Raw genomic sequence first — 52337 nt, 5'->3', positions numbered from 1 at the left:
GGTTGTCGGCGGCGTTGCGCACTTCACCGATGATATGGGACAGCTTGCCCACCATGTTTTGCATGGCGTTGAGCACCATGCCGGTTTCGTCCTTGGAGCCGCTTTCGATTTTCGCGTTCAGGTTGCCTTCGGCCAGTTGCTCGGCAACCAAGGCCGCCTGTTTCAGGGGGCGGGAAATGATCCGGGAAATGAACAGTGCCAGGCCCAGGCCCACCAGCAGGGCGGCAACCAGCACGGCGATGATCGACAGACGCGCATTCTCATACAGTTCCGTACCATGGGCGCTGGCCACGTCGGCCCCGGCGGCATTGAGCTCAACCAGTTTCTGCAGGTCGGCGGTCACCAGGTCGAAATGACGTTTGGATTCGCCCTTGAGCAACGTCTGGGCTTCGTTGAGCAGATTTTGTCGGGACAGTGCGAACAGGTCTTTGCTAACGGCCAGGTACGCGGCCCAGTCACTGCGGGCAGTGTCGAACAGCTGGCGATCTTCGGCACTGGACAGCAGTTTTTCATAGGTCGCCAGACGCGTTTCGAAACCCTGCTTGGCTTCGTCCGCTTCTTTTTCGATGGCCGTGCGCTCCTGCTCGGAGTCAGCGGAAATGTGGCGATTTTCCTTGAGGCGATAGTTCGCCGCGTAGAAGCGCATGCCCGAGGCGGCGCGCATCGAAGTCATCCAGTTTTCGCGGATCTCGATGGTTGTGCCGTTGACCTCGTTGAGTTGGATAATCGAGAACACCCCCATGACGGCGGTCAACGCGAGCACCACCAGAAACGAGGTGATCAGTTTGGTGGCGATTCTAAGATCGTAGAACCATTTCATTGGGAAGTACCTCTCCATGGAATTGCTAAAGCGTCAGCGAGCAGTGGCTTGTTGTGATTGAGTCGAGGTGTAGCGGTTGTCTATTTGGGCGATCTGCGTGAGCAGCGCCGGCACGTCGAGAATCAACGCCACAGCGCCGCTGCCCAGGATCGTCGAGCCGCTGATGCCGCGCAGCGCGCCGAACAACTTGCCCAGGGGTTTGATCACGGTCTGGAATTCACCGAGCAGGTCATCCACCACCAGCCCGGCCTTGAGTTCGGCGTAGCGCACCACCACCACGTTCTGCCGGCGCGAGGCCGGGCCTTCGTGGTTGAAGTGATCGCGCAGGTACACCAGCGGCAGCACTTCTCCGCGCAGGTCGAGGTAGCCTTGTTCGCGGCTGCAAACCCCGTCGTCCTCGCTCAGCTCGATGCATTCCTGAACCATGTCCAGGGGAATGACGTACGTGGACTGGCCGATGCCCACCAGAAAGCCATTGATGATCGCCAGCGTCAGCGGCAGGCGGATGCGCACCACGGTGCCCTGGCCCGGTTGGCTGTCCAGGTCGACAGTGCCGCGCAGCAGGGTAATGTTGCGCTTGACCACATCCATGCCCACGCCACGCCCGGAAAGGTTGGTGACGGCCTGGGCGGTGGAGAAACCCGGCTCGAAGATCAGGTTGTAGATTTCCTGGTCGGTGGGGCTGGCGCCAAGGGCAACCAGGCCGCGTTCCTGGGCTTTTTCCAGGATCCGGTCACGGTTCAGGCCGGCGCCGTCGTCGGCGATTTCCAGCACGATGCTGCCTGAGTCGTGATAGGCATTGAGGTGCAGATGACCTTTGGCCGGTTTACCGGCCGCCAGCCGCGCCTCAGCGGTTTCGATGCCGTGGTCCATGGCGTTGCGCAACAGGTGCATGAGCGGGTCACCGATTTTTTCCACCACGGTTTTATCCAGCTCGGTCTCCGCACCGCTGATAATCAGGTCGATGTCCTTGCCCAGTTCCTGGCTGACATCGCGCACCACCCGGCGGAACCGATTGAAGGTTTCACCGATGGGGATCATGCGCAGACGTAAGGCGCCGTCGAGAATTTCTTCCACCAGGCCGGACACCGTTGAAGTTGACTCTTGCAACGAGTCGTCGTTGCAGTGGCGGGCCAGCAGGCTGGCGCCGGCGCTGGCGATGACCAGCTCGCCCACCAGGTTGATCAACTCGTCGAGCTTGTCGGCGTTGACCCGCACATAGGCGCCGTCCTTGGCCTTGCCGTCGCTGGTCGCCGGTTGCTTGTCGGGCGAGACCTGAGCGGGCATGCGCGCAGCCGAACGCTGGTCCGGCATCAGTTCGCCGGTGGTGACCATTGCCGTGTTGGGGTCAGCCTGCTCTTGGGTGGTGGCAACCAGCCCGGTGTTCGTCTGCGGCACGGGGTCATCAATGGCGACGATCTGGATCTGGCAATCTTCGCGCACGAAATCGAAGACTTCGTTGATCGCCCCGTGGCCGGCAGCCGAACTGAACTCAATGTCGAACCCCAGGTAGCAGGACTCGGCATCCCAGGTTTCGGCCGAGGGCATTGCGTCGGTCAGCGTGGTGATGTGGATGATCTCACCGAGGGTTTGCAGGTAACGCAGAAATGACAGCGGGTCCATGCCGTTGCGGAACACCTCCGGGCCAAAACGCAGGGCAATATGCCAGAGGCGCGTTTCGGCGGGCGCTTGTGTGTCGCTTGCTTCGGCGGGCTTCGGGGCTTCGGCAGGCGAGGGCGCCTGATATTCCTGAAGGATCTGGCACAGCTCCATTTCCCGGGCCAGGGCCGGGGGCGCCAGTTTCGCGCCCTGGTTGGCCACCACATTGATCAGCTCCAGCATGTGATCACTGGACTTGAGCAGCACGGCGATCAGGCCGGCGTCCACTTCGACGCTGCCATTGCGCAACCGATCGAGCACGTCTTCGACGATGTGAGTGAAACTGACGATGGGTTCCAGGCCGAACAGCCCGGCCGAGCCCTTGATCGTATGGGCCGCCCGGAAGATCGCGCCGATAGCATCATCGTCGCCCGGGTCGCTTTCCAGTTGCAGCAGGGACTCTTCCATCGCCTGCAACTGTTCCCGTGCCTCGACGATGAACGTTTGTTGTGCCTGATCGAGATTGATGCTCACGCTCATATCCTTTGTCGTGTCCGACGTGTTGCGAGGTCTCTATACAACCAGGTTGCACAGGGCGAGTGTTTCCGTGACGGCCTTGCTGTGGCCCGTTATCTCCAGGCGGGTACCGGCCTTGGGAGCCTCGCGCTGGACCATCATCAGCAGTTGCAGGCCGGCGCCGTCCATTTCCGTAATCTGCGACAGATCCAGCGCCATGCGCGGCGTCGCCCCCAGGCGCGGCAGCAACTGCGCGGCGAGGTCGGCGGCGGTGTAGATCGTCAGCTCGCCGTCGATCTGCACCTGCGCGGTGTCGTCCTGTGTTTCGTACAGCAAGGGCATTTCACTCTCCGCGAATCAAGGAAGAATCAGCTTGGACACCGCCGCCAGCATCTGCGCCGGCTGGAACGGCTTGACCACCCAGGCCTTGGCACCCGCCGCCTGGCCCTCGAGTTTTTTCGACTCCTGGGATTCGGTGGTGAGCATGATGATCGGCGTGAACTTGTAGCTGGCCAGCTTCTTGACCTCCTTGACGAAGGTGATGCCGTCCATGTTCGGCATGTTCACGTCACTGATGATCAGGTGCACCTTCTGGCCATTGAGCTTGCCCAGTGCATCCTTGCCATCGCTGGCCTCGATCACGTCGTAGCCGGCACTTTTCAACGCGATGCCGACGACCTGCCGGACGCTCGCGGAGTCGTCGACAACCAATACACTTTTAGCCATGAACGGCTCTCCTAGAAGAAGGTTATTTCCTGTGAATTCTGTTGCGCGCCCGATTCGCCGTGGTGGTTGCGGCGTTGTTCTTCGGTGGCGTATGTGGTTTCCATGCGTGCCAGCCATTGGCGGGCATCGATGGAAACGGCCTGGTCGGGCGACTGACTGGCCTGCTGCATATGCACATGCAGGTCCTCGATGTTGTCGCGCACGTGGCTGAGAATCTGGCTGACCCGATCCTGGAATTGCAGGTTGACCAGCACTTCGGTGAGCTCGTCGCGAATACCGAAGCTTTCCTGCTGCAGCAGGTCGGCCGATTCGGCCAGCCGCCCGGTGGCGCTCTTGAAGCGTTCCAGCACGCGCTGGATGCTGTCCTCGGAGACGCTGACCGACTGGCTGTCCTGATCCGCGCCGCTGGAGGCGGCCTGGACCAATTGAGTGATGGCGCTATTGATGATGTCGACCTTGGCCGACATCTGCTGGCCAGTCTCGCTGGACTTGCTCGACAGGCTGCGCACGGCGTCGGCCACCACCGCAAAACCGCGCCCGGCTTCGCCCGCACGGGCGGCTTCGATGGCGGCGTTGAGGGCCAGCAAGTTGGTTTGCGCGGCAATGGCCGCGACATCGGCGGCCATGGTCCGCAGCTCGCCGGTGTAGGCGGTGAGGTTGCGCACCTGGGCCAGGGTTTCATCGCGGCTGGCCTGGGTGGCTTTCAGGGAGTCGATGACCTGGACCAGCTCACCTTCGCTTTGGGCCAGCACCTGCACGGCGCCGCCACTGCTGTTGCCGGCCAGCTCACCGGCGGCCAGTTGCGAAGCTTGCACGGTATCTTCCAGGCGTGAAGAGATGCCGGTGAAGCGATTGGTCAGCGAGACGATCGCGGTTTCGGTCTGCTGCCGGGAGCTTTCCACCTGCTTGGCCCAGATCGGCATGGCACCGAGGATGACTTCGTTGAGTTGCGCGCTGGCCTTATGGTTCAAGTGGTCGGCGGCGTGTAGCGCGTGATGGGCAATGGCGGCGGCGACGGCTCTGTCGATCTGCTGGTGCTGGGCGCGGGCAGCCCACACGCCGACCCCGGCGCCAATGGCCAGGAGCACGGCACACAACCCCAGGTTTTGTGTACTTGGGCCGTTGAGAACCAACAGGCCGACGCTCGCGATCAGGGCCACAAACAAGCTGGACCAAAGGATGCGCGGCGGAGTTTGGGAATGGGAATGACCGTGTGAATACGACGTCATGGTTCGGTCCTTGAACAGTGTTGCTAACAGGTTGTTTGCGAATAACTGGTTATCTGCGACCCCACCCCGGACTTTAAGACCGGTCGTCCGATTCCGGTATGGCCGAGGGCGTTGACCTGCCCAGTGAGTGGCACTGTGCTATCTGAGATTAGACGCAGTCGCTGAAATGTCGAGGCGCCCTGACGAACAGATGAGTCGCCCACAACCCCTTGCGCCTTGCTCCCACAGATTCCCTCACCACCATCCGGGAATAAGCTAAATTACCCCGCATCGGATTTTGAACCTGCCATCACGAGCCCTCATGCCCACCCAGCCTCTCTGGAAAATCTACCTTCTGTTCCTGGCCCCCATGGTCCTGTCCAATTTCCTGCAATCGATGTCCGGCACGCTCAATAGCATCTACATCGGCCAGATGCTCGGCACCCAGGCATTGGCGGCGGTATCAGGCATGTTTCCCATCCTGTTTTTCTTTATCGCGCTGGTGATTGGCCTGGGCGCGGGAGCAGGGGTGTTGATCGGGCAGGCTTACGGCGCCGGGGAAACCGGCACGGTGAAGGCGATTGCCGGTACCACGTTGCTGCTGGCGGCGATCATCGGGCTGGTGGCGGCGGTGCTCGGCACCGTGTTCGCGCGCCAGGCGCTGCAGGGGCTGGGGACGCCGGCCGATGTGCTGGAGGACGCGGTGTCCTATGCCCGGGTGATGATGTGGATCCTGCCGATACTGCTGGTGTTCGTGGTGTTTACCCAGTTGCTGCGCGGGGTGAGCGATACGCTGTCGCCCATGCTGGCCTTGCTGGTGTCCACCAGCGTCGGGCTGCTGCTGACGCCGGCGCTGATTCGCGGCTGGCTGGGGCTGCCGCAGATGGGCATCGAGAGCGCGGCGCTGGCGGGGCTGGTGGGTACGGCGTCGGCCATGGTCATGCTCGCGTGGCGCCTGAACCGTCGCGAGCACGCCCTGGCGCCGGACCGGGCGTTGTTCGCGGCGATGCGCCTGGACATGGACATCCTCGGCAAGGTGCTGCGCATCGGCCTGCCCACGGGGTTGCAGATGGTGGTGATCTCACTGTCGGAGCTGGTGATCCTGGCGCTGGTCAATGGCCACGGGTCCCAGGCCACGGCCGCCTATGGCGCGGTGACGCAGATCGTCAATTACGTGCAGTTCCCGGCGTTGTCGATTGCCATCACCGCCTCGATCCTCGGCGCCCAGGCCATCGGTGCCGGGCGTCTGGAGCGTCTGGGGCCGATCCTGCGCACCGGCCTGTTGATCAACGTCTGGCTCACCGGTGGGCTGGTGGTCTTGGGATATCTGTTGTCTCACTGGCTGCTAGGGCTGTTCATCACCGACCCGGCGGCGCGAATCCAGGCCGAACACCTGCTGCACATCATGCTCTGGAGCCTGCTGGTCTTCGGCTTCCAGGCGGTGGTCGGCGGCATCATGCGCGCCAGCGGCACGGTGCTGATGCCGGTGGCGATTTCGATCTTCTGCATCGTCGGCGTTCAGCTGCCAGTGGCCTACCTGCTGGACGCGCAGTTCGGCCTGCAAGGGGTATGGATGGCGTTTCCGGTGGCTTACTTGAGCATGCTGGTGTTGCAGACCCTGTACTACAAGATGGTCTGGCAGCATCAGCGGATTGAGCGGTTGGTGTAGCTCTGCGCTTTCTGACACAACAAAAAACCTGTGGGAGCGAGCCTGCTCGCGATAGCGTCGGCACATTCGGCATCGATGCGCGCTGACTCACCGCCATCGCGAGCAGGCTCGCTCCCACAGGGATTCGGTGCCTGGCGATGTTACAGTGGCCGGCATTCTCCTACCGCCATCACCGAGGATTTCGATGTCTGCCCGCCCGCCCTCCAGTGTTTCCTATCGCGCCTTCCTCTTCGACATGGACGGCACGCTGCTCAATTCCATCGCCGCGGCCGAGCGGATCTGGACGCGCTGGGCCCTTCGTCACGGTGTGGAGGTGGCGAGCTTTCTGCCGACCATCCACGGCGTGCGCGCCATCGACACCATTGCCCGCCAGCGCCTGCCAGGGGTAGATGCCCTGGCCGAGGCCGAGCAGATTACCCGCGAGGAAATCGAAGACGTGGAAGGTGTGGTGCCGGTGCCCGGTGCTGCAGCATTTCTCAACAGCCTGCCGCCCCTGCAGTGGGCCATCGTCACCTCGGCGCCCATGGCGCTGGCCTTGCGGCGCATGGAAGCGGCCGGCATTCCACATCCGGCGGTGATGGTCACCGCCGAGGATGTGAGCGACGGCAAACCCAATCCGGCCTGTTATCGACTGGCAGCGGAGCGCCTGCAAGTCGCCCCCCAGGATTGCCTGGTGTTCGAGGATGCCGAAGCGGGTATCAAGGCCGGCGAGGCGGCGGGAGCGGATGTGCGGGTGGTGACGGCGACGCATACGCATCCGGTGGCCACCCCCCATCCGCTGATCAAGGATTACCGTGGGCTTGGCCTTGAGGTGGATGAGGCCGGACGGATGCGACTGAACCCGACGCTGTGATCGCAGCAGACCCCCTGTGGGAGCGAGCCTGCTCGCGATAGCGTCGGCACATTCAGCAATGATGCAATCTGACCCGCCGCCATCGCGAGCAGGCTCGCTCCTACAGTTGGATCTGTGGTGATCGTTGAACCGGTCAGGTCACCACGCGATAGCACGGTTCATACGCCGCGCCGCCCGGCAGTTTCATGCGGTGCTGGGCGACGAAGGCCTGGAGCAGCCGGTCGAGGGGTTCCATGATGGCGGCATCGCCGTGGATCTCGTAAGGACCGTGTTCTTCGATCAGGCGGATACCCTTGTCCTTGACGTTACCGGCCACGATCCCCGAGAACGCCCGGCGCAAGTTGGCGGCCAGTTCGTGGGCGGGCAGGTCGCGCCTCAGGCCCAGGCTGGCCATGTTGGCGTGGGTCGGGTCGAACGGGCGCTGGAAGCCTTCGTCGATTTTCAGCAACCAGTTGAAGTGGAAAGCGTCGTTGCGTTCGCGGCGGAACTGTTTGACCGCCTTGAGCCCTTGGGTCATCTGGCGCGCCACTTCGGCCGGGTCGTCGATGATGATCTGGTAGTGCTTCTGCGCAGCCTCGCCCAGGGTCGCACCGACAAAGGCATGCAGTTGATCAAGGTACGGCGCGGCGCTCTTGGGCCCGGTAAGAACGACCGGGAAGGGCAGGTCCTGGTTGGCCGGGTGCATCAGGATACCCAGCAAGTAGAGGAACTCTTCCGCCGTACCGGCGCCGCCCGGGAAGATGATGATGCCGTGGCCCACGCGCACGAAAGCTTCCAGGCGCTTCTCGATGTCCGGCAGGATCACCAGCTCATTGACGATCGGGTTCGGCGCTTCGGCGGCGATGATGCCGGGCTCCGTCAGGCCCAGGTAACGGCCGCCGTGGATGCGCTGTTTGGCATGGGCGATGGTGGCGCCTTTCATCGGGCCTTTCATCACGCCCGGGCCGCAGCCGGTGCAGATGTCCAGGCTGCGCAGGCCCAGTTCGTGGCCGACTTTCTTGGTGTATTTGTATTCTTCGGTGTTGATCGAGTGGCCGCCCCAGCACACGACAATTTTTGGCTCCACCCCAGGGCGCAATGTGCGGGCGTTGCGCAGCAGGTGGAAGACGTAGTCGCTGATGCCCTGGGAGGAGCTGAGGTCGATGCGCTGGCTGTCCAGTTCGTTCTCGGTGTAGACGATGTCGCGCAGGGCGCTGAACAGCATCTCGCGGGTGCTGGCGATCATCTCGCCATCGACGAAGGCGTCGGCCGGGGCGTTCAGCAGTTCCAGGCGTACGCCGCGGTCTTGCTGGTGAATACGGATCTCGAAGTCCTTGTAGGCTTCCAGGATGGTCTTGGCGTTATCGACATGGGCGCCGGTGTTGAGAATGGCCAGGGCGCACTGGCGGAAGAGGGTATAGATACTGCCGGAACCGGCCTCACTCAGTTGCTGGACTTCACGCTGGGACAAAGTCTCCAGGCTGCCCTTCGGGCTGACCGAGGCGTTGATTACATGTCTTTGATTCATTCAGCTTTCCTTGAAAACGATGCCGTACTCACAACGACGGCATCTTGAAAAAAACGTCCACGCAGAAAGATCGCACGATCCTTGCGGTATCGCCATGGACTTTGATCCGGATCCTTCGGGTCGGTTGCAACACAAAATGAGCTCCAGCATAGCTAAATCCACCGGGCAGGCGATAATGCGGGACTTTTTTTACCCCGCACAAGGAAATTGCACCGCGATGTTCGAGCTCAAGCCGTGGGACGCCGAAGTCTACCGACGCCAGACCCGACGCAGTACCCTCATCGTCGCCGTGACGTTCCTGGCACTGGCGATGCTGTTGTCCAGCCTTTCGGTGATGCTGTTCGGCACACCCGGGGGGGATAATTTTCGCTTCAATCTCGGCGGGGTGATTGCCGCGGTGTTGGTGATGGTCGCCTTGATGCGTCTGTATTTCTGGTCGCAGCCGTGGATGGCCGCGGCGGTGTACGGCTGGCAGCTCAAGCGCAGCCTGATGAGCATCACCAATGTGATGCACCAGGTGAAGGCCGGTGTGCAGGCCCAGGACGTGGCGGCCATGAAGCTGCTACGGTTTTATCATCTGGGATTGACGCAGATGCATCAACTGGACGCCAACTCCAGCGCCCAGGGCTCACTCGCCCGAGAGGCTGATGAGCATCTGACAAGGATGCAGGCGCTCAATCTCGACAGCGAGCAAGCTCGGCTGGACCCGATCTGGATCGACATGGTGAAAAAGGCTTATAGCGGACGCTGATCGACGCCTCAGGGCAATGACAGATTAAGCGCCGGAGCGCAGCAGGCGTGCGCCCCAGCGATTTTCCAGGTTACGATTTTCTGCCCGCGCCTTGGTTGCGGTCAGTTCCTTTGCGGCCCGCCTCAGTGCCTTTCTGACGATCACTTGCAACGTTACCGCCCGACGCATGGCCGCCTTTCTTGCCGGCTTCCGATGCTTTTTCCCGATCATTTGCGAAGTTGCCTTGGTTTTTGTTTCCACTACTGGCCATTTCGAGCATCCTCATTTTGGTTACGCGAGCAACGAGCCTCGCATAATTTGTGAAAGGAAATGGCCGGCAAAAGTTTAATGAAAACACTTCGTCAGATGACGAACGGCACGCACTGACCGCACGGGGTCACTGGTCCTCGCCACCACTGATTTTCCAATGCTTGGCATCCACCGGGAAAACCACTTGCTCGACCCGGTGCGCGATGCCGAAGGCCAAAGAGTTTTCGGCCGGGATGACCCTTTCTTCGGCGCAAAGACATTTGAAAATGTCCAACTGAGTGGCGGCGCCGGCGGTTTCCTTGACGTAGATTTCCACGTACCGCGCCACGTCGTTGTCCAGGCTGGACAGGTATTCCCGCAAACGCGAGTGATCCACCGACTTCTGGCCGAAATACCAGTTCATCGGGTGAATCAGAAAACGCGAGTGAGGCGTGGTGGTGCGGTCGCTGGCGGCCAAGTACATGATGATGCCCATGGACTCGATATTGCCGGCATTCACGGCACGCACCGGCACCGGAAGGGATTTGATGAAGGTGTAGAGGGTAAAGCCGAAGTTGGTACTGCCACCGATCGTCGAGAGGTTGAGCATCAGTGAGTCGGCGCCTTTTTCAATGGCATCCAGGCAGTTGTCCCGGAAGCGCTCGGTCGTTCCCTGATCGATCTGGCAATGAAAATGGACAATGTGTTCGGACATTTCAAACTCCTGTCGACTTCCCGTTGAACGGTCTGCGCAGTGGTGGCGCCGTACAGTTGGGAGTTCGCAGGTGCGCGGATGTTCCTCGACTGAGGCCGGATGTTGGCGTTCGAGCAGGTGTGGTTCGCCGGGTTCAGCACGCTTCGGCAGTTTGGGCCATGCGTTGCAGGAACATCGCCAGCGCGGCTTCCTCCTCGCTGAGGCCTTTGCGGACCCGGGGGTTGGGCAGCTCCCTCAGCGAACCCAGCAGGAAACCCTCCACCACGGCGGGATGGATGTAGCATTTACGACAGACGGAGGGGGTATTGCCCAGTTGCCGGGCAACCTGCCTGACCATCTCGGCGAGGTGTTTTTTTGCCTCGCTCTCGGTTTCCCAGCACAGCAGTCGCAGCCCCGCCAGAGCCGCCGCGCTGCCGGCCCAGGTGCGGTAGTCCTTGGCGGTGAAGTCCGCGCCGGTGAGGCTCTTGAGGTAGGCGTTGATATCGGACGAGCTGACGGAGTGGCGTTCGCCGTTGTCGTCCAGGTACTGGAACAGGTTCTGCCCTGGAATCTCCTGGCAACGCTTGATGATCCGCGCCAGACGCCGGTCTTTCACGGTGATCTGGTGTTCGACGCCGCTCTTGCCACGGAATTGGAAGGCAATTGCGCTGCCGTTGACCTCCACATGCTTGCTGCGCAGGGTGGTCAGGCCGTAGGAGCGGTTGTCCCGGGCATACTGGGTGTTGCCGACCCGGATCAGGGTGACGTCCAGCAACGTGATAACCGTGGCCATGACCTTGTCGCGGCTGAATCCGGGCGTGGCCAGGATCTGCTCCAGGCGTTTGCGCAAGCGCGGCAGGGTACGGCCGAACTCCAGCATTCGGGAGTATTTGTCGGCATCGCGCACTTCCCGCCAGCGCGGGTGATAGCGGTACTGCTTACGCCCACGAGCGTCCCGACCGGTGGCCTGGAGATGGCCGCGCGGGTCGGTGCAGATCCATACATCGGTGTAGGCCGGCGGTACGGCCAAGGCGTTGATGCGCTGGATTTCGGCCGCATCGGTGATCCGCTGGCCCTGAGGATCGAAATAGCAGAACTTGCCCCGCAACTTTTTGCGGGAGATACCAGGGGCGGTGTCATCGACATAATGCAGATCGGCCGGCAGCGCATCCGGCGGCAGGGTGTCGGGCATGAAAGAATCCTTGGCAGCAAATCCGGGGCCTGTGATCGATTGACCGCAGCCTGTGACGGTCGTGCCAAGTTTCTGAGGTGGCCCGCAACACCCACGAATCAGGGTTGGACCGCCGGACCTGTGGGAGCGAGCCTGCTCGCGATAGCGTCAGATCAGTTCACACCCATGTTGACTGAACCACCGCGATCGCGAGCAAGCCCGCTTCCACAAGGGATTTGTCTGGGGCGATACCCTACGCCAACACCGCCACCGCCTTGATCTGCGCCCACAGCAACTGCCCCGGATGAAGCTTCAGCTGATCCCGGGAGTAACGGGTGATGCGCGCCAACAGCGGCGTGCCAGCAGCCTCCAGCCGAATCAACACATGGGCGGCGTTGTCGGCGGCCAGTTCGCTGACCACGGTAACGGGCAAACGGTTGAGGATGCTGGTCTGGGCATCGTTCGCCAGGCTGAGGCTGACGTCACGGGCCTGGACCTTGAAGCGTAGCGGCTGTCCGATGGCCAGAGGCGTGTGGGCGACACGCACGTTCAAGAGGCTGTCGGGCAGTGTCAACGACAGCAATTGATAGGCCGCGTCATACCCGCTGACCTTGCCCTGGACCACCACGCCCGCGTCATCGCCCAACGCCAGTGGCAGGTCGAGTCGCGCCAGTGTTTCGCCGATCGGCCCGCTGGCCAGCACGCGACCGGCCTCCAGCAGCACGATGTGGTCGGCCAGGCGCGCCACTTCGTCCTGCGAGTGGCTGACGTACAGCACCGGGATGTCCAGCTCATCGTGCAGGCGTTGCAGGTAAGGCAGGATTTCGTTCTTGCGCCGGGTATCCAGGGCGGCCAGGGGCTCGTCCATCAGCAGCAGTCGCGGGCTGGTCAACAGGGCTCGGGCGATGCCGACCCGCTGGCGTTCACCGCCGGACAGGTTGTGTGGCTGTCGATCGAGCAAGTGACCGATGCCCAACAGTTCGGTAGCCTGGTCCATGTCCACCCGTCGTTGCGCCGGTGCGATGCGCTTGAGGCCGAACGCCAGATTAGCCTGCACGGACAGATGCGCGAACAGGCTCGCCTCCTGGAACACGTACCCCAGCGCCCGTCGATGGGGCGGCACGAACACCCCGCGCTCGCTGTCCTGCCAGACTTCGCCGTTGACCTCGATGAACCCCCGGGTCGGCCGGTCCAACCCGGCGATGCAGCGCAGGCAGGTGGTCTTGCCGGAACCGGACTGGCCGTACAGCGCGGTCACGCCACGGCCCGGCAGTTGCACATCCAGGTCCAGGGAGAAGTCTCCATGGTCGAGCTGAAAACGCGCATGAATCATCGATCAGCTCCAACCGGCCCGGGTTCGGCGGCTGGAATACAACGCCAGCAGCACAAGAAATGAAAACACCAGCATTGCCGCCGCCAGCCAATGAGCCTGGGCGTACTCCAGGGCTTCGACATGGTCGTAGATCTGTACCGACACCACGCGGGTCTTTTCGGGGATGTTGCCGCCGATCATCAGCACCACGCCGAATTCGCCGACGGTGTGGGCAAAGCCGAGGATTGCCGCAGTGATGAAACCGGGGCGGGCCAAGGGCAGGATGACACTGAAAAACGTATCCCAGGGACCGGCCCGCAAAGTGGCCGCCACTTCCAGGGGACGACTGCCGATAGCGGAGAATGCGTTCTGCAATGGCTGCACCACAAACGGCATGGAGTAGATCACCGAGCCGATCACCAGCCCGGTGAAACTGAAGGTGAGGGTGCCCAGCCCGACGGCCTGGGTGAATTGACCGATCCAGCCGTTGGGGCCCAGGGCGAGCAACAGGTAAAAGCCGATCACCGTGGGTGGCAGCACCAATGGCAGGGCCACCACCGCGCCCACCGGCCCGCGTAGCCAGGACTGGGTACGTGACAGCCACAGGGCGATGGGCGTGCCGATCAGCAGCAGGATCACTGTGGTCAGCGAGGCCAGTTTCAGGGTCAGCCAAATGGCGGCGTAGTCGGCACTGGTCAGTGGCATTTAGCGTTGATAACCGTAGGCTTGGATGATGGCGGTGGCTTTCGGGCCTCTGAGGTAATCCATGAACGCCGAGGCGGCGGCGTTGTTTCGCCCTTTGTTGAGGATCACCGCGTCCTGTTTGATCGGGTCATGCAGCTCGGCGGGGACGATCCATGCCGAACCGCTGGCCACCTTGCCGTCCTTGTACACCTGGGACAAGGCCACGAAGCCGAGTTCTGCGTTGCCGGTAGAAACGAACTGATAAGCCTGGGTGATGTTCTGGCCTTCGACGAGCTTGCCTTTGACTTGCCCGGACAACCCCAGTTTGTCCAGCACCTGGGTGGCGGCCAAACCGTAGGGCGCGGTTTTCGGGTTGGCGATGGACAGGTGCTGGAAGCCGTTGTCCTTGAGCACCTGGCCCTGGCTGTCGACATAACCGTCCTTGGCCGACCACAGCGCCAGCGTGCCGACCGCATAGGTGAAGCGCGAACCCTTCACGGTGTCGCCTTCGCTTTCGAGCCTGGCCGGGGTGGTGTCGTCGGCGGCGAGGAAGACTTCGAACGGTGCGCCGTTCTTGATCTGGGTGTAGAACTGCCCGGTCGCGCCATAGGCCGCCACCAGCTTGTGGCCAGTGTCTTTCTCGAAGCCGGCGGCGATGGCCTGGACCGGTGCGGTGAAATTGGACGCCACGGCCACCTGCACCTCATCGGCCTGGACGGCGCCAACGCAAAAGAGTGTAGTCAGCAGCAACGGCGCGAAGCGGGTGAGGTACATAAAGGCTCCGAAAGGTCGGTTTCGCTATATACGGAAATATATAGCGAATGGCCGATAAACGGAACGCGGCATTTTGCGGACGTTGGTGTGAGAGGGCGGCCGCCATCGCGAGCAAGCCCGCTCCCACAGGTCCAGTGGTGTGCCCAGATGTTGTGTTCGCCACCGATCCCCTGTGGGAGCGAGCCTGCTCGCGATGGCATTCCAACAGACGATGACGACCGTCAGGACCGCCCACGGCCGTTCAGTTGGGCCAGGGCCTCCTGGGCCAGTTGTCGGGTCAGCTCCGCGGTCGACAGCTCCCGACCCATGGGGAACGCCTGGCCGGCCCACAGGTTGCTGAAGTCTGCTTCATCCTTGGCGCGCAACGGCAGCAACGCACCGCCAGCCAGGGGGAATGCCGGCGCTATCGGACTCATCGGCCCGATCTCGCGCATCACCCGGTTGACGATGCCCCGGGCCGGGCGGCCGGTGAACAGGTTGGTGACTGCGGTTTGGCTTTCCTTGGCCGTGCGCAGCGCCCGGTGATGGGCCGCGCTGATCTTCGCCTCGGGGGTGAACAGATAGGCGCTGCCCAGTTGCACCGCCGATGCGCCCAGAGCAAACGCCGCGACAATACCCCGCGCATCGCCAATACCGCCCGCAGCGATCACCGGCACGCTCACCGCATCCACCACCTGGGGCAGCAAGGCAAACAGGCCGACCTGGGTGTTGAGGTCGTCGCTGAGGAACATCCCGCGATGGCCGCCGGCTTCATAGCCCATGGCGATGATCGCGTCACAACCGTGCTGTTCCAGCCAGATGGCTTCCTCGACGGTGGTGGCCGACGAGAGGACTTTAGCGCCGGTGGCTTTCACCCGATCCAGCAGGGACTTCTCCGGCAGGCCGAAGTGGAAGCTGACCACTTCAGGACGCATCTGCTCCAGCACCCGGCAGGCTGCATCATCGAACGGCGTGCGGTTGGACACCGGCGTCGGCGCATCGAAGTCAGCGCCCAGTTCTTCGTAGTAGGGCTTGAGGTGTTGCTTCCAGGCCTCGGCGCGCGGCTCGTCGAGCACGGGTGGCTGGTGACAGAAAAAATTCACGTTGAACGGCTTGTCGGTCTGTTCGCTGATCGTCGTCAGCGCCTGGCGCAATTGCTCGACATCCAGCATCGCCGCCGGCATCGAACCCAGCCCGCCGGCATTGCAGGCGGCGATCACCATGGCCGGCCCCGTCACTCCGGCCATCGGCCCCTGGATGATGGGTAGCTCGATGCCAAGGAGGTCAAGAATGCGAGTGTCTGGCCACTGGCTCATGTGCAGGTCTCCGACGGCAGAGGAAAACAGCGTTTTTAGCAGGTGTGGCCCGGCCAGGGCCAGTCGAGTTTTTCAATCGGATGCGGCAACTTGATCCCGACGGCCAGCGGGTTACCATGCGCGCTTCATTTCTCAAGGAGCCTGACCCATGGACGTCAAACTCAAGGCAGTCGAACCCTTTACCGTGGCCGGCCTGCAGGTACACACGCGCAACGCTGACGAACAGCAGCCTGACATGGCACGGATCGGCCCGATGTGGCAGCAATTCTTCAGCGAAGGGTTGTTCGACAAGATCCCCGCCAGGCAGTCGGAATCGTTTGTCTACGGGGTCTATTCCAACTATGAGTCCGACGCCACCGGCTACTTTGATGTGACGGCCGGGGTGCAGGTGGATGCGACCAGCGCAGGCTACGCCGCCGTGGACATCGAAGGCGGGGATTACCTGATGTTTTCGGCCAAGGGGCCGATGCCCGATTGCGTGATCCAGACCTGGGGCCTGATCTGGGCATATTTCGCGGACAACCCGCAGACGCTGCGCCGCTTCACCACCGATTTCGAGGTCTACAGCGGCCCCGACTCGGTGGCGATCTACATCGGCGTTCAGTCCGCGGACGAGCGCTCCAGCGCCAGCAACTGACGTTTACGCTCCACGCCCCAGCGATAGCCCGACAGGTTGCCGTCGCTGCGCACCACCCGGTGGCAAGGGATCGCCACTGCCAGGCTGTTGGCCCCGCAGGCCTGGGCCACGGCGCGCACGGCTTTAGGCATGCCGATGCGCTGGGCGATCTCGGCATAGCTGGCGGTGCTGCCCGGCGGAATATCCCGCAGGGCCTGCCAGACCCGTTCCTGGAACGCCGTGCCTTGCAGGTCCAGCGGCAGGTCCAGGCCCAGGGCCGGTGCCTCGATAAAGCCCACCACCTGGGCGATCAATTGCTCGAATTCGCGGTCGGCACCGATCAGGTTGGCGCGGCGGAATTTGTCTTGCAGATCCCGCACCAGCGCGTCCGGATCGTCCCCCAGCAGGATCGCGCACACACCGCGTTCGCTTTGCGCCACCAGAATTGCCCCGAGGGAACATTGGCCGACGGCGAAACGAATGTCGGTGTTCTGCCCGGCGGCGCGGTAATCGGCGGGTTTCATGCCCAGCACCTTGTCGGCGGCTTCATAAAAGCGGCTGTTGGAATTGAAGCCGGCGTCGTACAGCGCTTGGGTGATCGATCCACCATCGCTCAGGCGTTCGCGCACCTTGCGCGAGCGGTGGGCGGCGGCATAACCCTTGGGTGTCAGACCGGTGACGGCCTTGAACACCCGGTGGAAATGGAAGGGACTCAAGCCTGCGCTTTGCGCCAGTTCATTGAGCCCAGGCAGTTCTTCGGCAGCCTCGATCTGTCGGCAGGCGGCCGCGACCCGGGCCGCTTGTTGGGCGGCGAGCTGGGTCTGGTCCCTGGCCACTCGCTTGCTGGGACGATACCCCGCCGCCTGGGCCTGTTCCGGCGTGTCGAAAAATTCCACGTTACGCGGATTGGGCAGGCGCGACAGGCTGCTGGGATGGCAATAGATGCCGGTGGTTTTCACGCCATAGACGAATTGCCCGTCGGCGCGCGGATCCCGGGCGAGCACGGCGGCCCAGCGAGGATCCTGTTCAGCGGTGAGGGTGTTCGAAGTGCTGTTCATGGTCGTTATGTCCATTGGCCCGTTTTGGCTAAGGTAGCGAGCCTGTGAGATGGCAACACTCCGGGTCTTGCGGTTGAATTCTGCACGGTTACCCGGCGGTGCGGAACGTCAGGTTGATCCGCTGGGCGCCCAGCTTCGGATGCTGGCCTTGCTTGAGCGGCAGCACGCCGTGATAACGCAACCGGTCCACGCCGCCCCAGACCACGATGTCGCCGTGAAACAGTGGAACGCGCAGACTTTTGTCGCTGCGCTCGAATCCGCCGAACAGGAACACCGCCGGCAAGCCCAGGGACATGGAGACGATGGGGGCGCTGAGGCAGCGTTCGTTCTTGTCCTGATGCAGCGACATTCGCGCGCCGGGCACGTAACGGTTGATCAGGCAGGCGTCGGGCTCGAAGTGCTCGAAGTGGGCCTGTCGAGCGGCGGCCTGGGCCAGTTCGCGGAACACCGCTGGCATGTCGGGCCAGGGGGCGCCGGTCTGTGGGTCATGGGCCGTGTAGCGATAGCCAGTGCGGTCGGTGGTCCAGCCCAGCGCGCCGCAACTGCTCAAGGCCACTGACATGGTAAAACCGCCAGGCGTGACCATCTGCCGGAACGGCGCGGCCAGCAACACCGCTTCCAGGGCCGGCAGCAAACGTTCGAGCCAGGGCAGGGCGAAACCGCGCAACACAAACGCTTGCTCGCCGATCTGTTCGGTCAGGCCGGGTGTCGTCGGCGTCTCGTCGGCGAACAGGTCCAGCGTGATAGGGGTGTCGTCACTGCGCATCATGAAAAATGATTCCAAGTGTATGCCGGCTACCGCTGTGCACGCGGCTGACGCCATGGCGCATGTTCACCCGATAATAACCGCGAACGCCTTTGACCGGCCGTTGATGCACGGCAAATACCAGCGCATCGCCCTGTTTCAGATCGATAACCTGCGCACGTGACTGCATGCGCGGGCGCTGCTCCGTGAGAACGAACTCGCCGCCGGTAAAGTCCTGGCCCGGTTCCGACAGCAGAATCGCCACCTGCAGCGGGAATACGTGCTCGCCGTACAGGTCCTGATGCAGGCAGTTGTAGTCCTGCGGGCCGTATTGCAGCAACAACGGCGTAGGACGCCGTTGCCCGGCGGTGTGACAGCGTTCAATGAAAGCCGGATGCTCGGAGGGGTAGCGCACCTCAAGGCCCATGCATTCGTTCCAGCGATTGGCCAGCGGTACCAACCGCGGATACAAGGATTGACGCAACTGCTGGACTAGGTCGGGCAGCGGATAGCGAAAATACTGATACTCCCCGCGCCCGAATCCGTGGCGGGCCATGATCACCTTCGAACGGAAAAGGTTGGGTTCGGCGTATAGGCCACTGAGCATCCTGCATTGCTCGGCCGTAAGCAGGTTACGGATGATTGCGCTGCCGTCCTGGTCGAGGTCTTGTTCCAGGGAGGGCCAGTCAAGGGTGTTGACGTGTTGGGCCAGCGAGGGCGCATGAAGGCTCGGGAGCATGATCGAAGACCTGGCAAATAGAGTGCGGTCAGTCTGGCAGGCGCTCAGGTCTGCGGCACTCCGGGGCTTGCGGTCAATGTCCCTTGACCGAGCTCAACCCAACCATTTGTCTCAAACGTCACGACACCTGTTAGATCTGACAGTAGCCAGTTCCCCCGCCCTGGAGTGTGATAACGACGTTCCCGAGAGGCTCGCGATTGTCACCCACCAGGAGAGCATGATGGATATCCAATCCAGCACATTGAACGAACTATTCAAGTTGTACCCCGTGATCATCATGGGTTGGGTCACCCCGGTGAGACCGGCCGGCATTGCTCAGGTGGGTATCCCCAAAAGCCTTTACGACGATCAGCCCAAGGGCCTTGAATGTCTGATTGATCCATGGGTATTGGCCCAGAGTCATTCCTGGACATTGGAAGCGGATGATCGGGCTGACTTGTATCTCAATGACGAGCCCGCTCCCGTGACAGGCGATACAGTCCGGCCGGGGGAGGAAAGCCTGCGCATGCGCTTGTATGTACCCCACAGGCGGTTGCGTCATGGCGTCAACCGGCTGTACTACAAAGTGACCCGCGCCAGCGGCGGCGACGAGGTCTCGGATGACTTGACCGTTCTGTATCACCTGCGTGCTCCGGGTGAACCTGCGCCGGAAGGCCTGGAACTGCTGATTCCAGCCGATGTAATCGACGAAGGGGTCAGCGCCGAGCGGGCGGCGCAAGGGGTGACGTTCGGTTTCGACTACAGCAACCGGCGGCCCTACGATCGTATTCAGTTTCTGCTGGGCGATGCGACCGATGAATGGGAGATAGCCGACGGCGCCCCGGTCCCGGAGGTGAGGACACTGTTCACCGACAAATTCCAGGAAGCGGGTGACAACCGCAGGGCACAGGTCGAGTTCAGGGTGCTCGACCAATTGGGCAACTCCAGTCAGTCGTCAGTTTATTTTCTGGATATTCACCTGAACCGACTTGCTCCGCCAGAAATTACCTCAGTGAAGGACGGCAAGGAAGTTGAAATTCCGCATGGCACAAGCACTGTGGAAACGGCCGTCATGCTCAGCGGCACCGCCAGTGGCGATAAAGGAGTGGATATTTTTGACGTTGTGGATTTCAAAGGCTCTGCCCACGTCAGCAGCAACGGTATCTGGAACTTCGCCGTCATCGGTCTGGCCATCGGTGAGCACAGTTTCACCGCGAAAGCGCTCTACGGTAGCGGTCAGGTGTCGTCGGCAAGAGACCTGACCGTGGCGTTCCCTCTGAGTTTTGGGGACGCCTATGTCATGGCCACGCAGAACTACGTCATTGCGGACCATCGATTGCCCAACAATCCAATCCCCTCCAGCAACGCGAGTTACACGCGTGTCGCGGTAGGTGGGGTTCCTCCCCACAAATACTCGTCATCGAACCCACAAGTGGCTGTGGTGGACGCGGATACGGGGTATGTGCGTGCCGCGGGCAATGGCCAGGCGCAAATCACTGTCACCGACGGGGACGGCATCACTGCGTCCTATACCATTACCGTTTCGGGCGTGCAGGTAGTCTCACTCCTGGTCAGTGTCATGTGGGGGCAGGGTGGGGTACTCGAGGAAGCTGTCTATGATGCTTTCATTGGGAACTACCGGCACGAAGGCGATTTACCCTCGATACTGGGTTGGCCGAATTCTTGGTATTGGGCGAGACGGGGGCATGAGAATCAGACCCATGGGATCGTGAGAGACTTAGCCGGGGGAAGTACTCTTCAACTTAAATCGTCTTATTTTCCTGCGGTGCAACATTTGAGATAAGGCAAGCATTCTTAGTGGCGAGGGCGCTTGCTTGCGCTGGTTGGCGCAGCCGGTCCAAGGGGCGGATGCAATCTTCCGGCAGGCGATGTACACCGGCTTGACGATTGCTGCGCCGCCAATCAGGGCAAGCCCCCTCGCCACAAAGAGCCTACGAAACCTTTACAACGGTTTACTGACCCTGACGTCGCTGATCACATCATCGGTCTGGCCATGGATCGCCTGCAGCGCTGCCATGGCTTCTTCCTTTGTGCCGGTTTCCAGTTGCGCGAATTCGAAGCGGCGTTCGCCGTTGAGCTTGTACTTGATGACGTATTTGGTTGTCTGGGCCACGGTTTTGCCTGTCTTGAAGGGCGATGCTCAGCTCAGTTTCGAGCTGGAACGCCGGATGATTTTGATTTTGTGGGTCAGGGTCGGCTTGCGCGTGACGCTGATGGCACGGCGGTTGACGGTGTCGATGGTGATGTTCCAGAAACCGGTGCTCGGTGCGGTGATCCTGGCCGGGAACGTGTCGAACGCGCCGCCGTGATAGGTGTGCCGGCCGCCGTTCTTGAAGCTGCGGAAGTTGGCGTCGTTCATCAAGCGGATGTTGCACATTTGAGAGCATTCGATGACGACGATATCGTCTTCGTTGAGGTGTTCGCGCTGGTGTATGAATTTCATGGGCGCCTCCAGAAGGGCTTTTTCTACCAAATCAAAACGATAGCAAGGTCAATGCTGCGCAGTTTATCAGCACCGGGTGCTAATATCCGGCCTGCGCCCCACGCTTTGTTCATTTATCGCAGGATGCGCAAAAAAAGACGCAGGATGCTGGAGAAAAGCAGCGTTTGCATTGTCGGAGGATCTTTATCGGAGGAATCATATGAAGCGCAGTGTGTGGGTGTTGGCATTGGCCATGAGTGGATGTGCATCGGTATCGGACATCAACCAGACGCCGCCCACCATGAATGTCATCTCCGGAAAGAAACCTCAGGAATATGCCCAGTGCGTCGCTGACAAGCTGGCCAGCACTCGGGGTCCGCTGCAAATGGAACCTCACAAGAATGGCGTGCGCTTGATCGTCCCCGGCAAATTGTCCACGCTGCCGGCGGCGGTGTTCGATATTGACGAGCGCTCCAGTGGCAGCAGTATCAAGCTGCACGAAAGCCTGTCCAACGTGCCCGTGCGTCCGGGTGATGTGCAGGACGCGGCCAACGCCTGCATTTCCGGTTGAGCCAGGGCTCGGCCTGACGAGCAGGCCGGGCATCGGATAAACTGCTGCCCTCGACAAAAAATGCCGCCACGGTCGACGTTGGCGGCATTGTCATTTATGGAGTCAGTCGATGAAGCGCGAGCAGGTGCGTGAGCGCCATGCAGAAGGTCTTATCTGCGCCACCCATGTGATTCAGAACCCGGCGACCCCGGGGGAGTGGATCGTCTTTTTCAAGAAAAGCGCAGGACGCAGCTTTTTTCTGGTGGACGACCAGGACGAAGTTGAATCCTTCAGCCGCCTCGATGACCTGATCGAGATCATCCGCGGCCTGGGGATCAAGTTCGCCGAGATCCACATCTGAGAGTCAGACCACGGGTTTATTTACACACCACCAGGACGCTGCGGCTGGTGAAGTTGCCGACATCCACACCCAGGGTCTTGTCGCTTTCCTTGGCTTGCGGCGTGCCATCGGTACCGACGATGCGGTAGCCGGTGCCGGCACAGGAGGCGTCAGCCTTTTCATAACAGGTGGCCCAGGAGTTCGCTTCGCCCGAGCAATCGATGGTCAGGCCTTGTTCGCCGGTGTTCAGGTAGGTTTTTTCGGCTGTGGCACAGCCTGCCAGGGCCAGGACTGCAAACAGCGCCAGAAATTTTTTCATGGAATCGTCATCGAGAAGGAAGGGGCTGGCGCGAGGTTATAGCGAATGGCCATTTCGGTACAGATAAACAAAGCCCCGTTCCATGTCCAGGCGACATTTACTTGAGGCTTGTCTCGTTACTTTTTACGACGGGGGCTGCGCGCTGGAGCCGTTTCACGCTCTTTGGTTGCCGGGGCAGCGCGCTCGTCCTGAAACACGGCGGCCACTTCCACCGCCATCGCTTTGCTGGGCAAGGGGCCGGCGACCTGTTCACCGTGGTAGTTGATGATCCACCACTGACCGTCTTTGTCCTGGCTGACCGAATAACCGTTTGCGTTTTTTGTTGCCGACATCTAACTGCCTCATTGGCGGGATCAAGAGCGCCATGATACGTCAAATGCTCGCAAACAGCGCCCATGAGCGTACAGTGAGACCGCTTGGCCCTCGCAACGAAAGATGATTGAACTATCCGCCATTTTTTATTTCTCTATGATGGCATCGGTTGGCCAGCTTGGGCATTGTAAGGTGCCTGCGGCCTGATTAGACTGCGCCGAAACTCGTACACACCGCCTTTTCAAGGACTTATATGATCAAGAAATGCTTGTTCCCAGCAGCCGGTTACGGTACTCGCTTCCTGCCAGCGACTAAAGCCATGCCCAAAGAAATGCTGCCGGTGGTGAACAAGCCACTGATCCAGTACGGCGTCGAAGAAGCCCTTGCTGCGGGCTTGACGGAAATCTCCATCGTTACTGGCCGCGGCAAGCGCGCCCTGGAAGACCATTTCGACATCAGCTACGAGCTGGAAAACCAGATCAAGGGCACCGACAAAGAGAAGTACCTGGTCGGCATCCGCAAACTGCTGGACGAATGTTCGTTCTCCTACACCCGCCAGACCGAAATGAAAGGCCTGGGCCACGCGATCCTGACCGGTCGCCCACTGATTGGTGACGAACCTTTCGCCGTGGTCCTGGCGGACGACCTGTGCGTCAACCTCGAAGGCGACGGCGTGTTGACCCAGATGGTCAAGCTGTACAAGCAGTTCCGCTGCTCCATCGTGGCGATCCAGGAAGTCGATCCGCAGGAAACCAACAAGTACGGCGTAATCGCCGGCGAAATGATCCGCGACGACATCTACCGCGTCCACAGCATGGTTGAAAAACCAAAGCCTGAAGATGCACCGTCGAACCTGGCGATCATCGGTCGCTACATCCTGACCCCGGACATCTTCGACCTGATCGAACAGACCGAGCCAGGCAAGGGCGGTGAAATCCAGATCACCGACGCCCTGATGAAGCAGGCCCAGAACGGCTGCGTCATGGCCTACAAATTCAAAGGCAAACGTTTCGACTGCGGTGGCGCCGAAGGCTACATCGACGCGACCAACTTCTGCTTCGAGAACTTCTACAAGACGGGTAAGGCGTACTGATCGCCTGCGCCGCACCTTGAAAAACGCCCCGACTGGTTCGGGGCGTTTTTTTGTCTGGATAATGCTCTCACTCCAACAAAACCCCTGTGGGAGCGGGCTTGCTCGCGATGGCGCCGGCACATCCAGCATCACCACAAGCTGACCCGCCGCTATCGCGAGCAGGCTCGCTCCCACAGGTTTTGGCCCGACTGATCGGTGTTACCCATTTCGCCTGGCTTTTTCATTTCCCGCCCCCATAACCATCGCAACGCTGCCTCGCGTGAAAACAGCAGGTATGCTGATGGCCTGCCGAAGGAGAGAGAAAATGGCCTACGATTTTGACTTGTATGTGATTGGCGCCGGTTCCGGCGGTGTGCGGGCTGCGCGGTTCGCGGCCGGTTTCGGGGCCAAGGTGGCCGTGGCGGAGAGCCGCTACCTGGGCGGTACCTGCGTGAACGTGGGGTGTGTGCCGAAGAAACTGCTGGTCTACGGTGCGCATTATGCCGAGGACCTCGAGCAAGCGTCGGCCTATGGCTGGACGACGGGAGAAGCGAGTTTCGACTGGGCCACGCTGATCGCCAACAAGGATCGGGAAATCAATCGCCTCAACGGGATATACCGCAACCTGCTGGTCAACAGCGGCGTGGTGTTGCACGAGGGCCACGCCAGGCTCACCGGACCCCATGAGGTCGAGATCAACGGCCAGCGCTACACCGCCGAACACATCATGATCGCCACAGGCGGCTGGCCGGTGATACCGGACATTCCGGGCCGTGAGCACGCGATCAGCTCCAACGAGGCGTTTTTCCTCAAGGAACTGCCTAAGCGCGTCATCGTGGTGGGCGGTGGCTACATTGCCGTGGAGTTCGCCGGAATCTTCCATGGCATGGGCGCGCAGACCTCGTTGCTGTATCGCGGTGAGCTGTTCCTGCGCGGCTTTGATGGCGCGGTACGCAAGCATCTGGCCGAAGAGCTGAGCCGTCGTGGCCTGGATCTGCAATTCAACGCGGACATCAAAAGCATCGAAAAACTGGCCGATGGCAGCCTGGAGGTAGAGCTCAAGGATGGTCGCATACTGGCCACCGATTGCGTGTTCTACGCCACCGGCCGGCGGCCGATGCTCGACAATCTGGGCCTTGAACACACCGGTGTCACGCTGGACGAGAAGGGCTTCGTCAAGGTCAACGAAAAGTACGAGACCGCTGAACCGTCGATCCTGGCCATTGGTGATGTGATCGGTCGGGTACAACTCACCCCCGTCGCCCTGGCTGAAGGCATGGCGGTGGCGCGGCGGCTGTTCAAGCCCGAGCAGTATCGTCTGGTGGATTACCGGATGATCCCCACGGCTGTGTTCAGCCTGCCGAATATTGGCACGGTCGGCCTGACCGAAGAGCAAGCCAGGGAGGAGGGGAAGGAAGTCCAGGTGTTCGAAAGCCGCTTCCGCCCGATGAAACTGACCCTCACCGACTGCCAGGAGCGGACGCTGATGAAGCTGGTGGTGGATGCCCGCACGGACAAAGTGCTGGGCTGCCACATGGTCGGGCCGGATGCCGGGGAAATCGTCCAGGGGCTTGCCATCGCGCTCAAGGCTGGCGCTACCAAGCGTGATTTCGACGAGACCATCGGCGTACACCCGACTGCCGCCGAGGAATTCGTCACGATGCGAACTCCCGTAGCGTCCTGATCCTTGGGACCCACCTATGGCGAGCGAGCCCGCTCGCCATATTAGGTTTTCTTCTATCTATTAAGCGGCTGATAGCCAAAACCAATCATTCACATCAGGTTTGCCAATGAGCCTGCCGGGGGATGAGTGGTTAAGATTCACGTCATCAACTTTTCAACCCCTGACGGAGAGTCATCAATGCCTATCATCAACAGCCAAGTTAAACCGTTCAACGCTACCGCTTTCAAAAACGGCGAATTCGTCCAGGTTTCGGATGCCGATCTGAAAGGCAAGTGGTCCGTGGTGTTCTTCTACCCGGCCGACTTCACCTTCGTTTGCCCAACCGAGCTGGAAGACCTGGCCGACAACTACGCTGAATTCAAGAAGCTGGGTGTCGAAATCTACAGCGTCTCCACCGACACTCACTTTGCTCACGCTGCCTGGCACAACACCTCGCCAGCCATTGGCAAGATCCAGTACACCATGATCGGTGACCCGACCCACGTCATCTCCCGCAACTTCGACGTGCTGATCGAAGAAGTTGGCCTGGCTGACCGCGGTACTTTCGTGATCAACCCTGAAGGTCAGATCAAGATCGTTGAAATCAACGACGGTGGTGTAGGCCGTGACGCTTCCGAGCTGCTGCGCAAGGTCAAGGCTGCTCAGTACGTTGCTGCTCACCCGGGCGAAGTCTGCCCAGCCAAGTGGAAAGAAGGCGAGGCCACTCTGGCTCCGTCCCTGGACCTGGTCGGCAAGATCTAAGTCTGTGAGTCATCCGAGGGCGATCCGCTCTTAATCAAGCAAGCCGCTTCGCCCCAAAAAACGCCCGGGCGAGATTCGCTCGGGCGTTGTTTTTTCTGAAATTCAAAAAATGGAAATCGCCCGTATGTTGGACGCCAATCTTAAAGCTCAGTTGAAGTCATACCTGGAACGGGTCACCCAGCCGATCGAGATCGTCGCCTCCCTCGACGACGGTGCGAAATCCCAGGAAATGCTCGCGTTACTCAAAGACGTTGCCAGTCTGTGTGACCAGATTACCTTGCTCGACAACGGCACCGATGCGCGCAAGCCTTCGTTTTCGTTGAATCGCCCAGGAGCCGATATCAGCCTGCGTTTTGCCGGTATCCCCATGGGCCACGAATTCACTTCGCTGGTGTTGGCCTTGCTGCAAGTCGGCGGTCATCCTTCCAAGGCCAGTGTCGAAGTCATCGAACAGATTCGCTCCCTTGAAGGCGAGTTCAACTTCGAGACCTATTTCTCGCTGTCCTGCCAGAACTGCCCGGACGTGGTCCAGGCCCTGAACCTGATGGCGGTGCTGAACCCGAATATCCGCCACGTCGCCATCGACGGCGCGCTGTTCCAGGCCGAGGTCGACGAACGCCAGATCATGGCCGTGCCGAGTGTTTATCTCAATGGCGTGAACTTTGGCCAGGGCCGCATGGGCCTGGAAGAAATCCTCGCCAAGATCGACACCAGTGGTATCGAGCGCCAGGCTGAGAAGATCAGCGCCAAGGAAGCTTTTGATGTGCTGGTGGTGGGCGGTGGCCCAGCCGGCGCTTCGGCGGCTATCTATGCGGCCCGCAAGGGCATCCGCACCGGTGTCGCGGCTGAGCGCTTCGGCGGTCAGGTGCTCGACACCATGGCCATCGAGAACTTCATCTCGGTGCAGGAAACCGAAGGGCCGAAATTGGCCGTCGCCCTGGAAGAGCACGTCAAGCAGTACGACGTGGACATCATGAACCTGCAACGCGCCGATGCATTGGTGCCAGGCAAGGATGGCGCGCTGCACGAAATCAAATTCGCCAGTGGTGCGAGCCTCAAGGCCAAGACCGTGATTCTGGCGACCGGTGCGCGCTGGCGTGAAATGAACGTGCCGGGCGAGCAGCAATACCGCAACAAGGGCGTGGCGTACTGCCCGCACTGCGACGGCCCGCTGTTCAAAGGCAAACGCGTGGCGGTGATCGGCGGCGGTAACTCCGGCGTGGAAGCGGCCATTGATCTGGCCGGTATCGTGGCCCACGTCACTTTGTTGGAGTTCGACGTGCAATTGCGTGCCGACGCGGTATTGCAGCGCAAACTGCACAGCCTGCCGAACGTGACCGTGATCACCAACGCCCAGACCACCGAAGTGACGGGCGATGGCCAGAAGGTCAATGGCTTGCGCTACAAAGACCGCCCAAGCGGTGAAGTACGGGACGTGGCGCTGGAAGGGATCTTCGTGCAGATCGGTCTGTTGCCTAACACCGATTGGCTCAAAGGCACCGTCGAGCTGTCGCCACGCGGCGAGATCATTGTCGATGCCCGCGGTGAAACCTCGATCCCGGGTGTGTTCGCCGCCGGTGACGTGACGACTGTTCCGTACAAGCAGATCGTGATCGCCGTAGGCGAGGGGGCCAAGGCTTCGTTGAGCGCCTTTGACCATCTGATCCGTACCTCCGCGCCGGCATAAACAGCCGATAGCGGAAAAAACAAAACCCCATGGGCCCAGTGCTCATGGGGTTTTGTTTTTTGGATCACGCATTACCGTGTGGGAGCGAGCCTGCTCGCGATAGCAGACTGTCTGGTACATCAATGTTGAATGCGCTGCCGCTATCGCGAGCAGGCTCGCTCCCACAGGGGGCTGTGGGATTTTTATTGCCCACACACCCTACGGTGGCGCTTACAGCGGCGCAGGCTGGATGATTTCAACCCAGTAGCCATCCGGGTCCTTGATGAATGCCAGGCTTTTCATGCGACCGTCGTTCAGGCGCTTCTGGAAGTCGCAGCCCAGCGCTTCGAAGCGCTCGCAAGCGGCCACGATGTCCGGGACCGAGATGCAGATGTGGCCGAACCCGCGTGGGTCAGTGTTGCCGTTGTGGTAGGCGAACGCCGGGTCGCTTTCGGTGCCGTGGTTGTGGGTCAGCTCCAGGATGCCGGGGATGGATTTCATCCATTCGGTGCGCTGTGCAGCGTCGGCCGGAATCTGGCTCTTGTCCACCAAGGCGAGGAAGTACAGGCTGAATTCGGCTTCCGGGAAATCGCGTTTTTCCACCAGGGAAAAACCCAACACCCGGGTGTAGAAATCCAGGGACTTGGTGATGTCCTTGACCCGCAGCATGGTGTGGTTGAAGACGAATTTGGCCGTGGCGGTATCGGGTTGGGCGGTGACGCCAGGGAAAGTGTTGAGTTCGTGCAGGCTCATGGGCCCTCCGGAAAATAAGTGGGGCAAACGGCATCGCAACTTTGCTGCGACGGTCCTGGGCTTGCGCTAAACGGCTTCCTTGCAGGTGCACCCATGATACGCAAGGGGCGCGGCATCGCCAAACGCCTCTGGCTATTGCTTGCCTGGGCGGCGGGCTTCAGACTTTACGAATCGTCCTTGAGTGCAATGCAATGATTCGACCGTTCCTTTCGCTGTTTGTCCTGCTGCTGGCCGCGATGGCAAATGTCGCTGTCCAGGCCGCCGAACCGCAGGTCGCCTGGCCCCCAGGCTGGGTCATCGAACCATTGCCCTCTGATGCTGGCACCTCGTCGGCAGCGCCGGGAACGACCCGGCAACGGGCGACAAAGAGTGATTCAGCGGGCACGGCGGTGATGGTCATGGAACTGACCACGACGCCCATCGAGCCGGGTCATCAAGTCAACTTGCAAGGCGTGTTACTGGAAATGCGCAAATCAATTCAAAAGGACTTTTATCAGAGCGGTTATCAAAGTGTCTGTAATAAGATTCATTCTTCGATGTTGGGCGACGTTGCCGCACTGGAGACCACTTGCACGATCACGCAAAACGGTCGGCACGTGTTATCTCAGACACTCGTCGCTGCACTAAAGGAGGGCAGGGCTAATGTGCTGTCCTATGCGGGGCAGGCTCAGGAGTTTGTAGAAAACCAGGATGAAATACAGTCGGTACGAAATAGCCTGAAACTATAAAGCCCTCGGTATTAGAACTACTTAATCCAGAAATCCTGCCCCATAAAAAACCCTGAGCAGGCTCAGGGTTTTTTTCATTCGGCCAGCTTTCTCAGCTGCGCAACCAGGCGTCAACGGTTTTTGCACCGTACTGTTCTTTCCAGGCTTTCAGGCCTCGATGGTTGCCGCCTTTGGTTTCGATCAGTTCACCTGTGTGCGGGTTCTGGTACACCTTGACCACTCGCGCACGGCGGGTTTTGACAGGCTTGGTCGATGGCAGGCCCCCCTTGGCCGGGTTCGGGTCGAGAATCGCGATGACGTCGCGCAGGCTCTTGCCGTAGGTTTTCATCAGTCCCTGGAGCTTCTCTTCGAATTCGATTTCTTTCTTGAGCCCGGCATCATTCTTCAGCTTTTCCAGCTGCTTGAGCCGCTCTTGAAGGTCCTGTTCTGCTTTACGAAATTCAGCGAGTCTGGACAATATCGTTACTCCAATCAGAATATTTGGCTGATACCAACCGCAAACAAAGCTATAAGCCAAGTGCCTTGAAGCGACTCGGTGATAATGACGCTCCTGCTATTAGCCACAGGTAAAAAAATTGTAGTAGTGAAACCCACGGGTGTAAATCGTAACTTTTTCGTTATGTAACAAGGGATGCGAATTTTATCAGTCCGACTGTGGTTGTCCGTGGAGGGACGTAGCACCAGGGCTTTCAATGACGGACACCGCCGCAATGAAATCCGCGCCACTCATCGGGCGACCAAATAGATAACCCTGCAAAAAGTTCACCCCGTGAGCGGCCAGATAGTTGCTTTGTTCAACGGTTTCGACCCCCTCGGCAACGATACCCAAGTCCAGCTTGCCCGACAGTTCGATGATGCTGTCAAGGATGTGCCGTGACAGGGCATCGACGCCAATCATGGCAACAAAGCTCTGGTCGATTTTCAGGAAGTCCACGTTGAACTGGCGCAAGTAGCCCAGGCTGGAATGACCGGTGCCGAAGTCGTCGATTGCGATCTTCACCCCCAGTTCACGCAGGTGCTGGAACAGCTGGTGAGTGGTGGGTGTCGGTTCGATCAGCTCGCGCTCGGTCAGTTCCAGCACCAAGGTAATGACCCCTCGATCTGCCCGATCAACTCTTCGCTGGTCTGTCGGCTCTGTTGCTCCAGTGTCCGTTCCGCCTGCATGTACAGAATGCCCAGCCCTGACAGTATCGGCAGCACGCCGCAGAGCAGCGTGATCAGGTTGCGACGGGGCCGCTTGCGCAAACGAGTGGCGGTCAATGGCATCTGCATAACCTGTGAGGGCTTGAGGAACAGCTTCGATAGTGTATTCGGTTGCCGGTGATCAGACTGACTGCCTCGCCAGCTCGATAAATGCCAGGGTAGCGGGCGAGGCCTGTCGGCTGTCCAGTACCGCCAGGCCTATCTGACGCGGAACCTGTGGCGACAATGGCCGCGTGACGAACCGTGGGTTGTCGCCGCCCGGCAGTGAACCTTCGGACACCAGGGTCACGGCCTCGCCGCGGCTGACGACATCCAGGGTACTGAGCAGCTGCGAACAACGATAGCGCACGTTCGGTGTGAGCCGGGCTGCGTTGAACAGGCGCGAAACCAGTTCAGAAGAACCGGCCTCGGTGAGCACGAACGGGTCGTTGCACAGGTCCTTGAGACTCAGGCTGGCTTGGGCAGCGAGGGGATGGGCGGTGGGCAGCACGGCGACCATCTGGTCTTGCATCAGCGCGAACGTGTCGAAACGGTCTTCGGGCAGCACCACGAAACCGACGTCGATCCGCCGTTCATCCAGCCACTGGATGACTTGCCGGTCCGGCCCTTCGTCGATGTGCACTTCGATCCCCGGATGCAGAGCCCGGTAACGTTGCAGGATGGCGGGCAACAACTTCATCGACGAAGTCGGACCGAACGAGCCGATGCGCAGGGTGCCTCGGCGCATGCCCCGCGCATCGGCGGCTTCCTGGCGCAGGGTATTGGCCAGCCCGAGCATGGCCCGGGCGCGCAGCAGCAACTGCCGGCCAATGTCGCTGGGTTCGATGAGGGTCTGATGACGTCTGAACAGCTCTACGCCCAACTCCTGCTCCAGCGATTTGATGGCGTGGGACACCGCTGACTGGCTGATGCCCAACCGCGTCGCCGCGGCGGTGAAACCGCGTAGCTCGGCGACCTGGGAGAAGATTTCGAGTTGGGTGAGGGTCATGAGGGAATACTCATTTTACGATGATCAAGCATGAGGCGAACAATAGAGTATCTCAAGCGCACTTTCCTGTGGCGAGGGAGCTTGCTCCCGCTTGAGTGCGAAGCGCTCATAGAAAAGGGCCGCTTCGCAGCCCAGCGGGAGCAAGCTCCCTCGCCACGGGTAGTCGTTTTATTTCAATGTGGTGAAACCATGAAAACCCTCGAACAATCCGTTCCAACCCCTTCGGACCTGCCGGTCTACCTGAAACTGGCCATGGTCACCATGATCTGGGGCGGCACCTTCGTTGCCGGCAGGATCCTTTCCGATGCCCTGACCCCGCTGCTCGCCGCCAGCCTGCGGTTTCTGTTGGCCAGTCTCGCGCTGTTGCTGTTTCTCGGTCTGGCCGGGATCCCGCTGGCCAGGCCCAACCGCAAACAAGGGCTGCAATTGGCGGCGCTGGGGTTCTTCGGGATCTTTTTCTACAACCTGTGTTTCTTCTATGGCTTGCAGTACATCAATGCGTCGCGGGCCTCGTTGATCGTGGCCTTGAATCCGGCGGTGATAGGACTGGCGTCCTGGTGGCTGTTCAAGGAACGGCTGAGCCGGGCGAAAGTTGCGGGCATCGTGCTGTGTATCGGCGGGGCGGGGCTGGTGATCGTCAGTCGCGATCCGTCCTTGCTACAGAGTGCAGGGCAGGGCTGGCTGGGCGATCTGCTGATTTTTGGCTGCGTGCTGGGCTGGGGCATTTATTCCTTGTTTTCCAAAAACCTGAATGAAAGCCTCGGGCCTTTGCAAACCGTGACCTGGTCGATTCTGCTGGGCACCTTGATGTTGTGGCTAGCCTGCGCGGCCGCAGGCGAAGTTCGCGTCGAAGCATTGCGCGGGCTGGACATCCGGCAATGGTTGAGCCTGCTGTACTTGGGCGTGCTGGGGTCGGCGTTGGCCTATATAGCCTGGTACGACGGCATCCGTCGGATTGGCGCGACCCGTTCCGGCGTGTTCATCGCACTCAACCCGTTGACCGCTGTGCTGTTCGGGGCGCTGCTGTTGGACGAGCGGCTCACCGTCTTGATGGGTGTAGGTGCGGGGCTGATCCTGACGGGGATTTTCCTGTGCAACAAACCCCTTGCGCGGTCGCCGCAAAAGACGATTTGATACCGAAGGCGGACAAACATGGTTACGCTGTGTAGAATCGAGTTACGCATATAAGAATAAACGTCTTCTGGCAGCAGAAGCCTCGCCCGCAAGAGCCTTGGGTCGACAATGAAGATATTCGGGTTTCAACTGATCTACGGCGATTTCCTCGCCCGCACCGTTCGCGGCATTTCCTGCGCGCCACCGCGTGCCCTCAGCATGGCCGGCAACTAACGCTCCGTTAATTGATAAGCATGATGAGGCGCCAACATGGCAGATCTATACGAAAACCCGATGGGCCTGATGGGCTTTGAATTCATCGAATTCGCATCCCCCACACCCAATACCCTGGAGCCGATCTTCGAGATCATGGGCTTCACCAAAGTGGCCAGCCACCGCTCCAAGGACGTGCACCTGTATCGCCAGGGCGCGATCAACCTGATCCTCAACAACGAGCCCCACAGCGTGGCCTCGTACTTCGCCGCCGAACATGGGCCGTCGGTGTGCGGCATGGCATTCCGGGTCAAGGATTCGCAACAGGCCTACAAGCGCGCCCTGGAACTCGGCGCCCAGCCGATTCACATCGAAACCGGTCCGATGGAGCTGAACCTGCCGGCAATCAAAGGCATCGGCGGCGCGCCGCTGTACCTGATCGACCGTTTTGGTGAAGGCAGCTCCATCTACGACATCGACTTCGTGTTCCTCGAAGGCGTTGACCGCAACCCGGTGGGCGCGGGCCTGAAAATCATCGACCACCTGACCCACAACGTGTATCGCGGGCGAATGGCCTATTGGGCCGGCTTCTACGAGAAGCTGTTCAACTTCCGCGAGATCCGTTACTTCGACATCAAGGGCGAATACACCGGCCTGACCTCCAAGGCCATGACCGCCCCGGATGGCATGATCCGCATCCCGCTGAACGAGGAGTCGTCCAAGGGCGCCGGGCAGATCGAAGAGTTTCTGATGCAGTTCAACGGTGAAGGCATCCAGCACGTGGCCTTCCTGACCGACGACCTGATCAAGACCTGGGACCAGCTTAAAAGCATCGGCATGCGCTTCATGACCGCGCCGCCGGACACCTACTACGAAATGCTCGAAGGCCGCCTGCCGAACCACGGCGAGCCGGTGGATGAACTGCAAGCGCGGGGCATTTTGCTGGACGGCGCTTCCGAACAGGGCGACAAGCGTCTGCTGTTGCAGATTTTCTCGGAAACCCTGATGGGGCCGGTGTTCTTCGAGTTCATCCAGCGCAAGGGCGACGATGGCTTCGGCGAAGGCAACTTCAAGGCGTTGTTCGAGTCCATCGAGCGTGACCAGGTGCGGCGTGGTGTGTTGGCTACTGAGTGACGGCTGAGGCAACAGACAACCCGTGCGGCGTAACTGCCGTACGGGTTTTTTATTGGCCAGCAGATCCCAATGTGGGAGCGAGCCTGCTCGCGATCGCGACCTTTCAGATACATCAATGTTGAATGTGCAGCCGATATCGCGAGCAGGCTCGCTCCCACAAGGTCCGTGTAAGTTTCAGGTCCGGCGTCGCTGGCGCATCAGATGCTTGAATCCTTCGAACACCAGCACTGCCACGGCCAGCCAGATGGGAATGTAGGTCAGCCATTCACTGGCCTGGATGCTTTCTCCCAGCAGCAGGGCAACGCCCAGCAGCAACACCGGTTCGACATAGCTCAACAGCCCGAACAGGCTGAACGGCAGCAACCGGCTGGCAACGATGTAGGCCACCAGCGCCGAAGCACTGATCACCCCGAGCAACGGGATCAGCAGCGACAGCCAAGGGTACTGGTCGAAAACAGCGAAACCCTGCTCCCCGCTTTGTACGAACCAGAGCGCCAGCGGCAGCATCAGGGTCATGTCCAGCCACAACCCGCCCAGGTTGTCAGTCCCCAGGCGTTTGCGCAGGATGAAGTAGATCGGATAACCCACCACCACCAACAGTGTTGCCCAGGAAAACCCACCCACCTGGTACAACTCGTTGACCACGCCGAGGGTGGCGAAGAACACGGCGATTTTCTGCAGGTAGGACAGGCGCTCGCCGTAGACGAGGCGCCCGGTCAGAACCATCGACAGCGGCAACAAAAAATACCCCAGCGACACGTCCAGGCTGTAGCCGTTGAGGGGTGCCCACATGAACAGCCACAGCTGCGCGCCCATCAACGCCGAAGACGCCATGGCACCGATCAACAGACGCGGCGCGGCGATCAGGCGCCGACCGAGCGCCGTTACCAGGTTCCACTCCTTTGCCACCAGCATGAACACCGTCATGCAGGGCATCGTCAGCAGCATGCGCCAACCGAAGATTTCCACGCCGGTCAGCGGCGAGAGCAGGGAGGTGTAGTAATACATGACGGCGAACAGCACAGAGGCCGAGACCGATAGAACGATGCCTTTGGACACGGTAATTCTCTTGAGGGCGGTCATCGACACCCGGACTTGTGACTGGAAAATTTATCTGTGGCGCATGGCCTGTGGGAGCAAGGCTTGCCCGCGATGAACGATAACGCGGTTCAGCTCTTGAACCGCAGCGCGGCCATCGCGGGCAATCCATGCTCCCACAGTGCTCGTCGGAGTCGACGAAGTTATGACGTACGCGCCACCCGCCCCGGTACGAAGTGGCCCACGTCATTGAAGCCTGGCGTCGAGGCATGCCCCGGTGTCACCAGCGAATCGATGAAGGCTTCATCTTCGGCCGTGATCGTCACCGACTGCGCCTTGGTGTAGCCATCCCATTGTTCCTCGGTGCGCGGTCCGACGATGGCCGAGGTGACGGCGCGGTTGTTCAGCACCCAGGCAATGGCGAACTCGACAATGCCCACGCCGCGTTCCTGGGTGTATTGCTGGATCTGTTGGGCGATGCGCAGGGACTCGACCCGCCATTCGGTTTCCAGGATGCGTTTGTCCTGGCGACCGGCGCGACTGTTGGCGTCCGGTGCCACGTCCGGTGCGTACTTGCCACTGAGCACCCCGCGGGCGAGGGGGCTGAAAGGCACCACGCCGAGGCCATAGTTCTGCGCGGCGGTGATCTGCTCGGTTTCGGCCTGGCGATTGACGATGTTGTACAGCGGTTGGCTGATTACCGGCCGGTCGATGCCCAGGCGATCGGCGATTCGAATCACCTCGGCGATGCGCCAGCCACGGTAGTTCGACAGGCCCCAGTAGCGGATCTTGCCCTGACGAATCAAGTCACCGATGGCCGACACCGTGACCTCAAGTGGGGTGTTGTGGTCTTCGCGGTGCAGGTAATAGATGTCCAGGTAATCGGTGCCCAGGCGCGTCAGGCTGGCCTCGATGCCATTGAAAATGTGCTTGCGACTCAGGCCGCTGCGGTTGGGGACACCATCTGGTGGGCCGAAGCCGACCTTGGTGGCCAGCACCCATTCATGACGGTGACTGGCAATCGCCTCGCCGACGATCTCTTCGGAACGACCGTTGGTGTAGACGTCTGCGGTGTCGATGAAATTGATGCCCTGGTCCCAGGCCTTGTCGATGATCCGCAGCGAATCCTCGGTGCTGGTCTGTTCGCCGAACATCATGGTGCCCAGAGTCAATGTCGAGACTTGCAACCCGGAATGGCCTAGCGTGCGGTAGCTCATGACAAGGTCCTTTTATCGATGGGAAAGGCCCAATCAAACCCCAGAACAACCGGGCGTGGCAAACGAAAAGATCGCAGGCCACGCTCGACCCCTTACACTCCCGACAACAACCCACGCACTCGATAGAGATTTGACAGGCAGACCGCTATCGCGAGCAGGCTCGCTCCCACACTGATCTGCCTGGGCCACAGGTTTCAGCTAGCCCGGATCCCTGTGGGAGCGAGCCTGCTCGCGATGAGGCCATCAGCCTCGACAACCGTGTCGATGGCAACCCGATTGCGTGAACTTGAACAACTGCGCTCAACTGGCATGCCGTGCCGTGCACTGGAACCGGAGAATAAGTATGAAAATAGTCATCGCCCCCGACTCGTTCAAGGACAGCCTGAGCGCCCAGGGCGTGGCCGATGCTGTCGCCCAAGGCCTGGCCCAGGTCTGGCCGGATGCACAGTTGATCAAGTGCCCGATGGCCGACGGCGGGGAGGGCACGGTGGAGTCGGTGCTGGCGGCCTGCAACGGGCAGTGGCGGCGCAGTTGGGTGAGAGGTCCGTTGGGGGCCAGCGTCGAAGCGCGTTGGGGCTGGTTGCCCGACAGCCACACCGCGATCATTGAAATGGCCGAGGCCAGCGGCTTGCAGCTGGTACCTCCTGGGCAACGTGATGCCTGTTCCAGCAGTACCTACGGCACCGGCGAGCTGATTCGCGCCGTCCTGGACGAAGGCGCCGGGCGCGTGATCCTGGCCATCGGCGGCAGCGCCACCAACGACGGCGGTGCCGGCGCGATGCAGGCCCTGGGCGTGGCGCTGCTGGATGAACACAACCGACCGCTTCCACCCGGTGGCCTGGCTTTGGCCGAACTGGCTCGCATCGATTTGAGCAAGATGGACCCGCGCTTGGCCCAGGTCAGTTTCGAGATTGCCGCCGATGTCGATAACCCGTTGTGCGGACCTCACGGCGCTTCAGCGATTTTCGGCCCGCAGAAAGGGGCATCCCCTGAGCAGGTACAGCAACTGGACCAGGCGCTGGGGCATTTCGCTGAACACTGTGCCCAGGCGTTGAACAAGGATGTACGCGACGAACCGGGCAGCGGCGCCGCCGGAGGGCTGGGGTTCGCCGCCAAGGCGTTCCTGGGCGCGCAATTTCGCACCGGCGTGGACGTCGTCGCCCAGTTGACCGGGTTGGCCGAGGCGATCAACGGCGCTGACCTGGTGATCACCGGCGAAGGCCGTTTCGACGCCCAGACCTTGCGTGGCAAGACCCCCTTTGGCGTGGCGCGCATCGCCCGCCAGCATGGCGTACCGGTGGTGGTCATCGCCGGCACGCTGGGGGAGGGTTATCAGGCGCTGTATGAGCACGGCATCGAAGCAGCCTTTGCCCTGGTCAGCGGGCCGATGACCCTGCAGGAGGCCTGTGGCGACGCGCCACGCCTGCTGACTGAGCGAGCCCGGGACATCGCCCGGCTTTGGCGAGTGGCCGCCCGATAGACCAGTGGGAGCAAGGCTTGCCCGCGATACAGGCGTTGCGGTCTCCCAGGAATCGAGTCGCCCGTATCGCGAGCAAGCTTTGCTCCCACGGCGTTGAATTTGAGATAGGGTTGAGGCTGGACTTCGCGCAAAACAGGAGTGGTACATGCGCTTTTCAGATTTGACCCGCCGCATCACCGGCGACGGCGCCGCCGCGTGGCAGATTCACGACCGGGCATTGGCCATGCGTGAGCAGGGCATGGATGTATTGCTGTTATCGGTGGGCGACCCGGATTTCGACACCCCTCGCGCCATCATCGACGCCGCTGTGACCAGCCTGCGCGCCGGAGACACGCATTATTCGGACGTGCGCGGCTTGCACACCCTGCGCGCCAGCATTGCTCGGCGCCATCGCCAGCGTTGTGGCCAGCCGGTAGGCGCCGGGCATGTCACCGTGTTGCCGGGGGCGCAGTGTGGGGTCTATGCGGTTGCGCAATGTCTGCTCAACCCCGGTGATGAAGTGATCATCGCAGAACCGATGTATGTCACTTACGAAGCCGTATTTGGTGCCTGCGGAGCGAAAGTGCTGCCGGTGGCGGTGCGCCCGGAAAACGCTTTTCGGGTTGACCCGGCCGACGTCGCCCGGCTGATTACCCCCCGTACCCGGGCGATGCTGCTCAACAGCCCGAACAACCCATCCGGCGCCAGCCTGCCGCTGTCCACCTGGCAAGCATTGGCGCAGTTGTGCATCGAACATGATCTGTGGCTGATCAGCGATGAGGTCTACAGCGACCTGCTGTACGAAGGCGAACACATCAGCCCGGCCAGCCTGCCGGGCATGGCCGAGCGCACCGCGACGATCAACAGCCTGTCCAAATCCCACGCCATGACCGGTTGGCGCATCGGCTGGGTGATCGGTCCCGAACCGCTGGCCGAACATCTGGCCAACCTGTCGTTGTGCATGCTGTTCGGTCTGCCGGATTTCGTCCAGCGGGCGGCCCAGGTGGCACTGGAGCAGGACTTGCCTGAAGTGGCGCAGATGCACGAGGAGTATCGCCAGCGTCGGGACCTGGTGTGCGCCATGCTTGATGGCTGTCCCGGTCTCAAGCCTGTGCGGCCCGATGGCGGCATGTTCGTGATGGTCGACGTACGCCCGACCGGCCTCGGTGCCCAGGCATTTGCCGAGCGGCTGCTGGACGGCTTTGGTGTGGCGGTGCTGGCGGGCGAGGCGTTCGGGGCGAGCGCGGCGGGGCATATACGGATTGGCCTGGTGGTTGGCCAGCCACAACTCAAGGAGGCCTGCCATCGGATCACCCGTTGCGCGGCGGGAACACTGGAGCAAGCCCAAGCTTGATTGTCTTCTCTGGCAAAAGGCGGCCACGGTGATCAGTCCGACGAACGGCCGTCAGACCTGTCAGATCTGACAGTAGGCGTCACCGGCAAATCCGCATCTAATTTCTCCAGGCCAGATCAATCCAGGCTTTGGAGAATTGTGAATGTCTTCGTCAAGTAAAAGTGGAAGAAATATCGGTGTCCTGGCAAGACCTTTGAGTATTGAAGGGGTCGGCGCAGACAGCGTGCTTCCGCCAGAAGCTTCCATCGTGGGCGCGAAACTATTCATTCCGGAGTGGGAGGCTCCGTCCCAGACAACCGGTAAAAGTGACTTGCTGGAAGTGTGGGTGGTGCCGCCGGGTTCCCCGATTGAAATACGGTTCTACAGCAACTTCTTTCCTGTGCCGGTGGTCTTTCCGGATTTTGTTCTATTGCCGCCGCAATATCTTCAAATAGAGGGGGATATTCGCCTGCGTTATCGGGTGACGACGGGGGATGATGGAAACGAGGATACATCCTCCCCGCAAGTGTTCATTGTCAAACGGCCTACTCCTGTGAATCTCGCCGAACCAGATTTTCCCAGCGCTACGTTATGGGGCTATCTCAATTGCTCTTCGCAGCCGAAGTTATGGGAAAGCATATTCGTTCATGTTCCCGCTCAACCAGGACGGTTCGCCAAGGATGATGAGTGCGTCCTGAATTGGGAGGGTTTTACCATGCTCAATGGTGTAGGCCCGATCCCGGGTACAGCGCTGCGCTTGCCTAAGTTATTGACCCAGGAAGAGGCCACGTCCACGCAGGGATTCGATTTCGTATTGGGCAGCGATAAATATGAACAGTACATAAAGCCGATGGAACGCAATGCATCGGCTTTGGCCAGTTACATGCTGTATCGAAACGGCAACGCATTGGGAAAATCACCACCTGGGTTGGTAAAGATCGATCGAATCATCCCGGGCGAGGCGCGTCCCTGTGGCCCAGGTAGCGTGGCGGGGTTGGGTTCAGATACCGAGGGCGCCTCAGCGTTTCATGAAGTTGGCAATTCAATGAATCAATCATCGATGGAGTCTACAAACATGAACACACAGGTTAAGTCAGGTGGTGGTGTATTTGCCGAATCTCCAGTGATTGTCGGTCAATTGGCGGATGGCCGGCTCACCTATCAACAGCTCAAGACAGATCGACGGCTCAAAGTTGAGCTTGCGGACATCGACGATAAAGTAAGAGGGGGGGCAAGGATAACCCTTCATTTATTTCCACGAGGTGAAGTCGCTGACCCCGACCCCTATGTTACCACCTATATAGTTGCAGAAAAAATAAGGGCCGATGAGGCAGGAGATGTCTGGACGTTCCCGATAGAGTTTGATGTACCGGTCGATAGCCTGGTCGATGTATTCGATATCGCTGGTGATTACGCCGCGTACGAAATGGCGTTTGTTCTGGAAGACGATGACGGTAACAGAGACACATCGAGCCCATTTACCGACGTCCTCGTTGATTTGACCGCGCCGTACCAAGGGCAGCCAGGCCAAGGTAACGGGACGGGCCCCCGGCCCGCACAGTTAACCTTGGGCGCTACGCATCCCGAAAACATTGACGACGCATGGCTGAGTGACCCCGCCAATGCCAACGGCTTGGACTTCACTATCCCCAATGCCTATACAAAGTTCGAACCGCTGAATGATACGGTCAATTTCTATATCTCGACTGAAGCAGACTTCAGCCTAATGCAAGCTGAAACTCCGGCTTTTAGCGGTCCTTTGCCTGCCACTGGGATCATCAATATTCCGCGCACTTTTCTGGCCGGGCTGGCCGAGGGAGCATATTATTATGCCTACAACCTCATCGACCTGCCGGGCAATATCAGTAACAACTCAGACATCATCTTTGTGTTCAATCGGGTCAAGGCGCCTGCACCCATTCTCAGTGTTCCAAGGATTCCGGTGACCAATGGTAACGTGCCTATTAGCTTCTCGACGGTAGCGCCGCCCACTCGGGCCATTATGGAAATCGACCATCCGCTTAACGCCCTTGCCGGTGATCGAATCATTCCCTATATCCAATCGGCCTACGATCTCACTCCGGTGCCGGAACAAGCCATACCTGATCCTCCAACGCCTGGGACATTGAGGTTCAACCTGGACTATGCAACCTTGGCCCCACTCTTCGGGGACGAGAATAAAGACAGTGAAACCCAGATTGAGTACTGGTATGAACTGAGTCGCTCTACCATTCCCCTCAATCCGGTTTCGGCGCCCATGCAATACGCGACGATCGACTTTTCCTATGCCGGACCGGAAAACCCCAATGTGCCAGATCCGGAGAACCCCAACATAGATCCGGTAGTGGTTCAAGGCGCAGGCACCACTCCCCCCCCTCCCAATACCTTGGGGCCTGATCAGGCAGGTTTGGGCGCCGCCATGAACTGGCCCGTTTGGACTGACACCAATCGGCCCGTCACAGGCCGTGAAATCGTCAAGTTCTACTATCAAGGCAAACAGGTTGGCGGCCCAGTGCCTGTCCGGGTAGGTGCTACAACGGTCACGACACCATTGCCTTGGGGAACGATTCTGGCTGAGGGGAACGGCACGGTGGCTGGTGGCAACGCCCGTGAGGCCTACATCACCATCGAATACCCCGGCAGTGACAACGTGATGAAACAGACGCCAACGACCAAAGTCGATGTAACGGCTATCGTCATCAACTTGCCCGCCCCACAAGTTGTCGTATCGGCATACAGAGGTGCAAACGGTTCGGTGGTGCCGGAACGAATCGAGACCTTGATCAATTGCCCGAGCCTCAACCATCCGGCGGTGCCTGATGGCCCCATGCCTCCCTATATGCCACGCAATCTGCGAATCCGCATCCGGCGAGACCCCAATATTCCATCGGGTGCCACGGTGGCATTGGTATTCGAAGGGCGCGAAACCGACGCAGTGGGGGCGCCGGCCATTCCCAATACTCGCATTACGGATTCAGCGGTCATGCCGCCGACCGGCGACCTGGACTTCAGGCTGGATGACTACGCCAAAATACGCGAGATCCAGTTGCCGAGCCCAGGAGCAGGGGTACGCCCTCCCTTTAGATATGCCCATATCGCTTACACGGTCAATGGTATCGAATCAGCGGCCACCCTACGCGTGTCCCTCCTGAACTCCAGCCTCGTGTATTGCGAAGTGGAGCGTCCAGAGACGCCTTGATGTGGCTTCAACTACAACTTGATCTCGCTGCAGATACAAACAGTTAATGACGACAGTTGTTGTCGTCTTTAACTGTTGAAGCGAGATTCCGTAGATTCAGAAGTAGAGATCCCACATTTAAATGGGAAAAGTCGTATGCATATGCGGATTTATCCTACATAGCGATGAATAGATAAACACTAGTCTGGCGACCGTTTTTTATTCCGGCTCGCGCTCATTGAGTCGGACATTCGTTCCTGAAGGAATGTCATCTTGTAGGACTCATTAATATGTCGTCTAAGTCTGTATTTTCCTATCGCAAGACAGCTACCAGCGTGTCGGCCTTGTTGTTCATGCCGCTGCTGATCAATCCATCGCTGGCCCAAGCTGGCACTGTTCCCGCTGGGCAAAGTCAGGCTATTGACGTTAATACCCCGGTGGAAACCTGGACCGTTGAAATCGGCGCCACGTTAACAGGCTCGGGGGCCTCGACCTTAGGCATCACCGGCGTTGCGGGTGCCACGGTTAACCTGACCAACTCCACGGTCACCCCTGACGGAGTGAATGGCCTGACCCAGGGCATTGCGCTGACCAACGCCAGTGCGACGTTGAATAACTCCACGGTGACCAGTGCTCAGGGAATTGGCATATTAGCCGCACGTAATATCAACAGTGCTGGCGGCTCGCAGGTCACCTTGGGTAACAACAGTGTGGTCCGAGGCTTGGTGGGAGGGCTCGCTGGCAACCGTTTCAGCGACCTGACTGTTCAGGACTCCACGGTGGAGGGCACCGGCGCCAACAGTTTCGGGATACGTCTGCATGAGGGAGCGCTGTCCGCCAGCGGCAGCACGATCACTGGTGGCCTGAACGGGTTGATCGTGGGCACCGATGCCAACGCGTCAACGGTCATCCAGTCGTCGATCGTGCTGGACAGTACCCAGGTAGAAGGTCAAAGCGGTTCGGCCATTGTCGTCGGCTACAGTCCGGCCAATATTCCAGGTGTGGCCAACATCGAGGTCCGCAACGGTTCAACCCTGATCGGCGGGAACGGTACGTTGCTGGAAGTGCGTACCGGTGCCGCGGCTGATTTACTCGTCGACAACAGTACCTTGGCCGGTAATATCGTGGTGGATGAGGGTGGTTCGGGTAACGTCGTCCTGCAAAACGCGGCGGCGTTGACCGGTGATATGCAAAACGTCACCAGTGCGACCCTCAACAATCAGGCGAGTATGACGGGTAATGTCCTCGGCGCCTCGAGCGTGGTGATCAACAACGCCTCTACGCTCACCGGCAACTTGCAAGATGTCGCCAATGTCTCGATCAACAACCGCAGCGTAATGGTCGGTGATGTAATGGGCGCTGCCGACAGCGTGTCCAATCTGACCTTGGATAACGGCGCCAGCCTGACCGGCTTGGTAAGTGGCGTATCCAATTTCGCCATCAGCAATCAGGCGTTGTGGCAGATGACCGACAGCCAGGCGGTGAGCAATCTTACGCTCAACTCTGGCGGGACCGTTCGGCTGGGGAGCAATCAGCAATATTTCCAACTGGACGTGGCCAATCTGGCGGGTAATGGCAGGTTCGAAATAGGCACCGACTTCAATCAGGGCATCAGTGACCTGCTGAATATCACGGGCAGCGCTACCGGCAATCATCAGTTGTTGGTCGCCAGCACCGGTCTTGATCCGGTCAATGATGACTCGATCAAGGTGGTGCAGAGTGTCGCCTCAGGCGCCCAGTACGATCTGGTCAATGATCGCGTGGATGTCGGCGCTTATACCTACCGCTTGGTGAAGAACGGAGATGACTGGTATCTGCAACCTGATAAGGATGTGATCAGCACACCGACCCGTTCGGTCATGGCCATCTTCGGTACTGCGCCCACAGTGATCTATGGCGAGATGGCGTTGTTGAACACCCGGATGGGCGATCTGCGGGTCAATGGCGGCCAGACGGGTGGCTGGATTCGTTCGTTCGGTAACCGATACAGCGTCACCACCAACGCTTACGGCAACGGCTACAGTCAGAATCAACACGGCATCTCCCTGGGGGTCGATACCCCGGTGCAGATCGCGGGCGAACGTGTGTTGCTGGGTGTATTCGCCGGTTACAGCAAGTCGAACCTCGATTTGAGCCGTGGCAGCTCAGGCGAAATCGACAGCACCTCCCTGGGTATGTACGGCACTTGGCTGGGTGATAGCGGTTACTACCTGGATACCGTCGCCAAGCTCAACCATTTCCGTAACGACGCCAAGGTGACGATGAGCGATGGCACCAGGACCAAGGGCGGCTACAACAACCTGGGGGCCAGTGCGTCGGTGGAGTTTGGTAAATACATCGATATCAAGGATGGCTACTATGTGGAGCCGTTTACTCAGTGGCAGATGGCGACAGTGCAGGGCAAGGATTTCAACCTCGATAATGGTTTGAAGGCGGACGCCGACACCACGCGATCCATGCTGGGCAAAGTGGGTGTGACACTGGGACGGGGTATGACCCTGGACGATGGCAGCGTACTGCAACCGCATATTCGCACCGCGGTGGTCCAGGAGTTCGCCAAGCACAACGAAGTTCGAGTCAACAACAACAAGTTCAACAACGACTTGTCCGGTACCCGGTTCGAAGTGGCGGCGGGAGCCTCATGGACATTGAGTGATCGTTGGCAGGTGCATGCCGAACTCGATACCAGCAAAGGTGACAATGTCACCAAGGACATCGGTTTCAATCTGGGCGCTCACTACTCATTCTGAGTCATGTAAAAAAGGGAAGCTTCGGCTTCCCTTTTTACGTGGTGTTGGCAGCGAACTATCAAGCCTTGAGCACCTGGAACTGGCCTTTGAGCAGCATGGTTTGTCCATTGGTTCCCGGCAGTTCTAGATCAACATTGAAGTTGCCCCTTACGTTCCCCTCCGAGGCCGGTACCAATTCAATGCTGCCGGAAATACCTTCGTAAATAGTGGTGGACTCCTTGAGGCTGAAGCCCACATCATCCCGTGTTTTCAACTCATAGCTACCCGGCTCGAAATTTGCCGGAATGATGATAATGAGCTCACGAGTGGAAGTGATTGTCGCCCTCGTCTTTTTTTCTTCCCGATCAATGGCGGTAATCACCACGGCTTCCGTTCGCGTGATACCTGCCTTTTTCTTTTCGATCAGCCGAGAGGTGGCGACAAACTCGGGGAAGTCTTTACCATTGGTGGAGAAAGCTGACGCGGTGACATAGTTGCCGGGAGCAAAGCTCAATTGATAAGTGGCAGCATTCATGGATTCGGTCTCCGTTGCTAGAACTAAGGTGTCCAAAGGCCGTGTTGACCCTAATGCTGGATGAACTCTAGAGAACGCGTTTTTTAAAGGCTTGTAAACTGTCATTCCTGACAGTTTACAAGCACTTTTATTTATGATTTTTTGAGTGGCTCTCAGGCGGGCTGACTCTTAAATGTGCTTGTGCCCTGGAGTGGCGAGGGAGTTCTTTGGCATGGTGCTTCTCCGACAGTGAACGTTGCATGCTAGGGGGGGAAGGGGGCGCATCGGTAAAGCTTTGTAGGTGCTGTGTGAAATTGTGTAAGGGGTTTGCTCGTGGGTGGGTGAGGGCGTATATCCTTGGCAGCTTGATTCCTTGGTGCCTGTTATGTCGCCTTCGCGAGCAAGCCCGCTCCCACAGAGGTTTACATGAACATTGTGGGAGGGGCTTGCTCGCGAAGGCGATCCGCCAGGCGCCCCAGCACTCTGGAAACACCATGCCCAACATCCTCCTGGTGGAAGACGACACCGCCCTCTCTGAACTGATCGCCAGCTACCTGGAGCGCAACGGCTACAGGGTCAGTGTGCTCAGCCGTGGCGATCATGTGCGGGAACGGGCGCGGGTCGATCCGCCGGACCTGGTGATCCTCGATCTGATGCTGCCGGGGCTGGACGGCTTGCAGGTCTGCCGCTTGTTGCGGGCCGATTCGGCGACCCTGCCGATTCTGATGCTCACCGCCCGGGACGACAGCCATGATCAGGTGTTGGGCCTGGAAATGGGCGCCGATGACTACGTCAGCAAGCCCTGTGAACCCCGGGTCCTGCTGGCACGCGTTCGGACCTTGTTGCGCCGCAGCAGCCTTACCGAGCCGCAGACGGTCAACGATCGCATTCTCATGGGCAACCTGTGCATCGACCTGTCCGAACGCACCGTGACCTGGCGCGGGCAAGCGGTGGAGCTGTCCAGCGGCGAATACAACCTGCTGGTGGTACTGGCCCGGCATTGCGGCGAGGTGCTGAGCCGCGACCAGATTCTGCAGCGTCTGCGCGGCATCGAGTTCAACGGCACCGACCGCTCGGTGGACGTGGCGATCTCCAAGCTGCGGCGCAAGTTCGACGACAACGCCGGCGAAGCCCGCAAGATCAAGACCGTGTGGGGCAAGGGTTATCTGTTCAGCCGTTCCGAGTGGGAATGCTGAGTCGATGTGGAAGCTGCTGATTCGCCTTTACCTGGTCACCATCGTGTCCTACAGCGCCGCGATCTATCTGATGCCGGAGCTGGTGGTGCGGCTGTTTCATGAGCGCTTCCTGAACTACAACCTCGATTATTCCCGTGGCCTGCAAACCTTGATGGTCCGGCAGTTCCATAACGTGCCCAGCGAGCAGTGGCCGGCACTGGCGGCACAGATGGACAAGGAATTCGAGCCGCTGCGCATCGAACTGGCGGCCATCGAGGATGAGGGTTTCAGCGCCGACGAGCAGGCGCGTCTGCAGCGCGGCGAGAACGTGGTGCGCCTGGGCGAATGGGCCTGGCGAACCTTGGCGGCCGCGCCGCTGGATGAGCGCACGGCGGTCAAGATGATTGTGCCCCCGGACCCGACCGAGGTCAGTTGGCTGTACTGGAGCATCAACGTGTTGATCGGTGCGACGATGCTGGCTTGCCTGCTGCTTTGGTTGCGGCCGCATTGGCGCGATCTGGAACGGCTCAAACGCACGGCTGAACGCTTCGGCAAAGGCCATTTGAGCGAACGTACGCAGATTGGCTCCAGCTCGAACATCGGCAGCCTGGCCCACGTGTTCGACACAATGGCCGGCGACATCGAGCGCTTGCTCAACCAGCAGCGCGATCTGCTCAATGCAGTGTCCCATGAATTGCGCACGCCATTGACCCGCCTCGATTTCGGCCTGGCCCTGGCGCTGTCCGATGACCTGCCGCCGGCCAGTCGCGAACGGCTGCAAGGGTTGGTGGCACACATCCGCGAGCTGGATGAGTTGGTGCTGGAACTGCTGTCTTACAGCCGTCTGCAGAACCCCGAGCTTCTGCCCGAACGCGTGGAGGTGGCGCTGGACGAGTTCATCGACAGTATCCTGGGCAGTGTCGACGAGGACCTGGCGGCGCCGGATGTGGTGATCGATGTGCTGCTGCACGGCACGCTGGAGCGTTTCGTGCTGGACCCGCGCCTGACGGCCCGGGCGTTGCAGAATCTGTTACGCAACGCCATGCGTTATTGCGAAAAGCGGATCCAGGTCGGCGTGCTGGTCGGCGTCCAGGGCTGCGAGATCTGGGTCGACGACGACGGTATCGGTATTCCTGACAGCGAGCGCGAGCGTGTGTTCGAACCGTTCTATCGCTTGGACCGCAGCCGCGACCGCGCCACGGGTGGTTTTGGCCTGGGCCTGGCCATCAGCCGTCGCGCCCTGCAAGCCCAGGGCGGTACGCTGACGGCGCAAGCTTCGCCGCTGGGTGGGGCGCGATTGCGCTTGTGGTTGCCAACGCGGTGAGGCTGGGGGAGGGGTCAGGCGTTTATTGCGCTCGATTCAATCAGCGCCACACCCGCTTGCTGCATCCGCCGGATTGCCGCCTCCATCGAACCGTCGATATCAATGCCCCGACAGGCGTCGAGCACCACAAGCGCGTTGAACCCCGCCGCCCGGGCATCCAGCGCCGAGAACATCACGCAGAAATCCAGCGCCAGCCCCACCATGTACACCGTGTCGATGCCGCGCTCCTTGAGGTAGCCCGTCAGGCCGGTGGGTGTCTGGCGGTCGGCTTCCATGAAGGCCGAATAGCTGTCGATGTCCGGGTTGCAGCCCTTGCGAATGATCAGTTGCACGTGCGGCAGGTCCAGGGCCGGGTGCAGCGCGGCGCCTTGGGTGCCCTGTATGCAGTGGTCGGGCCACAGTTTCTGTTCGCCATAGGGCAGTTGAATGAGGTCGAACGGTTGCTTGTCCGGATGGCTGGAGGCAAACGAAGCATGCCCGGCCGGATGCCAGTCCTGGGCGAGGATGACCTGCCTGAATGAACGACCCAGGCGGTTGATCAATGGCACGATTTCGTCACCCCCCGGTACGGCTAATTGGCCTCCGGGGATGAAGTCGTTCTGAACGTCTATTACCACTAACGCGGTGGTTGGGGCGATCATGGATGGGTCTCCTGAAATATGGCCCACCACAGCTTAGCCGAACGGCCTGTGACGCAGGTGCCTTCAGTCATCCGGAGACAAGATGTCCTTCGTCGCAAATATTCCAGGGTTGATGGCTTTTTGATATTTGGTCGGTACGCCCGTACCGCAATTGAGTACAATCGCCGCCTTTCAACCGGGCATGGAAGCAGTTCGGCTTTCCAGTCACGAGAAAAAACCATGCTCATCGGCAGTTACTCCCCGGCCCTTGTTTCAATTTCCCTATTTGTTGCGGTACTGGCGTCCTACACCGCGCTGGACATGACCGGCCGCATCGCGACCACCCAGGGGCGCGCGGCGCATTGGTGGATGGCCGGCGGTTCCCTGGCAATGGGCGTCGGGGTCTGGTCCATGCATTTTATCGGCATGCTGGCGTTCACCTTGCCGGTGGAGCTTGGCTACGATGTATCGATCACCGCCTTGTCGCTGCTGATCGCCATCCTGTCCTGCGGTTTTGCCCTGTGGTTGGTCAGTCAACCGCAATTGCCGGCGTGGCAACTGGCTTTCGGCGCGTTGATCATGGGCGCCGGCATCAGCGCCATGCATTACACCGGCATGGCGGCGCTGCGGATGCAGCCGGGTATTGATTATGACCCCTCGTTGTTCGGGGCTTCGCTGGTGATTGCGGTCGGCGCTTCGGCGGCCGCGTTGTGGATCGCCTTTCGCCTGCGCCAGAACATCCCCCATGTACGTTTGGCCCGCGCCGGCGCTGCTGTCGTGATGGGCCTGGCTATTGTTGGCATGCATTACACCGGCATGGCCGCAGCGCGCTTCAGCGACGGTAGCTTTTGCGGTGCTCTGGACGGCTTGAGTGGCAAGGGTCTGGACAATCTGGTGCTGATCACCACGTTGGCGGTACTGGCCATCGCCTTGCTCACGTCGATTCTCGATGCGCGCCTGGAGGCCCGGACCGCAGAGCTGGCCCAATCGCTGACCCTGGCCAACCGTGAGCTGACGCAACTGGCCCTGCACGACCCCCTCACCGAATTGCCCAACCGCGTGCTGCTGGCCGATCGTATCGGTCAGGCCATGCATCGGGTGCATGAGCAGGGCGGCTGTTTCGCCTTGATGTTCATCGACCTGGATGGCTTCAAACCGGTCAACGATGCTTTCGGCCATCACATGGGCGACCTGTTGCTGCGCGACGTGGCCCTGCGCCTGCGGGAAGACTTGCGCAGCCAGGACACCCTGGCGCGGATCGGCGGTGATGAGTTCGTGCTGCTGGTGCAACTGGCCGAGCCTGACGATGCGTTGCGCCTGGCGGCCCGCCAGGTCGGGCTGATCGGTCGCACATTCCGGGTGGCCGATCATGACCTGCAGATATCCGCCAGTGTCGGCATCGCGCTTTATCCAGGCAACGGCCAGAGCGCCGAAGAGCTGCTGATGAATGCCGACGCGGCGATGTACCACGCCAAGGGCGCCGGCAAGAATGGCTACAGCTTTTTCGATGCCTCAATGAACAGCAACGCCCGCAAGCAACTGCAACTGCTGCAAGACCTGCGCATCGCCGTCGAGCAACGCCAGTTCAGCCTCCATTACCAGCCCAAGTTCGACGCTGCCAACGGCCGTCCGGTGGGGGCCGAAGCCTTGTTGCGCTGGACGCATCCAAACCAGGGCCTGTTGATGCCCGATACTTTCATCGACCTTGCGGAAAAGACCGGGCTGATCATTCCCATCGGGGAATGGGTGTTGAACGAGGCCTGCCGCCAGATGCGCGAATGGTACGTGCTTGGCTACACCGACTGGCGCATCGCGGTGAACCTGTCGGCCTTGCAGTTCTGCCACGTGGGCCTGGTGCAGAGCGTCGCCACGGCGCTGGAAATTCATCATCTGCCAGCCAACAGCCTGACCTTGGAAATCACCGAAACCACGGCGATGAGCGATGCCGATGCAAGCATGACCGTGCTGCAGCAGCTCTCGGACATGGGCGTGGATTTGTCCATCGACGACTTTGGCACCGGTTATTCGAGCCTGATGTACCTCAAGCGGTTGCCGGCCAACGAGCTGAAGATCGATCGCGGTTTCGTCCGCGACCTGGAGCACGACAGTGATGATGCGGCGATTGTCTCGGCCATCGTCGCCCTCGGCCAGGCCCTGGGGCTGCGGATTGTTGCCGAAGGGGTGGAGACCGACATGCAGCAGGATTTCCTGACTCAATTGGGGTGCGATTCGCTGCAAGGTTACCTGCTGGGCCACCCGCTGCCGGCCGAGCGCTTCCTGCACGACATTCGCAAGGCACAACGGCTGGCGCTGGCCTGAGCGGCCGCTCAGGGAACGATGTCGAACGCCGTGCTGCCCAGCCGTTCGCCATTGACCAGCAGATGCACCGCATGCCGGCCCGCGTAGTGTCGGCGGGTGGTCAGTTCGCGAATATGCTGGGAACGGCTGAGGCTGACGCACTCAAGGGCAGGCAGGTCGAAGGTCTTGAGCTTGAAGACTTTGGCCGAGGTGCCGCCCGAGGCTTTCACGTAGTCGATGGCATAGTCGATCACCAGGCGCTGGTTCTGCTCGAGGGTTGATTGCACCTTGAACGACAAGGTAATCGGTTCGCCGAGACGAATCACCGCCGGCGTGACCTGTAAGTCCAGCACCTGGATGTGCGCCTTGCCGCCGACGCCGATAACCGCCAGTGCCCGCGAATTGCCTTGTTTGATCAGGCTGCGCAAAGCATGGCGGGCGATCCATGCGGTATGGCGATCTTGCAGGGGCCAGCCTTCGATCCGGTCCAGCACCCAATCAGGGTGCTGCTTGGTGATGTCGTTGAGATGGTTGGCCACGGACTTGCGTACATACAGACTGTTGTCGGCCTTGAGGGCCTCAAGGATCGCGGCGGCGAGGTCGGGGTTGGCCTGGATCGGCTCCAGGTGGAACGACCAGGGCAAGCGCGGTCGACTGCCTTCGCTGGCCAGGCGACGGACGTGTTCGTTGGGATCGTGCGCCCAGTCGTGCATGGCCTTGAGGGTGCGCGCCAGGTCATCGCGCAGGAAATGCCGCACGGCGAACTCCGAGGAGCCGAACCGGGTGAAATACTTGAGCGCATCCAGGGACAGGTCGAAGCTGTGCCGGCCGTAGGACGCCACGTAGTGGGGCAGGAACATGCTGACAAACATGCTGTTGAGTCGGGGCGCCAGGTCCCGCAGCACATCCAGCGACGCCTCGTACTCCAAGGGCAGAACTGCATGCAGGCACTCACTGACTCGCGCCATGCGTTGCATCACCGACAACTCGCTCAGCCCGTCATTGGCCATGTCCAGGAACGCCCGGCTATCGAAAGCCGGATACACCGCGCTCATTTCACTGGCGATGTACTCAAGGCGTGTGGCGTTGAAGATTTCCTTGAGGGCAGGGGATGAGGTGGTGGCGTTGCTCATGGCGGGATCCGTGCGGTGAGGTGTGTTGGACTTTATAGGGGATGTGGCTGCCAATGTGTAGTCCGGCCCGTGGCGAGGGAGCTTGCTCCCGTCGGGCTGCGCAACAGTCCAGCGGG

Annotated in this window: 50 protein-coding genes and 1 pseudogene; 21 read left to right on the top strand and 30 right to left on the bottom strand. The window is 60.3% G+C overall.

Annotated elements, in window-relative coordinates:
- The 5 genes from GSM73_RS27280 to GSM73_RS13065 all read right to left on the bottom strand — a co-directional run.
- A partial coding sequence (locus tag GSM73_RS27280; RefSeq protein ID WP_372241385.1) for an MCP four helix bundle domain-containing protein occupies positions 1 to 820 on the bottom strand: 820 nt, incomplete at its 3' end.
- A gap of 33 nt (positions 821 to 853) precedes the next feature.
- A complete protein-coding gene (locus tag GSM73_RS13080; protein ID WP_160892861.1) occupies positions 854 to 2953 on the bottom strand; it encodes a chemotaxis protein CheA in 2100 nt (699 codons plus the stop codon).
- A 39-nt stretch (positions 2954 to 2992) separates the two neighbouring features.
- The gene (locus GSM73_RS13075; RefSeq protein WP_047227659.1) at positions 2993 to 3277 is read right to left on the bottom strand and encodes a lipid asymmetry maintenance protein MlaB; all 285 of its coding nucleotides are present in this window, start codon (positions 3275 to 3277) and stop codon (positions 2993 to 2995) included.
- A gap of 15 nt (positions 3278 to 3292) precedes the next feature.
- Positions 3293 to 3661: a response regulator gene (locus tag GSM73_RS13070; RefSeq protein WP_047227658.1), complete on the bottom strand. Its 369-nt coding sequence runs from the start codon at positions 3659 to 3661 to the stop codon at positions 3293 to 3295.
- 11 nt (positions 3662 to 3672) lie between these two features.
- Positions 3673 to 4890, bottom strand: a complete 1218-nt coding sequence (locus GSM73_RS13065; protein ID WP_160892859.1) for a methyl-accepting chemotaxis protein — start codon at positions 4888 to 4890, stop codon at positions 3673 to 3675.
- 301 nt (positions 4891 to 5191) lie between these two features.
- Here GSM73_RS13065 and GSM73_RS13060 point away from each other — a divergent pair, with 301 nt between their 5' ends.
- On the top strand, positions 5192 to 6538 hold the full coding sequence (locus tag GSM73_RS13060; RefSeq protein ID WP_047227656.1) for an MATE family efflux transporter: 1347 nt from the start codon (positions 5192 to 5194) through the stop codon (positions 6536 to 6538).
- A gap of 184 nt (positions 6539 to 6722) precedes the next feature.
- Positions 6723 to 7391 carry an HAD family hydrolase gene (locus GSM73_RS13055; protein ID WP_047227655.1) on the top strand — a complete coding sequence of 223 codons (669 nt, stop codon included), beginning with the start codon at positions 6723 to 6725 and terminating at the stop codon, positions 7389 to 7391.
- Between the two features lie 133 nt (positions 7392 to 7524).
- On the opposite strand, the gene ppnN is transcribed toward GSM73_RS13055, so the two are convergent.
- Positions 7525 to 8898 (bottom strand): nucleotide 5'-monophosphate nucleosidase PpnN, encoded by a 1374-nt coding sequence (ppnN, locus tag GSM73_RS13050; protein ID WP_047227654.1) that lies wholly within the window; start codon positions 8896 to 8898, stop codon positions 7525 to 7527.
- Between the two features lie 217 nt (positions 8899 to 9115).
- On the opposite strand from ppnN, the gene GSM73_RS13045 reads away from it, so the two are divergent.
- Positions 9116 to 9649: a DUF3087 family protein gene (locus GSM73_RS13045; RefSeq protein ID WP_160892857.1), complete on the top strand. Its 534-nt coding sequence runs from the start codon at positions 9116 to 9118 to the stop codon at positions 9647 to 9649.
- Positions 9650 to 9719: 70 nt separating this feature from the next.
- On the opposite strand, the gene GSM73_RS13040 is transcribed toward GSM73_RS13045, so the two are convergent.
- The 7 genes from GSM73_RS13040 to GSM73_RS13010 all read right to left on the bottom strand — a co-directional run bounded on the left by GSM73_RS13040 (position 9720) and on the right by GSM73_RS13010 (position 15807).
- Positions 9720 to 9899 carry a general stress protein gene (locus tag GSM73_RS13040; RefSeq protein WP_047227652.1) on the bottom strand — a complete coding sequence of 60 codons (180 nt, stop codon included), beginning with the start codon at positions 9897 to 9899 and terminating at the stop codon, positions 9720 to 9722.
- Positions 9900 to 10025: 126 nt separating this feature from the next.
- On the bottom strand, positions 10026 to 10592 hold the full coding sequence (locus tag GSM73_RS13035) for an ATP-dependent Clp protease proteolytic subunit (RefSeq protein ID WP_047227651.1): 567 nt from the start codon (positions 10590 to 10592) through the stop codon (positions 10026 to 10028).
- 133 nt (positions 10593 to 10725) lie between these two features.
- Positions 10726 to 11763 (bottom strand): DNA topoisomerase IB, encoded by a 1038-nt coding sequence (locus GSM73_RS13030; protein WP_047227650.1) that lies wholly within the window; start codon positions 11761 to 11763, stop codon positions 10726 to 10728.
- Positions 11764 to 11995: 232 nt separating this feature from the next.
- A complete protein-coding gene (modC, locus tag GSM73_RS13025) occupies positions 11996 to 13075 on the bottom strand; it encodes a molybdenum ABC transporter ATP-binding protein (RefSeq protein ID WP_160892855.1) in 1080 nt (359 codons plus the stop codon).
- Between the two features lie 3 nt (positions 13076 to 13078).
- Positions 13079 to 13759: a molybdate ABC transporter permease subunit gene (modB, locus tag GSM73_RS13020; RefSeq protein ID WP_047227648.1), complete on the bottom strand. Its 681-nt coding sequence runs from the start codon at positions 13757 to 13759 to the stop codon at positions 13079 to 13081.
- Positions 13760 to 14512 (bottom strand): molybdate ABC transporter substrate-binding protein, encoded by a 753-nt coding sequence (gene modA / locus GSM73_RS13015; protein WP_160892853.1) that lies wholly within the window; start codon positions 14510 to 14512, stop codon positions 13760 to 13762.
- Positions 14513 to 14733: 221 nt separating this feature from the next.
- Complete coding sequence (locus tag GSM73_RS13010) at positions 14734 to 15807, bottom strand: nitronate monooxygenase family protein (protein ID WP_160892851.1); 1074 nt, start codon at positions 15805 to 15807, stop codon at positions 14734 to 14736.
- A 148-nt stretch (positions 15808 to 15955) separates the two neighbouring features.
- Between GSM73_RS13010 and GSM73_RS13005 the strand changes: the two genes are divergently transcribed.
- Entirely contained in the window at positions 15956 to 16444 is a 489-nt protein-coding gene (locus GSM73_RS13005; protein WP_160892849.1) for a GyrI-like domain-containing protein, read from the top strand.
- On the opposite strand, the gene ada is transcribed toward GSM73_RS13005, so the two are convergent.
- The 3 genes from ada to GSM73_RS12990 form a co-directional block, all read right to left on the bottom strand.
- Complete coding sequence (ada, locus tag GSM73_RS13000; RefSeq protein WP_047227644.1) at positions 16408 to 17481, bottom strand: bifunctional DNA-binding transcriptional regulator/O6-methylguanine-DNA methyltransferase Ada; 1074 nt, start codon at positions 17479 to 17481, stop codon at positions 16408 to 16410. The two genes, GSM73_RS13005 and ada, sit on opposite strands and share 37 nt — an antisense overlap.
- A gap of 88 nt (positions 17482 to 17569) precedes the next feature.
- Entirely contained in the window at positions 17570 to 18250 is a 681-nt protein-coding gene (gene alkB / locus GSM73_RS12995) for a DNA oxidative demethylase AlkB (protein ID WP_372241384.1), read from the bottom strand.
- Positions 18237 to 18965, bottom strand: a complete 729-nt coding sequence (locus GSM73_RS12990; RefSeq protein WP_160892847.1) for a 2OG-Fe(II) oxygenase — start codon at positions 18963 to 18965, stop codon at positions 18237 to 18239. Before GSM73_RS12990 ends, alkB begins: the two co-directional genes overlap by 14 nt.
- A gap of 220 nt (positions 18966 to 19185) precedes the next feature.
- Here GSM73_RS12990 and GSM73_RS12985 point away from each other — a divergent pair, with 220 nt between their 5' ends.
- The gene (locus tag GSM73_RS12985) at positions 19186 to 20748 is read left to right on the top strand and encodes an Ig-like domain-containing protein (protein WP_160892845.1); all 1563 of its coding nucleotides are present in this window, start codon (positions 19186 to 19188) and stop codon (positions 20746 to 20748) included.
- A gap of 159 nt (positions 20749 to 20907) precedes the next feature.
- Here the strand turns inward: GSM73_RS12985 and GSM73_RS26425 are convergent, their stop codons facing one another.
- Both GSM73_RS26425 and GSM73_RS12980 read right to left on the bottom strand, forming a co-directional pair.
- Entirely contained in the window at positions 20908 to 21078 is a 171-nt protein-coding gene (locus tag GSM73_RS26425; RefSeq protein ID WP_172833800.1) for a hypothetical protein, read from the bottom strand.
- Positions 21079 to 21105: 27 nt separating this feature from the next.
- A complete protein-coding gene (locus tag GSM73_RS12980; RefSeq protein ID WP_003182962.1) occupies positions 21106 to 21408 on the bottom strand; it encodes a DUF1883 domain-containing protein in 303 nt (100 codons plus the stop codon).
- A gap of 199 nt (positions 21409 to 21607) precedes the next feature.
- On the opposite strand from GSM73_RS12980, the gene GSM73_RS12975 reads away from it, so the two are divergent.
- Together GSM73_RS12975 and GSM73_RS12970 are read left to right on the top strand one after the other, a co-directional pair.
- Positions 21608 to 21958, top strand: coding sequence for a hypothetical protein (locus tag GSM73_RS12975; RefSeq protein ID WP_107322749.1), 351 nt, complete (start codon positions 21608 to 21610; stop codon positions 21956 to 21958).
- Positions 21959 to 22067: 109 nt separating this feature from the next.
- Complete coding sequence (locus GSM73_RS12970; RefSeq protein ID WP_047227641.1) at positions 22068 to 22298, top strand: hypothetical protein; 231 nt, start codon at positions 22068 to 22070, stop codon at positions 22296 to 22298.
- A 16-nt stretch (positions 22299 to 22314) separates the two neighbouring features.
- Here GSM73_RS12970 and GSM73_RS12965 read toward each other — a convergent pair whose 3' ends face one another.
- Together GSM73_RS12965 and GSM73_RS12960 are read right to left on the bottom strand one after the other, a co-directional pair.
- Positions 22315 to 22596 carry a hypothetical protein gene (locus tag GSM73_RS12965; RefSeq protein ID WP_047227640.1) on the bottom strand — a complete coding sequence of 94 codons (282 nt, stop codon included), beginning with the start codon at positions 22594 to 22596 and terminating at the stop codon, positions 22315 to 22317.
- Between the two features lie 116 nt (positions 22597 to 22712).
- Positions 22713 to 22928, bottom strand: coding sequence for a hypothetical protein (locus GSM73_RS12960; protein ID WP_047227639.1), 216 nt, complete (start codon positions 22926 to 22928; stop codon positions 22713 to 22715).
- 233 nt (positions 22929 to 23161) lie between these two features.
- On the opposite strand from GSM73_RS12960, the gene galU reads away from it, so the two are divergent.
- The 4 genes from galU to ahpF all read left to right on the top strand — a co-directional run bounded on the left by galU (position 23162) and on the right by ahpF (position 28092).
- On the top strand, positions 23162 to 24001 hold the full coding sequence (gene galU, locus GSM73_RS12955; RefSeq protein ID WP_047227638.1) for a UTP--glucose-1-phosphate uridylyltransferase GalU: 840 nt from the start codon (positions 23162 to 23164) through the stop codon (positions 23999 to 24001).
- A 304-nt stretch (positions 24002 to 24305) separates the two neighbouring features.
- Positions 24306 to 25664 carry a glutathione-disulfide reductase gene (gene gorA / locus GSM73_RS12950; protein ID WP_047227637.1) on the top strand — a complete coding sequence of 453 codons (1359 nt, stop codon included), beginning with the start codon at positions 24306 to 24308 and terminating at the stop codon, positions 25662 to 25664.
- A gap of 177 nt (positions 25665 to 25841) precedes the next feature.
- Complete coding sequence (gene ahpC, locus GSM73_RS12945) at positions 25842 to 26405, top strand: alkyl hydroperoxide reductase subunit C (protein WP_047227636.1); 564 nt, start codon at positions 25842 to 25844, stop codon at positions 26403 to 26405.
- Positions 26406 to 26529: 124 nt separating this feature from the next.
- Positions 26530 to 28092 (top strand): alkyl hydroperoxide reductase subunit F, encoded by a 1563-nt coding sequence (ahpF, locus tag GSM73_RS12940; RefSeq protein ID WP_047227635.1) that lies wholly within the window; start codon positions 26530 to 26532, stop codon positions 28090 to 28092.
- Positions 28093 to 28302: 210 nt separating this feature from the next.
- Here the strand turns inward: ahpF and gloA are convergent, their stop codons facing one another.
- Complete coding sequence (gene gloA, locus GSM73_RS12935; RefSeq protein ID WP_047227634.1) at positions 28303 to 28824, bottom strand: lactoylglutathione lyase; 522 nt, start codon at positions 28822 to 28824, stop codon at positions 28303 to 28305.
- A 191-nt stretch (positions 28825 to 29015) separates the two neighbouring features.
- Here gloA and GSM73_RS12930 point away from each other — a divergent pair, with 191 nt between their 5' ends.
- The gene (locus GSM73_RS12930; RefSeq protein ID WP_047227633.1) at positions 29016 to 29552 is read left to right on the top strand and encodes a DUF4946 domain-containing protein; all 537 of its coding nucleotides are present in this window, start codon (positions 29016 to 29018) and stop codon (positions 29550 to 29552) included.
- Positions 29553 to 29643: 91 nt separating this feature from the next.
- On the opposite strand, the gene GSM73_RS12925 is transcribed toward GSM73_RS12930, so the two are convergent.
- The 4 genes and pseudogenes from GSM73_RS12925 to GSM73_RS12910 form a co-directional block, all read right to left on the bottom strand.
- On the bottom strand, positions 29644 to 30009 hold the full coding sequence (locus GSM73_RS12925) for a histone-like nucleoid-structuring protein, MvaT/MvaU family (RefSeq protein WP_047227632.1): 366 nt from the start codon (positions 30007 to 30009) through the stop codon (positions 29644 to 29646).
- A 186-nt stretch (positions 30010 to 30195) separates the two neighbouring features.
- Positions 30196 to 30648: pseudogene (locus tag GSM73_RS12920) on the bottom strand (EAL domain-containing protein); the annotation flags it as partial.
- Positions 30621 to 30818: a hypothetical protein gene (locus GSM73_RS12915; RefSeq protein ID WP_160892843.1), complete on the bottom strand. Its 198-nt coding sequence runs from the start codon at positions 30816 to 30818 to the stop codon at positions 30621 to 30623. The pseudogene GSM73_RS12920 and the gene GSM73_RS12915, both read right to left, overlap by 28 nt.
- A gap of 58 nt (positions 30819 to 30876) precedes the next feature.
- Positions 30877 to 31743: a LysR family transcriptional regulator gene (locus GSM73_RS12910; RefSeq protein WP_076385324.1), complete on the bottom strand. Its 867-nt coding sequence runs from the start codon at positions 31741 to 31743 to the stop codon at positions 30877 to 30879.
- 189 nt (positions 31744 to 31932) lie between these two features.
- Here GSM73_RS12910 and GSM73_RS12905 point away from each other — a divergent pair, with 189 nt between their 5' ends.
- Entirely contained in the window at positions 31933 to 32877 is a 945-nt protein-coding gene (locus GSM73_RS12905) for a DMT family transporter (protein WP_047227630.1), read from the top strand.
- 249 nt (positions 32878 to 33126) lie between these two features.
- On the top strand, positions 33127 to 34203 hold the full coding sequence (gene hppD, locus GSM73_RS12900; protein WP_047227629.1) for a 4-hydroxyphenylpyruvate dioxygenase: 1077 nt from the start codon (positions 33127 to 33129) through the stop codon (positions 34201 to 34203).
- Positions 34204 to 34377: 174 nt separating this feature from the next.
- On the opposite strand, the gene rarD is transcribed toward hppD, so the two are convergent.
- Entirely contained in the window at positions 34378 to 35262 is an 885-nt protein-coding gene (gene rarD, locus GSM73_RS12895) for an EamA family transporter RarD (protein WP_160892877.1), read from the bottom strand.
- A gap of 182 nt (positions 35263 to 35444) precedes the next feature.
- Positions 35445 to 36458, bottom strand: a complete 1014-nt coding sequence (locus GSM73_RS12890) for an aldo/keto reductase (RefSeq protein WP_076385320.1) — start codon at positions 36456 to 36458, stop codon at positions 35445 to 35447.
- A gap of 343 nt (positions 36459 to 36801) precedes the next feature.
- Here GSM73_RS12890 and GSM73_RS12885 point away from each other — a divergent pair, with 343 nt between their 5' ends.
- The 4 genes from GSM73_RS12885 to GSM73_RS12870 all read left to right on the top strand — a co-directional run bounded on the left by GSM73_RS12885 (position 36802) and on the right by GSM73_RS12870 (position 45178).
- Positions 36802 to 37938: a glycerate kinase gene (locus GSM73_RS12885; RefSeq protein ID WP_160892841.1), complete on the top strand. Its 1137-nt coding sequence runs from the start codon at positions 36802 to 36804 to the stop codon at positions 37936 to 37938.
- 145 nt (positions 37939 to 38083) lie between these two features.
- Entirely contained in the window at positions 38084 to 39271 is a 1188-nt protein-coding gene (locus tag GSM73_RS12880; RefSeq protein ID WP_160892839.1) for a pyridoxal phosphate-dependent aminotransferase, read from the top strand.
- 142 nt (positions 39272 to 39413) lie between these two features.
- On the top strand, positions 39414 to 42449 hold the full coding sequence (locus tag GSM73_RS12875) for a hypothetical protein (protein ID WP_160892837.1): 3036 nt from the start codon (positions 39414 to 39416) through the stop codon (positions 42447 to 42449).
- Positions 42450 to 42718: 269 nt separating this feature from the next.
- Positions 42719 to 45178, top strand: coding sequence for an autotransporter outer membrane beta-barrel domain-containing protein (locus tag GSM73_RS12870; RefSeq protein ID WP_160892835.1), 2460 nt, complete (start codon positions 42719 to 42721; stop codon positions 45176 to 45178).
- 58 nt (positions 45179 to 45236) lie between these two features.
- Here the strand turns inward: GSM73_RS12870 and GSM73_RS12865 are convergent, their stop codons facing one another.
- A complete protein-coding gene (locus GSM73_RS12865; RefSeq protein ID WP_047227622.1) occupies positions 45237 to 45692 on the bottom strand; it encodes a hypothetical protein in 456 nt (151 codons plus the stop codon).
- A gap of 473 nt (positions 45693 to 46165) precedes the next feature.
- Between GSM73_RS12865 and GSM73_RS12860 the strand changes: the two genes are divergently transcribed.
- Together GSM73_RS12860 and GSM73_RS12855 are read left to right on the top strand one after the other, a co-directional pair.
- The gene (locus GSM73_RS12860; protein ID WP_047227621.1) at positions 46166 to 46867 is read left to right on the top strand and encodes a response regulator transcription factor; all 702 of its coding nucleotides are present in this window, start codon (positions 46166 to 46168) and stop codon (positions 46865 to 46867) included.
- A gap of 4 nt (positions 46868 to 46871) precedes the next feature.
- Positions 46872 to 48170, top strand: coding sequence for an ATP-binding protein (locus GSM73_RS12855; RefSeq protein WP_160892833.1), 1299 nt, complete (start codon positions 46872 to 46874; stop codon positions 48168 to 48170).
- A 14-nt stretch (positions 48171 to 48184) separates the two neighbouring features.
- Here the strand turns inward: GSM73_RS12855 and pncA are convergent, their stop codons facing one another.
- Entirely contained in the window at positions 48185 to 48811 is a 627-nt protein-coding gene (gene pncA, locus GSM73_RS12850) for a bifunctional nicotinamidase/pyrazinamidase (protein WP_160892831.1), read from the bottom strand.
- Positions 48812 to 49030: 219 nt separating this feature from the next.
- Here pncA and GSM73_RS12845 point away from each other — a divergent pair, with 219 nt between their 5' ends.
- Entirely contained in the window at positions 49031 to 51109 is a 2079-nt protein-coding gene (locus tag GSM73_RS12845; RefSeq protein ID WP_160892829.1) for a bifunctional diguanylate cyclase/phosphodiesterase, read from the top strand.
- 8 nt (positions 51110 to 51117) lie between these two features.
- Here GSM73_RS12845 and GSM73_RS12840 read toward each other — a convergent pair whose 3' ends face one another.
- Positions 51118 to 52221 (bottom strand): DNA alkylation repair protein, encoded by a 1104-nt coding sequence (locus GSM73_RS12840; protein ID WP_160892827.1) that lies wholly within the window; start codon positions 52219 to 52221, stop codon positions 51118 to 51120.
- Positions 52222 to 52337 lie beyond the last annotated feature (116 nt).

This window comes from Pseudomonas sp. PICF6 (genome assembly GCF_009831705.1).
Taxonomy (GTDB): Bacteria; Pseudomonadota; Gammaproteobacteria; order Pseudomonadales; family Pseudomonadaceae; genus Aquipseudomonas; species Aquipseudomonas rhizophila.
The sequence above is the reverse complement of the archived record's forward strand: the minus strand, read 5'-3'. Positions and strand labels throughout refer to the sequence as shown.

What these genes read in the sequence shown, in the direction of transcription:
- GSM73_RS13075 (WP_047227659.1), bottom strand. Translation starts at nt 3,277, where the DNA reads ATGCCCTTGCTGTACGAAACACAGGACGACACCGCGCAGGTGCAGATC.
- GSM73_RS13070 (WP_047227658.1), bottom strand. Translation starts at nt 3,661, where the DNA reads ATGGCTAAAAGTGTATTGGTTGTCGACGACTCCGCGAGCGTCCGGCAG.
- GSM73_RS13065 (WP_160892859.1), bottom strand. Translation starts at nt 4,890, where the DNA reads ATGACGTCGTATTCACACGGTCATTCCCATTCCCAAACTCCGCCGCGC.
- GSM73_RS13060 (WP_047227656.1), top strand. Translation starts at nt 5,192, where the DNA reads ATGCCCACCCAGCCTCTCTGGAAAATCTACCTTCTGTTCCTGGCCCCC.
- GSM73_RS13055 (WP_047227655.1), top strand. Translation starts at nt 6,723, where the DNA reads ATGTCTGCCCGCCCGCCCTCCAGTGTTTCCTATCGCGCCTTCCTCTTC.
- ppnN (WP_047227654.1), bottom strand. Translation starts at nt 8,898, where the DNA reads ATGAATCAAAGACATGTAATCAACGCCTCGGTCAGCCCGAAGGGCAGC.
- GSM73_RS13045 (WP_160892857.1), top strand. Translation starts at nt 9,116, where the DNA reads ATGTTCGAGCTCAAGCCGTGGGACGCCGAAGTCTACCGACGCCAGACC.
- GSM73_RS13040 (WP_047227652.1), bottom strand. Translation starts at nt 9,899, where the DNA reads ATGGCCAGTAGTGGAAACAAAAACCAAGGCAACTTCGCAAATGATCGG.
- GSM73_RS13035 (WP_047227651.1), bottom strand. Translation starts at nt 10,592, where the DNA reads ATGTCCGAACACATTGTCCATTTTCATTGCCAGATCGATCAGGGAACG.
- GSM73_RS13030 (WP_047227650.1), bottom strand. Translation starts at nt 11,763, where the DNA reads ATGCCCGACACCCTGCCGCCGGATGCGCTGCCGGCCGATCTGCATTAT.
- modC (WP_160892855.1), bottom strand. Translation starts at nt 13,075, where the DNA reads ATGATTCATGCGCGTTTTCAGCTCGACCATGGAGACTTCTCCCTGGAC.
- modB (WP_047227648.1), bottom strand. Translation starts at nt 13,759, where the DNA reads ATGCCACTGACCAGTGCCGACTACGCCGCCATTTGGCTGACCCTGAAA.
- modA (WP_160892853.1), bottom strand. Translation starts at nt 14,512, where the DNA reads ATGTACCTCACCCGCTTCGCGCCGTTGCTGCTGACTACACTCTTTTGC.
- GSM73_RS13010 (WP_160892851.1), bottom strand. Translation starts at nt 15,807, where the DNA reads ATGAGCCAGTGGCCAGACACTCGCATTCTTGACCTCCTTGGCATCGAG.
- GSM73_RS13005 (WP_160892849.1), top strand. Translation starts at nt 15,956, where the DNA reads ATGGACGTCAAACTCAAGGCAGTCGAACCCTTTACCGTGGCCGGCCTG.
- ada (WP_047227644.1), bottom strand. Translation starts at nt 17,481, where the DNA reads ATGAACAGCACTTCGAACACCCTCACCGCTGAACAGGATCCTCGCTGG.
- alkB (WP_372241384.1), bottom strand. Translation starts at nt 18,250, where the DNA reads ATGATGCGCAGTGACGACACCCCTATCACGCTGGACCTGTTCGCCGAC.
- GSM73_RS12990 (WP_160892847.1), bottom strand. Translation starts at nt 18,965, where the DNA reads ATGCTCCCGAGCCTTCATGCGCCCTCGCTGGCCCAACACGTCAACACC.
- GSM73_RS12985 (WP_160892845.1), top strand. Translation starts at nt 19,186, where the DNA reads ATGGATATCCAATCCAGCACATTGAACGAACTATTCAAGTTGTACCCC.
- GSM73_RS12980 (WP_003182962.1), bottom strand. Translation starts at nt 21,408, where the DNA reads ATGAAATTCATACACCAGCGCGAACACCTCAACGAAGACGATATCGTC.
- GSM73_RS12975 (WP_107322749.1), top strand. Translation starts at nt 21,608, where the DNA reads ATGAAGCGCAGTGTGTGGGTGTTGGCATTGGCCATGAGTGGATGTGCA.
- GSM73_RS12970 (WP_047227641.1), top strand. Translation starts at nt 22,068, where the DNA reads ATGAAGCGCGAGCAGGTGCGTGAGCGCCATGCAGAAGGTCTTATCTGC.
- GSM73_RS12965 (WP_047227640.1), bottom strand. Translation starts at nt 22,596, where the DNA reads ATGAAAAAATTTCTGGCGCTGTTTGCAGTCCTGGCCCTGGCAGGCTGT.
- GSM73_RS12960 (WP_047227639.1), bottom strand. Translation starts at nt 22,928, where the DNA reads ATGTCGGCAACAAAAAACGCAAACGGTTATTCGGTCAGCCAGGACAAA.
- galU (WP_047227638.1), top strand. Translation starts at nt 23,162, where the DNA reads ATGATCAAGAAATGCTTGTTCCCAGCAGCCGGTTACGGTACTCGCTTC.
- gorA (WP_047227637.1), top strand. Translation starts at nt 24,306, where the DNA reads ATGGCCTACGATTTTGACTTGTATGTGATTGGCGCCGGTTCCGGCGGT.
- ahpC (WP_047227636.1), top strand. Translation starts at nt 25,842, where the DNA reads ATGCCTATCATCAACAGCCAAGTTAAACCGTTCAACGCTACCGCTTTC.
- ahpF (WP_047227635.1), top strand. Translation starts at nt 26,530, where the DNA reads ATGTTGGACGCCAATCTTAAAGCTCAGTTGAAGTCATACCTGGAACGG.
- gloA (WP_047227634.1), bottom strand. Translation starts at nt 28,824, where the DNA reads ATGAGCCTGCACGAACTCAACACTTTCCCTGGCGTCACCGCCCAACCC.
- GSM73_RS12930 (WP_047227633.1), top strand. Translation starts at nt 29,016, where the DNA reads ATGATTCGACCGTTCCTTTCGCTGTTTGTCCTGCTGCTGGCCGCGATG.
- GSM73_RS12915 (WP_160892843.1), bottom strand. Translation starts at nt 30,818, where the DNA reads ATGCCATTGACCGCCACTCGTTTGCGCAAGCGGCCCCGTCGCAACCTG.
- GSM73_RS12910 (WP_076385324.1), bottom strand. Translation starts at nt 31,743, where the DNA reads ATGACCCTCACCCAACTCGAAATCTTCTCCCAGGTCGCCGAGCTACGC.
- GSM73_RS12905 (WP_047227630.1), top strand. Translation starts at nt 31,933, where the DNA reads ATGAAAACCCTCGAACAATCCGTTCCAACCCCTTCGGACCTGCCGGTC.
- hppD (WP_047227629.1), top strand. Translation starts at nt 33,127, where the DNA reads ATGGCAGATCTATACGAAAACCCGATGGGCCTGATGGGCTTTGAATTC.
- GSM73_RS12890 (WP_076385320.1), bottom strand. Translation starts at nt 36,458, where the DNA reads ATGAGCTACCGCACGCTAGGCCATTCCGGGTTGCAAGTCTCGACATTG.
- GSM73_RS12885 (WP_160892841.1), top strand. Translation starts at nt 36,802, where the DNA reads ATGAAAATAGTCATCGCCCCCGACTCGTTCAAGGACAGCCTGAGCGCC.
- GSM73_RS12880 (WP_160892839.1), top strand. Translation starts at nt 38,084, where the DNA reads ATGCGCTTTTCAGATTTGACCCGCCGCATCACCGGCGACGGCGCCGCC.
- GSM73_RS12875 (WP_160892837.1), top strand. Translation starts at nt 39,414, where the DNA reads ATGTCTTCGTCAAGTAAAAGTGGAAGAAATATCGGTGTCCTGGCAAGA.
- GSM73_RS12870 (WP_160892835.1), top strand. Translation starts at nt 42,719, where the DNA reads ATGTCGTCTAAGTCTGTATTTTCCTATCGCAAGACAGCTACCAGCGTG.
- GSM73_RS12865 (WP_047227622.1), bottom strand. Translation starts at nt 45,692, where the DNA reads ATGAATGCTGCCACTTATCAATTGAGCTTTGCTCCCGGCAACTATGTC.
- GSM73_RS12860 (WP_047227621.1), top strand. Translation starts at nt 46,166, where the DNA reads ATGCCCAACATCCTCCTGGTGGAAGACGACACCGCCCTCTCTGAACTG.
- GSM73_RS12855 (WP_160892833.1), top strand. Translation starts at nt 46,872, where the DNA reads ATGTGGAAGCTGCTGATTCGCCTTTACCTGGTCACCATCGTGTCCTAC.
- pncA (WP_160892831.1), bottom strand. Translation starts at nt 48,811, where the DNA reads ATGATCGCCCCAACCACCGCGTTAGTGGTAATAGACGTTCAGAACGAC.
- GSM73_RS12845 (WP_160892829.1), top strand. Translation starts at nt 49,031, where the DNA reads ATGCTCATCGGCAGTTACTCCCCGGCCCTTGTTTCAATTTCCCTATTT.
- GSM73_RS12840 (WP_160892827.1), bottom strand. Translation starts at nt 52,221, where the DNA reads ATGAGCAACGCCACCACCTCATCCCCTGCCCTCAAGGAAATCTTCAAC.